Here is a 54,458-nt window from a genome sequence, read left to right as displayed (position 1 = left end):
CGGCGTGTGGTGCACCGCGCCGGCGACGGCCAGGTCGTCGACACGCAGAGCTACCAGCAGACCTACCTGGCGTCGGAGCTGCTGAACAAGCGCTTCACGCCGCTGATCGTCGAGGTGCGGGCGCGCACGCTGGAGGAGTTCAAGGTCGAGTTCGGCGACCTGATCCGCCACCCCGGCGAAGAGTTCGCCTACGTGGTGGAGGGCGAGGTGACCTTCCATTCCGAGCTGTATGCGCCGGTCACGTTGAAGGTGGGCGACTCCATCTTCTTCGACAGCGAGATGGGCCATGCCTACCTGAAGGCGGCGGAAGGCCCGTGCCGCCTGGTGGCCGCCTGCGCGCCGCGCAACGGCCATGACGACAGCATGGCGCAGCACTTCGTCGAGGCTTCGCAGCGCCTGGCGGCGCCGGCTGAGAAAGCGGCCACGCCGGCCAAGCCCAAGGCGCGCGCCGCGCGCCGCTGAGTCCCGTCAAACCGCGTCGGCCTGCGCGCGCTCCATGCGGCGCAGCAGCGGCACCAGTGCCAGCAACGCCGCCGCGGCCGTGCCGGCGATCGCGGCCAGCGCCGTGAAGAAGCCTGCCGGCCCCAGCGCCTCCCAGCCCCGGCCCACCACGCCCGACATCAGGTTGCCGCCGAACGACGCCAGGAACCAGGCCGCGATGACCGTCGCCCCCATGCCCGGCGGCGCCATGCGCGCGAACAGGCCCAGCCCCACGGGCAGGATGTACAGCTCACCCAGCGTGTAGAGCACGAAGAACAGCAGCACCCACAGCGCGTTGACCGGCTGGCCGCCGCTGGTGGCCGCCAGCAGCGCCAGCATCAGGTAGGACAGCGCCACGCCGGCCGCCCCCATCGCCATCTTCTGCAGCGATGCCGGCTCGCGCCCGCGGCCCGCGGCGCGGCGCCAGCCCGCCACCACCAGCGGCGTGAACATGAAGACGAACAGCGGGTTCAGCGACTGCATCCACGTGACCGGCACCGTGAAGCCCCACAGCACGCGGTCCACGCTGGTGTCCGCCCACACGGCCAGGGTGTTGCCGCTGTGCTCGTAGGCACTGCGGAACACCACCACCGCCAGCGCCACCCACAGCAGCGGCAGCAGGTTGACGCCCTTGCGCACGGCGGCCGGGTCGTTCTGCCCGGCCTGCCGTGAGGCCATCGGTCGGTCCGCCGGCAGGTAGCGCCCGCCCATCACGTAGATGACCAGGCCCAGGCACATGCCCACGCCCGCCGCGCCGAAGCCGATGTGCCAGCCGTACAGCTCGCCCAGCGTGCCGCATACCAGCGGTGCCAGCAGCGCGCCCAGGTTCACGCCGACGTAGTAGATGTTGTACGAGCCGCCGCGGCGCGGGTCCTTCTCGTCGTAGAGGTCACCCACCTGGCTGGGCAGGTTGGGCAGGAACAGGCCGTTGCCCAGGGCGATCAGCAGCAGCGCGGGAAAGAACAGTGACTCGAACGCCAGCGTGAAATGCCCCATGGCCATCAGCGAGCCGCCGATGAGGATGGCGCGCCGTCGGCCCAGCCAGCGGTCGGCGATGTAGCCGCCGAAGATGGGCGTCAGGTAGACGCCGCCGGTGTAGGCGCCGTAGATCAGCGACGCGTCGGCCTGCGGGAACTGCAGGTGCCGGATCATGTAATAGATCAGCAGCGCCTTCATGCCGTAGAAGGAGAACTTCTCCCACATCTCGGTCAGGAACAGCACCACCAGGCCGCGCGGCTGGCCGAACCACTGCGCCTGCGCGCGGGGTTGCTGGGAAGCGTCCACAAGCTCTCCTCAAAAGCGGCGCCGATGCGCCTGAACAAGTATTGCTCTGTGTTTTTCGAAATGGTACATTGATTTTCCATTTTGGAAACAACATGCACCAAGCCGTGAGCGAAGCGACAACGAAGAATGTGGACTGCATCGTCATCGGCGCCGGCATTGCGGGCGCCTCCGTGGCCGCATCGCTGGCGGGCTGCGCGAGTGTGGCCGTGCTGGAGGCCGAGGCGAACGCGGGTTACCACTCCACCGGCCGCTCCGCGGCGCTCTACTCGACCATCTACGGCAACGCGACCATCCGCGCCCTGACGCGGGCCAGCCATGGCGACTTCGTCGCCCCGCCACACGGCATGGGCAAGCAGGCGCTGCTGCGCCAGCGCGACACCTTGTTTCTCGTCGGCACAGGGCAGGAGCCGCTGGCCGAAGGCTTTGTGGCCGCTGCCGACATCCGCGAGCGCACCACGACGATGACCGCCGACGCCGTGCTGGCCCGCGTGCCCATCCTGCAGCGCGGCCAGGTGGCGGGCGCGCTGCTCGACACCGGCTCGGCGGACATCGACGTGGACCTGCTGCACCAGGGCTTTCTGCGCCGTGCCCGCGAGCAAGGCGCGCAGCTGCATCTGGGCACCGGCCTGCTGGCGCTGGAGCGCGACGGGGCCAACTGGCTGGCGCACACGGCCGGCGGCAGTTTTCGCGCCGCCATCGTCATCAACGCGGCCGGCGCCTGGGCCGACAGCGTGGCCGCGCTGGCCGGCGTGCAGCCGGTGCCGCTGCAACCGCTGCGCCGCACCGCCGTGCTGATCGATTTGCCCGACGGCGTGGACGCGACCCACTGGCCCGCGGTCGTGGCCATCGACGAGAGCCAGTACTTCAAGCCCGACGCCGGGCTGCTGCTGATCTCCGCCGCCGACGAAACGCCCAGCCCGCCCTGCGACGCCCAGCCCGAGGAGCTGGACGTGGCCATCGCGGTGGACCGCTTCGAGACGCTGACGGGCCGGCCCGTGCGGCGCGTGCGCCACCGCTGGGCGGGGCTGCGCGTGTTCAGCCCGGACCGCACGCCCGTGGTTGGCTTCGAGCCGTCGGCGCCGGGCTTCTTCTGGTGTGCAGGGCAGGGCGGCTATGGCATCCAGACGTCGCCGGCGCTGGGCCGCGCCGCTGCGGCGCTGGCGCTGGGCCGGCCGCTGCCCGACGACCTGATCGCGCTGGGCGTCGAGGCGCGGCAGTTGGCCCCCGAGCGGTTCGGCCGCGGGGCGCGCGCTTGACCGCCGTGGACCTGGCCTATCGCGTGCGGGCGCTGCCGCTGCACGAGCCCGTCGAAATCGCCGCGCACCGCTTCGTCGACGTGTCGGTGCTGCAGGTCAGCCTGCGCGACGAGGGGCACGAAGGCCGCGGCGAGGCGGCCGGCGTGTACTACCTGCAGGACCGTCCCGCGGACATGCCTGACCGGTTGGAGGCGGTGCGCAGCGAGATCGAAGCCGGGCTGGACCGGCAGGCGCTGCGCCGGCTGCTGCCGCCAGGCGGCGCGCGCAATGCGCTGGACTGTGCCTTGTGGGAGCTGGACGCCCGGCGCCAGGGCTGTGCGGCCTGGCAACTGGCCGGCGTGCCCACGCCGCGGCCGCTGCGCACCACCTTCACGCTGGGCGCGGCGGACCCTGGTGTGATGGCCGCCGGCGCGTGCGCGTTTGTCGATGCGCTGGCGTTGAAGCTCAAGCTCACCGGCGACGCCGACCTGGACATGGCTCGCGTGCATGCCGTGTACCGGGCGCGGCCGGACGTCTGGCTGGGCGTGGATGCCAACCAGGGCTACACGCCGGCCAGCATCGCGGCCCTGCTGCCCGTGCTGGTGGACTGCCGCGTGCAGTTGCTGGAGCAGCCCTTCGCCCGCGGCCGCGAGGCCGACATGCGCGCGCTGGACCTCCCCATTGCCACGGCCGCCGACGAAAGCTGCCTGGACCTGGCCGAACTGGAACAGCTGCCCGGCCTCTTCGACATGGTCAACATCAAGCTCGACAAGTGCGGCGGCCTCACCGAGGGGCTGATGATGGCCAGGCGGGCCCGGGAACTGGGCCTGCGGGTCATGGTGGGCAACATGTGCGGCACCAGCCTGGCCATGGCACCTGCCTTCGTGCTGGGCCAGCTCTGCGATGTGGTCGACCTGGACGGGCCGCTGTTCCTCGCGTACGACCCAACGCCCGCGGTCCGCTATGCGGTGGGGCGCCTCTACAGCAGCGCCCAGGTCTGGGGCAGTTGAGGGTGTGGCGTGCCCCAGGTAAACCCGTTCAGAGTGACGGCCAGGGACTGCCTAGAATTTGCTGCACCGCACCAGGAGATTCCCGCATGGCGACTGCCCGCAAGAAGCCGGCATCCACGACTGAGCAAACCGGCGCCGAAAAGGCCAAGCCCGGCATGCGCATTCTCAAGAAGTACCCCAACCGTCGTCTCTACGACACCATCACCAGCAGCTACATCACGCTGGCCGACGTGAAGCGCATGGTGCTGGAGGGCATCGACTTCGAGGTGCACGACGCCAAGACGCACGAGGATCTGACGCGGGCCATCCTGCTGCAGATCATCCTGGAGGAGGAAACCGGTGGCGTGCCGATGTTCTCGACCAATTCCCTGGCGCAGATCATCCGCTTCTACGGCCACGCGATGCAGGGCGTCATGGGCGGGCTGCTGGAGCGCCAGATGCAGGCCTTCACGGACCTGCAGTCGCGCTTCACCGAGCAGACGCCGGGCGGCATCCCCTTCACGCCGGACGCTTGGACCGGCCTGATGGGCGGCTACGCCGAGCAGTCCAAGTCGCTGATGAACCAGTGGCAGGAACAGTTGAAAAATGCCGGTGCGCTGTTCCCATTCACGGTGCCGCCGGGCAGCAAAAAGCCGTGATGCGCGTTCATCGCCGAAAATACGGCGATGAACGACTCCGCCACCCTCGCCGCTCCGGCCGCCGCGCCCAAGATCGGCTTCGTCAGCCTTGGCTGCCCGTAGGGCACGGCATTTAAACCCGCTGAATGACCATGAAAAAGGCCCGCATCAGCGGGCCTTGTCGTTGGTGCAGACGTCTGTACCTAGTGCGGTTTGCTTTCATCCGCGGACATTGCGGCCTGCTTCTCGACGACGTCTACCAGCGCCTTGACGTTGGCCGAGCCCATACCGACCGCGACGACGCCTCCGCCGGCGGTGGGCAACAGGACATCGGGCATATCGGCCAGCGGCTTGAAGTTGGAGCGACTGAAGCGCTCGGCCCATTGGTGGCGGCCGTCAGAGTCGGGGTTCAAGGTGCCGGCGCAGATGTCGCGCACCGCCTGCTCGATGCGCTCCCGGGCTTCGTCGTCGCTGCTTGCGATGAACTGGCCGGCGAAGTTGGTCGGGCGCAAATAGCTGGGCTGTTGGTCGACGCAAACGGGCTTGTCGGGGTCCAGTGCCATGACCATGACCTCGTGCGTTGCGCCTGGCAGATTGATCGTGGCGGAGGGCCAGCCAGGCACGTCGCGCAGGCTGATGCAGGCGACGGCAACGCAGGGCCACATGGGGTGCGAGAACGGCGCGTAGACAGCCCACGCGCACGTGTTCAGCTCCATGGGTGGCGCGGTGCCGTGCTTGGCCCGCTGAGCATCGAGGATCGACTTCAGGTTGAAGCGCCAGGCGCGGCCGTGGGTGCCGACGTGGTCGGGCTGCTGGTACGGCAGTTTGTGGACATGAGGGGAGCGGAGCGTCATTGCGGCTTGCCCTCCATGGGGTCGGGCACCAGGCCGCCGGCGGTGTGCGCCTCGACGTTGAAGGCCTTGTCGACGACGTCGCTGACGTCCAGGAACATCAAGCCGGCCTTGCTGCAGTCCATGCCCAGCGCGTTGAACAGCTGGGCGGTGGCCGCCTGGTCGCGCAGCTGGGCGTCGACATCGCCGGCGTAGTCGGCGGCCTTGGACTTCATGCGGACGATGCCGGCGGCCTGGTCGATCCATGCGCACGAGTAGCTCGGCTGCACGTCATAGAAGAACTCGGCCATGCCGGGCGTGTGCAGCACGACGGCGCCGCCGAGATCGTGCCGCTTGAGTACGGCCTCGATCTCGGCGCGTGCGATCTTGAGCCGCGCCTGGTCGGGCGCGTCGAGCGAGTAGGCGCGCTTGGTTGGGGCCGGAATGGTCGGCGGCTTCGAGATCATGCGTCGCTCCCTTGGCTGTGCTGCTCGCTCGGCGTGTAGCTGTAGCGACCCAGTGACATGGCGAAGCGCAGCGCCATGGCGGCCGTCTGGATGGACTCGGAGGCGACGTCGTCGGCCGTGACCTTGTGCGGCTCGTAGGTCATCTGCAGGTTGGCCTTGGTGAGCTCGCCGAATTCTTCGCCGAGGATGGCGATGGCATGCAGCGCGTCGTTCGGCCAGGTCGGGAACTTGACCGTTGCGCGGTCGACTTCGGCCAAGATCTTGTCGAGATTGCGGATGGTCCAACGCTTCAGCGTCACGGCCTCGGCGTTGCCGTCGACGAGCTGCAGCAGCGCGCCCGGAATGCCAGCCAGGCCGTCGGCGGCGAACATCGCGGCCGCGTAGCGCTTGCCGTGGATCACGAGCTCGTCGCGGTCGACGTCGATGGAGAGCCAGCTGGGGCGTGCCAGAGCTGCGACAGCGGCCGTCAGCGCGGCTCGCATGTCATCGAGCGTCTTCTGCATGCTGTAGTACTTCAGGCCGGAACCCGAGGCGCGCAGGATGTTGTCCAGATGGATGTCGATCTGCTCAGCCATGGGCCACCTCCGCGGCCTTGGCCTGGCGCTCGTCGACGTCGCGCAGCACGGCCTGGCGCCACTCGGCGCCGTCCTTGGCGTAGAAGCCCAGCAGGTAGTGCAGCGTCGCGGCTTGCTCGCGTTCGGACTTGAACGGGATGTCTTGGCCACCGAGGCGCAGCATGTCGGCGAACGACCTGCAGGCGAAGTTCGGCCGGCCGAGGATCTCGATGACGTCGGGCGTCAGCTCGCCGACGGCCCAGTTTTGCGCCAGGCGGTCCTCTGCGGCCTTCGCGCGCTCGAACATGGCTTCGGCTGCTTTGCTGGCCTCCAGCGCCTGCTCGCGCCAGGTGACGGGCCACAGCGGCCCGCAGCCATTGGGGCACGGTTCGCTGTGGCTGCCGCCGGCGGTGACGGTGCCGACGTTGACGTTGAGGCTCTGGCGGATGAGCTGGAACTCGCACTTCGCGCAGCGCATCACACCGGGTGCAATGTCGGCGCGACGCTTGGAAAGCACCTGGTCAATCAGCTGCAGCAACAGCAGGTCGTTGAGCGTCTCGACGCGGCCGTCGACCTTGGCCTGCAGGTTGAGCCGGAGCGCGGCGAGCTGGTCGTCGGTCATCAAGGTCCTGGCGCCGGCGTGCAGCTCGGCCTCGTGCACGGTGATGGTCGGATCAGCCACGGACTACCTCCAGTGGGTTGCTCATGACGCGCAGATGGCCCTGGCCTTGCCAGAAGTTGCGCTGGCAGTTGTGGGCGACGGCCTCGACCTCGCGGGCGACGAGGGGGCTGGCGGTGATGACGTGGCCGTCGTCGTCGACGATGGCCAGGCGGGCGGGCTTGCCGTCGACGGTGACGCGCAGGCCCTCGTGGGCGACAGCGCTGATAACGACGCCTTCAATGGCGCCGGTGGGTTGGGTGCCGATCATGTGGGGCTCCTGGTGGTGGACGTGGCCACGAGCTGCAGCTCGTAGAGGCCGGCCGGCAAGGCCTGGCCGGTGGGGGTGAGGCGCAGGCCGTAGCCGTGCGCGGTGGACTTGGCCAGCTTGGCGACGACAGTGGCCGCGACTGCTCCGTGCTGCGGCTGCACGGGCGGTTCGCCCGTGGGGCGGTCGGCCCAGGCCTCGACGGGCTCGTCGATCCGCGTGCCGTCCGTGGCGCTGAGCCACCCGTGCTCGCGGTCATGGAAGGCCAGCCAAGTGCCAGGCTGGCCAGCGACGCGGACGATGACCGTGCGCTCGGTCGCCGGCGGGATCTCCGGAGAGAACCAGGCGATGACCTCGACGTGCATGGGCAGCGGCGGCTCGATGGCGTGGCGCGGCGAGGGATGGACGCCGATCAACCCATCACCTCGTCGAGCAGGCCACGGGAGGCGGCAACCCCGCCGGCGGCCGCCGGCGTTGTCGAACTGGATACGCCGGCGGAGCCGGCGCCCTTGGCCACCTTGCCGGCGGAGCCGGCCTGGCTCTTGGTCTTCGCCGCAGGCGGGTGATTCGGGAACGGCCAGGCCTTCACCGGCGTCAGCGCGGCCGCAGGCTTGCCCGTCGACGTGCTCGGCGCCAGCGCAGCCTTGGACGCGGTATCGGCGGCCGCAGAGCCGTCGTCATCCTCGACCTCGTCGGCCCCTTCCTCCTGCGCCCGCGCAGCCTTGGAGGGGGTAGGGGCGGGCTCGTCGGGCAGCTCGACGCCGTAGTGTTTGGCGGCCGCCAGCAGCGCGGTGGGTTCCTCGTCGAGCTCCCAGCGGTCGACCTCGACCCAGCGCGCCAGCGCGCAATCCAGCAGCAGCAGGCCCAGCTCGTCGGCCGTCATGGTTTCGACGCGAGCGGTCAGATGGTCGAACTGCTCGACGCCGTAGACCTGCTTGAGCGTGCTGCGCTCCGGGTATTCGTCCAGCAGGCCCAGTAGGCGGCCAATGACCAGGCGCATGTCGAACGTGCTGCGAGGTGCTGCCCGCGCTGCGTCCCGCACCAGGTGCATCCAGCGGAGGCGCTGCTCGCTCAGCCTGGTCGCCTCGGCGTCGTCCTTCAGGCGTTGGGCTTCGTAGTCTTCTTGGCGGCGGTCGGAGGACGAGCTGTTGCCCTTGGCCTGCGTCCCTTGGCGCGTGCCAGCCGCAATCAGTTCACTTTCCTTGACCGCCTCGAACGTCTTGCCGGTGCGTGGGCACTGGATCACTACCTGCGTGGGCGCGAAGACGCCCCCGAGCTTCGCCGTTGCGCGTTTGAGCTCATCCTTGACCTTCGCCAGCGGAAGGTAGCCGCCCTTGATCTCGCCCGTAGCGCTGACGATAACGCGCGCCTTGTTGCCATCGATGACGGCGCGGCCCTTCTTGCGCAGGTCCTCGGCCTGGTTCTTGAAGTGGGCAACCTTCTTGGCAGCGAAGCACTCGGGGTCAGTGCAGACGTTTGGACCGAGGTTCTGGCGGCTGTAGTGGTGGGTCTTGCGGTCCTCGGCCACGTCCTGGTATTCGGGCGCGTTGGCGCTGCGCTTAGGGCATGTCGGGCACGCGCCGGCGCCGGCCAGGTCGGTCGCGTCGATGGGGAAGGGAGCGGCCTTGAGGTCGAGCGTGAACTCCTCGTTCAGCAGGTCGCGGATGTTGCGATAGCTGCTCTTGCCGCCGTCGTCCAGCTTCCAGTACTTGGCCTTGATACGGGCGAGGGCCTTGCCCTGCAGCTTGTCGCTGCGCAGCCTGGCGACGAGCAGCGCCACCTCGGCGCCGATCTCGCCGGCCACGCAGGCCTTGCGGACTTCATCGCAGGCCTGCAGCAACTTGAGTCGGCTGTAGACATACGTGCGGCTTTTGCCAGTGCGCTCGGCGATGGCGTCGGCCGTGTCCTTGTGACGCTCGATGAGTGCCTGGAAGCCTGCAGCCTCCTCGAAGGGGTGCACGTTCTTACGCTGCAGGTTCTCGGAGATCTGCGCACGCTCAACCTCCTCGTCGGTCATGACGCGGACTTCGCAGCGGGCGGTGGGCAGCTGGGCCCATGCGACGCCGCGCTTGCGGCAGTGGCCAAACACGATCTCGTAGCCGGTGACGGCATTGGGGTCGTCGGTGCCCTTGAACAGCTCGGGCACGCGCGGCCGCACGAGCAGGGGCGACAGGTTGCGGCCGTGGCTCTTGATGTCGGCGCCGAGCTCGGCGATGTAGGCGTCGTCATAGACCAGGCGCGGCTGCGTGGGGCTGTCGTGCAGCTGGTCCAGGGGGATGTCGAGGTATTGCACGGTGCTCATGGCTGCCCTTTCAGGAGGTCGTCCGCGCTCTTGACGCCGAGGAGGCCGAGCGCTTCGTTGATGTGGATGTGACGGCCGTTGAACCCGCGCACGTCGCGGGGGTCGTCGGTTATGACGACAGCGCCGTGAGCGGGCCAGTCGGCGCGCCGGTCGTTGCGGGGCTCGCCGGCGTCGATGACCTGGCGGAGGTGGAGGTGCTTGGCCAAGTGCTGCGCGATGAGGGGCTTGCGGGTGCCCTGCGGCCCGTGGAGGAGGACGGACGTGGCCATGTCAGGTGGCCTCCGCCTGCTTGTCTGCCAGGCGCTGCAGGTGGTAGGTGGTCGGAGAGACCTTCACGCAGCGAAACACGCGCTCGGGGCGCGTCTTGCGGTACTTGATGACGGCCTTGTTGATCGAGGCGACGTAGGCGCTGGGCACCTCGACCCAGGTGTTGGGCTTAGCGAGCTTGTCCAGCAGCGGGTTGTATTGCGACTGCCCCTTCGCGCCGCGACCGCCGAGGATCGGCTCGACCAGGGTGCCGGTCTGCACAGCAATGCGGCTCACGTCCAGCATCGGCAGGCGCTTGCGGGAGACGCGAGGAGCAGGCGCTGGCCTGGCCATGAGCGTCGGCGTGGGCGCGAACACGCCGCCGGCGGCGGGTGTGTCTGCGGTTGGGTTGAAACTCTTGGCCTCGGCCAGCGAGTCGTTCAGCGGCGTCCAGTTGGCCAGGCCAGGGCCGGCGCTGTAGACGTCCGAACGGCCAATGCGCTCGGACAGCAGGAAGTCGGCGTCCTCGGCCGCGCCGAGCTGGGCGGTGGCTGTCTGCGATGTGCCGCCCCAGCGGCCGCAGATCTCCTGCAGGGTGAGCTTGCGGCCGGTGTTGACCTTGAACCAGGCGCAGGCGTGGGCGGCCAGGCTGCCGGGGCGGGGGGTGTAGTTGTTGGACATGGGTCAGACCCCCACCGGAAAGAAGCGGCGGTCGCCCGTCGGGTCGGGCAGGAAGTCGGCATGGCCGGTGACCTGGATGAACGTCACCTTGCGGTCGCTGGGCCGCTTGGTGGGCGCGCGGCCCTCGCCGGGCCACTTGGCCAGCGCGTGGCGGTCGACCTTGGCGTGGAAGGCGGCGGCGTTGTGCAGCGTGCGGCGCAGCGCGTACATGACCAGGCCGACCTGGTCGCGGTAGTGCGCCTGCTTGATGTCGATGACGTCGCGCGGCGTGATGTGGGTCATGTCGAACAGCGACCACTGGCCGGCGTGATGGACGGCGCGGAGCAGCGTGGCGCGTTCGCCGTGCTGCTTGACCGGGTGCAGGTCGACCTTGGTGCCGTCGGGCCAGATGACCTCCTGGCGAACGCTGAGGACCTCGGCGTGGTGCTCGGGGCACAGCTGGATGACGCTGGCCATGGCCAGCAGGGAATCGTGTGTCATGGGGTTGCTCACTCGTCGGGGTGGACGTACTCGCCGGCAGCGGCCGCGCGAGGATCGAAGGGGTGGGGGTCGGTGCGGCGCCGCTCGGTGCGAGGCGGGCCGGCGCGCACGGGTGGCGACGGCGGCGGCTCGACGACGGGCTCGGGCGGGAGGACCTGGCCGTTGGCGATGCCGATGGCGCGGTTGCGGATGCAGCTGTAGAGCGTCCAGTAGGAGCGCAGCTCATCGAGCGACGGCGTGCCGGCCTTGCGCATCTGCGCATAGGCGCGCTGCAGGTGCTCGTTCGTGACCTCGACGGGCGGGGTCATGGCTGCTTCTCCTGGCCGCAACGCTGGCAGCGGAAGCAACGCAGTGCAACGCCGCGCCAACGAGCGACGGGGCGGTGGCCATCGCGGACACACAGCTCTGCAGAGCTCAGACGGAAGGGCGCACGGAAGCGGTCGGGCTGGCCATGGATGAAGGCCTTGAGGCTGGCGACCTCGGCCGGCGTCAGGCGTGCGCCGTGGTCGTGCTCAATGAGGAGGGGGAAGGGGAGGATCACGACGCTCTCCCTTCGTCGTGCTGGCGGCGCTTGTGGGCGAGCACGGCCTCCTGGCCGCCGGCTTTGGCCAGCAGCCGCGGCCAGCTGGTGAATCCCTCGCGCTGGGCGATGGCGTCCAGCGCGGCCGTGTGCTTGATGCCGAGTTCCTTCTTCAGGTCCTTGGCCTGGCGCTTGAACTTTTCGACCTGCACCAGCGTGACGTTGGGGAGCTGTGCGAGGGGCGTGCTCATGACTGCCACCCGTCGCGCAGCACGCATGCCGACATGAACAGCGCGTCGGCATCGCTGATCGACATCGCGCTGACGCCCCCGGCGGGGATGAGCTCGGGCGCGTCGAGCGCGCCGCGGTGGTCAAAGAAGACCTTGTAGTCCGCGGTGAAGTCGGCGCAGGCCACGATGCGCACCTGCTCGTCGACGGGCTGACGGCGACCGGTGTAGTGGCGGCCTGGGTAGAACACCCATTTGCCGTCGATCTTCTTGGACCGGACGCCGCCGGTGACTTCGTCGAGGTAGACCTTATCGGCGCTCACAGTGCCGCCTGCAGGTTGTCGATCTCCCGCCGCACGGCCAGCCATTCCTGCGCCAGCGCCTGGTGCTCACGGCGCATGGCGCGCCGGCGTTCCTGGAGGCAGGGGGAGTGCTGGTGGCGCTTGGCCATGTCGATGGCGCGCTGCAGGGCTTCGCCCATGTCGGCTTCCAGCACGTCCATGCGGGCGCGCATGGACTTGAGCTGCCAGGCCAGGTAACGCGCCTTGGTGCGGCGGTACAGACGTCTGCACAGGCCGGGCCCGCGCGGCGTGCGGTTGGCGCGAACGGTCTGACCGTTGGCGAGCTGGTCGAACGCCGGCAGCTGGCCGCGGTCGTCGCTGATCAGTGGGGCGTGATCGTCAGCCCAGGGGCTGAGTTCGATCGCGTCGGAATGGATGACTTGCATGTGGCCTCCGTCGTGTTGACGGGGGCGACTCTAATGCAAGCAAAACTAGCAATGCAAGTGAAACTAGCAAAGCGAGCAACAAAAATGGCCCCTAGGGGCCTTGGTTGCTGCGCGACTGAGCGGTTACCGGGCGCTGATGGCCTGGGCGATGGCGGCGCGAATGCTTTCAATGTGGTCGCCGTTGGTGGACTTCAAGGCGATGGTCTCGCCGCCGCCGCTGACGAGGACCAGGCGGCGCAGCATGACCTGGCTGTAGATGTAGAAGGCGCAGGCGAGTGAGATGACCAGCATGGCGGGTGCGTTGATGGCTGCGACTAGGCTGACGGCAAGGATCAGGCCTGCCAGCCAGGGGATGCCTGGCTTGGTGACCTTGACCGAGCCGACGTTGCGGACGGCGAAGGTCTGGCCCCCGAGTTCGATGCGGTTGCTGGTGACGAGGACGTCGCCGCCGCGCAAGTATTCGGTTTCTTCCATGTGGTTCTCCCTGTGGTGGCTGTTATGTCTCGGTGGGCGGCTTGGAGGCTGATGCGCCCGTGGCTGGCGGGATGCCGATATAGATTTTGCAGCGCAGGGGGCCGTTGACGATGACGTCGCGAATGCCGAACGGAAGGGAGGGCGCGTCTACGGGCGCCTTGGGGTGGATCAGGCTCTGGAAAAACTGCTGGAACTCTTCTGTGTCGCGGCCGCCCGGCATCTGATTACTCCTTGTTACGCAGCTGAATTTAGCCGGATGCCATCCCTAGAGTTGTTAGAAGTGAAGGGGAAAATTCACCACCAGGATGAGCAGGGCTGCTGCGGCGAGCAGCCATCGCAAGGGGCTGGACAAGCGGTCGTGGCCGCACCACATGCACGTGGCTGTGTGGGCCCAAGTGTCGCGATGGCATTGGGGGCACTTGCGCGCGTGATCGGCGTCGGGGGTGGGCCGCTCGGCGGCGCCGATGTAGATCTCGCACTCGACGGGCTGGTTGACCTCGACGCGTTGGGTCATGACGCCGCGGGCTCCGGCTGCTGAGTGGTGGCCATGTCGCGCAGCTTCAGGTCGACCGCGCGGATGAACCGGGTGAATTCGTCGTTCTTGTTCTTGTGGTCGATCTGGGCCGCGATGTTCAGCGCCACGGCTCGGAACTCGGTGGCAGCAGGTTGGAGTAGGTGCTTGACCATGGCCTTCTCCAGGCCGGCCAGCTGCGACACCGATAACTCGGCGATCTGGTCGCGAGTGATGACCTGGAAGGGCCAGGCGGCAGCCGTGTAGGCAGCGCGCTGTTCCTTGGCGGTGAGGGCGGGTGAGCCCATCAGTTCGTCCAGCGGCATCTCCAGCGCGGCGGCAATGTGTTGCAGGCGGCGGTGGCGGGGCACGGTGGTGCGGTTTTCCCACTGCTGGACTGTCTGCCAGGCCAGTGGCTTGGCCAGGCCCTCCAGTTCGCTGATGCGGTTGGCCAGCTGCTCGTGGCTCAGCTTGAGCTGGATGCGGCGCGTCTTGATTCGGGCATGTATGTCCACGCCTGCAAGTTTTCCTTGCGTAGTTGGATTGGACAACACAAGTATTTCTAGCATTGCTAGTTTTGCTTGCATTAGACTGCGCGCCATGAACTGCACCAAACCGGAATCTGAAGCGGCGCGCGAAGCTGTTCGCGTGCTGGGTGGGCCCAGTAAGGCGGCTCGGTTGTTGGGTGTGCCGAAGGCGCGGCATCAGACGGTCCAGTCATGGATGCGGTCACGAGTGCCGGCGGAGTACTGCCCGGACGTGGAGGCGGAAACGCGGGCGCTGGGCTCGGTGGTGCCTTGCGAGCGCTTGCGCCCCGATGTGCGCTGGGGGCGCATCCGAGGTGTTCCGCCGGCTGCGGGCGAGCCTGACGGCGAGCAGTGTGGTGAGGCGGTGGGCGACGCGGGCGCGGCTGCGGCGCCTTGAGTCGCTTTGTTGAGATTGGTGCATGGCGCCAGTCTCTTTTTTTTGCCAAACGGGAGCCATCCGAAGGCTTCCGAAATTCTCGGAGAGGTTCGGATGCAAGCCGACATGCCGTTTTATGAGAGTGCCGAGCAGGCGCTGACCGCCGCGGTGCAGCACCTGGGCGGCGCCAAGGTGGTGGGTGGCGCGCTGTGGCCCGACAAGAGCCCGGACTCGGCGCGCACGCGCCTGCTGGACTGCCTGAACCCGGCGCGCGCCGAGCGCCTGGATCTCAGCGAGAGCATGTTCATTCTTCGCCGGGCGCGGGACCAGGGGTATCACGCGCCTTTCCTGTGGGTGGCGGGCGAGGTGGGTTATGACGCTCGACCCACGCAGCGTGGCGAGGAGGTCGACCGGCTGGCGTCCGTCGTCGAGCAGTCGAGTAAGACGCTGGCGGCGGCGCTGGGCGCGTTGGAGCGGCTGCGTGCAGGGGGTGCGTGATGCGTCCGGCGGGTGAGATTCGACAGGCGCTGCGGGAATGCTTCCCGCTCGAAGGGCAGGGCGTGGCCACCTGGCACGACGCGCTGCAGGCGCTTGGGCAGCGGCAGCTCGTGAACCCGGCCGCGCCTAGTGAGCGTCGGCTTGTGCGCAAGACCGTGGAGAACATGGTCCAGGCCGGTGAGCTGCACAAGGGCGCGCCGAAGCGCATGCCGGGGTCGCGACGCCCCATGACCGGCTACACGCGGGGGAACTGGGCAACCGAGTGGGGTGGTGGGTCATCTCATGGCGGCATGGCGTTGGCGCAGGTTGTGACGACCTGGCGCTGACATGGTCCGTAACCCCATCGACTATGTGCGTCTGGCGGACGCGCTGCTTCAGCGCGTTGACTCGCTGCTGCCCGAGTGGTTGCCGGCCGGCGCGGAGCGCAATGGACGCTGGTATGTCGGCGATTTCGACGGCTCGCCCGGCGAAAGCGCCAACGTCAACATGGCCACCGGCCAGTGGATCGACAACGGCGGCGGGGGCGACGACAAGGGCGGCGACCTCATCAGCCTGTATGCGCGCATCCACAACCTGAGCAACCACGAGGCCGCCATCCAGCTCATGGAGCGGCTGGGCTGGATCTCAGCGCGCGATGACGATGCGCGCCAGGCTGTGCAGACGCCTGCACCGGCCGGGCCTGCTGGGCCGGGGCCGGGCTCGCCACTTGACGGCCCACCTGATGCCGAGGCGGCGGAGCCGCGCCAGCCGCGGAAGCGGGGCGAGCCGAAGTGGCGGCCCATCTTGCCAGTGCCAAAGCACGCGCCCAAACCGAAGTTCATTTTCGGGTTCAAGAACAAGAAGACGGACAAGTGGGACGAGTTTGAGGCGGTGCGGACGTGGGCCTATCGCATGGGCGGTGCGCTGCTGGGCTATGTCGCCCGGTACGAGCGCATCGACAGCCGCGGCGAGCTGGTAAAGGACGCCGTGCCGTGGACCTGGTGCGAGAACATCGAGGACGCGCGCGGCGGGCAGAAGTGGCACAGCATGCAGTGGCCCGTGCCGCGGCCGCTGTATGTGCCGGCCGAGGGCATCGTGCCGCAGTTGCCGGTGTTGGTGGTCGAGGGCGAGAAGTGCGCCGAGGAGGCTCACAAGCTCATCGGGACCGAGTTCACCGTCGTGGCGTGGCCAGGCGGGTGCAAGACGTGGGCGATGGCGGACTGGACCTGGCTGAAGGGCCTGACGGTCTACCTGTGGCCCGACGTCGATCTGCAGCATGAGCGGCTGACGAAGGCCGAACGCGAGGCGGGCACGCTGCCCAGCTCGAAGCCGTTGCTGCACCCGTTCAAGCAGCCGGGCATGGTGGCCATGATGAACATCGGCACCGAGCTGCAGGCGCGGCAGGCCTGCCAGGTGTACCTGTGCCCGGTGCTGGGCCTGCTGAAGACGAAGGACGGCTGGGACGTGGCCGACGCCATCGAGGAGGGTTGGGACGTCGACAAGCTGCGCGACTTCATCCGGTCGTCGCCTGAGTTCACGTCGCACAACGACGAGGCGCGCGCGATGGCCAAGGCCACCCCGTCCGTGGCTGGCGCGGGCGTGGAGGATGGCGAGTCGCTCGCCTGGCGCGACAAGCTGTTGACCTCGTCGACGGGCGCCATCAAGGCGGTGCGGGAGAACGCGGTGCTTGCGCTCGATGGGCTGCCTGACAAGGGCGTGCCCGGCGCGCCCGAGGCCGATGGCGTCATCGCGTTCGACGAGTTCTCCAACAACGTCATCAAGCTCAAGCCGACCCCTTGGGGCACCGAGGCGGGCGCGTGGCAGGAGGAGGACGAGCTGGAGATGGGCTCTTGGCTCGCACGGACGCTGTATCTGCCACCGATGCCGCGCGGCACGCTGGAGGAGGCCACGCTGATGGTGGCCAAGCGGCACAAGGTGCACCCAGTGCGCCAGGCCGTCGAGCGGCTGCGGGGCACTTGGGATGGTGAGCGGCGCCTCGCGACCTGGCTGCAGCGGGTGTGCATGGGCAAGCAGGAGCCCGACCCGGCCCTGAAGCAGTACCTTGAGCGTGCAGGCCCGTGGTTCCTGATGGCGATGTGTGCGCGCGTGATGACGCCGCAGCGTCGCGGCAGCGAGGTCGTCATCGGCCCTGGCTGCAAGTTCGACTACATGCTGATCTTCGAGGGGCCGCAGGGGTGGGGCAAGTCGACCATCGCCAAGATCCTCGGGGGCGACTTCTATGCCGACACGGGCCTGATCCTGGGCGAGAAGGACAGCTACCAGAACATCCAGGGCATCCACGTCTATGAGTGGGGCGAGCTGGACTCGATGAGCAAGGCCGACGTGAAGCTGGTGAAGCTCTTCATTGCGTCAGCCAAGGATCGGTTCCGGGCGACGTTCGACCGGCGGCCGCGCGACTACCCGCGCCAAGTCGTCTTCGTCGGCACGACGAACGAAGAGCACTACATGACCGACGCGACGGGCAACCGGCGCTTCTGGCCAGCCAAGCTCTACGGGCCTGCGGATCTCGACTGGCTGCGTGACAACCGCGACCAGCTGCTGGCCGAGGCGCTGGTCCACCTCGACAACGGCGTGCGCTTCCATCCGACCATCGCGGAGCAACGGAAGTGGTTCGACCCGCAGCAGTCGGCGCGCATGCGCGAGAACTCGATTGACTCGCTGATTCGGGCCTACCTCTATGACCCGGAGCAGAAGGTCCCGCATATGGGCGAGAACGGCGCGCTGGTGAACACCATCACGCTGCCGCAGCTGCTGAACCGCATCGGCTACAGCAACGACAAGCAGACCGACGTGGTCGTGAGCAAGGCAGGTCAGACGATGACGCGGCTGGGCTGGACCACGACGCGGCCGACCGATGAAAACGGCCACAGACCGCGCATGTATGTGCGGCCGAAGGATGAGCCGGCGACGTGGGTGGTGACGCCTGCCAGCGCCAGCTCTGGACCGAATAGCCCTGCGCAGGGCGATCAACCCCAGGAGGCCACCAATGGCTGCCCTGTCTGACCAGAGATCGGTGCGCGCGCCGGAAAAGGTCGGGGGCGGCGTGGCGTTGCCTATGTAGCCCGACGCGACCAGGCGCACCTGGAGCCTCAGCGCAGCCCCTGTCCGGGCTGTCCATGCCTCTGCACTGATTTCTGAGCCTTCCCGGGTTGTCCGGTCTCAGGGGTTTTGGCGGAGCTCTGCCCGGACTCGGTCCCACATCGGAATCACGGATGTGCGGATGCGCTCGTGGGTTCGGGGGCGCGCGTGCGAGGGCATTTCAGGTGTTCCGTTCTCACTAAAAGAAGGTGGACAAGGTGGACAAGAAGGATTGGAGCTGGTTCAAGCAGTTCATGCCGGGTGTGACGGCGCTGCTGGGCGAGTACCGCGAGTTCGGCGAGGGGCTGCACCTCGATGAGTGCTGGAAGCGCGGCGTGCTCGGCGGCCAGGCGGGGTGGTTCTTTGCCCGCGAGGGGCCGGTCTGCCTGGGCACGCCGTTCGACCGCAAGGCCTCGCCCATCTTGTGCGAATGGGCCGAGGCGGATTGGCGACGTCATGGCCTGGTGCTGATGCTGGCGCCGCTACCCGATGGCACGGTGTGCAGACGCCTGAACACGGGCGAGAAGCAGGCATGGGACATCGTCGGTGCGCGGGGGCTGAAGGAAGCGCAGCGACGCAAGGAAGTGGAGGAGGGCGTGTATGGCGCGTAATGAACGGGTCGAGGCCAGGCTGTGGGAATGGGGGGAATGGGTGCGCTCGGCCGGCGAGTGCGACAAGGGGGCTGGCTACCCCTCGCGCAACTGCCTCGATCCCGATTGGGGCCGGCCCGGTCAAGGCATGCGGCCTGACTTCAAGGTCGAGTTGCCGGGCAGGGGCGGCATGACCCACTTTCACATCAGCTCGCTGAGCCGCACGCTGCAGGAGACGTTGGTCCGGCACTATTGCGCCAATGAGTCGGTCGCCAGCATTGCGGCCGCCATGGTCTCGTCGGCCGCGACGGTCGACCAACGCATCTGGCGTGCCCATGCCGTGCTGGCCCACCTCCTGTGAAATGAGTTTTAGGGAATATGGGAAATCGCTAGAGTTCAGGCAACTTATCCAAATTGCGCCCGGCGGTCGAAAGACTGGCCGGGCGTTCTCTTTGTGGAAGTCTCAACCCGCAACAACCTCGACGCTGTGCTGTCCCGCATGGAGAACTACAAGCGGGACACGGTGAGCAAGGCCGTGCCATTGGCGCTGAACCGGTGCGCCGAGATGACGCGCACCGCTGCATCCAGGGAGATGCGTGCGATGGGGTATGCGTTCAAGGCGTCCGAGATCAAAGACGCGATCACCATCATCAAGGCCAGCAGCGGCCAGCGCCGCGTTAAGTTGCTGGTGCGCCGCGCCACGAAGAGCCTGATGGACTTCAGCGCGCGTGAGACCAAGGCCGGCGTGACGGTGAAGATCTTCGGTGCTCGCAAGCTCATCAAAGGCGCCTTCATCGCCCAACGGCTCAATGGCACCTCGGCTGTGTACGTCGAGGACAAGAAGGCCGGCAAGGTGGTCATCCGCCGACAGTCTCAGCACAAGCGCGGTAGTGAGGGCGGCTGGCACGCCTACCCCGTGCGCAAGCTGTATGGGCCAAGCGTGGGCGGGGTGTATTCGACCAACCGCCTGCAGCAGGTCATGGCCACAGTCATCGCCTCCACCTTCGAGGCGCGGCTTGAGCACGAACTGAAGAGGCTCAGCCGTTGAATTTTTGGGTCCCTCCTGGCGCCTGAATGACGCGGGCGCCATGACCCCGGTTTCTCGCTAGTGGCAGGCGTCGGCGATTGCTTGACACCTTGACATTGCACCCCTCCGCTTGACAACCATGACCGCCCCAACGACCGCTCGCCGTGTGTCGCAGGCCGAGCTCGCCCGCGAGCTGGGCGTGAGCCGTCAGGCTGTCAACGACCTGGTCGGCCGTGGCGTGCTTGTGCTCGGCGGCGACCGCAAGCTCGACCTCGACGAGGCCCGGGTCATCGTGCTGGAGCGCGTGCGCCCGACCGGCAAGACGGCCGCTGCCGTCGCCGCGTCCGTGCAGACGCCTGCAACGCCTCCTGCGGCTGCGCAAGCCAAGACGGACAACGCTGCGGCGTACTACGTGGCCAAGGCCTCGCGCGAGGCCAGCGAAGCGGGCATGGCTGCGCTGAAGCTGGCGCAGATGCAGGGCGCGCTCATCGACCGCGAGGCCGCCATCCAGTCCGCCTTCACGTCGTTCCGCCAGCTGCGCAACTCGCTGAACTTCCTGCCGCGCAAGCTGAGCGGCCGCCTGGTCAACAAGACCTCGCCGCGCGAGATCCAGCAGCTGCTCGAAGACGAGATCCGCGCGACCCTGCTGCAGTTCCAGCAGCGCACGCTGGCCAGCATGGCGACCAACATGGGCAGCCAGCTGCCGCCCGACGAAGGGCCCGGCGAGTGAACGTCGCCGACGGCTACGCCGCAGTGCAGGAAGCTGTCGCGCGCGCCATGGCGCCCGACCCACTGCTGCACCTCGACGAGTGGGCCGAGCTGCACGTCGTAGTGCCGCCCCCCTCGGCCGTGCCTGGCCCCTACAACCTGGCCCACACGCCCTACGCGCGGCGTGTCCTGCAGGCGTTGTCACCACGCGACCCGTGCAAGCGCGTGATCGTTCGTGCGGCGTCGCAGATGCTGAAGACGCAGACCTTCATCTGCTCGTGCCTCGGCTGGATCGACCAGGGCAACGCCAACATCCTCGCGCTGGAGCCGACGGACAAGCTCGCCAAGCGGCTGAGCAAGCGCGTCGGGGACTCGATCAATGCGTGCGACCAGGTCAAGGCCAAGGTCGCCAAGCCGCGCAGCCGCGACAGCCGCAACACCGTCGACTCGAAGGACTTCGACGGCGGCACGCTCTATATCACCACGGCCGGCAGCTCCAGCAATCTCGCCGAGATCCCGGCACGCTATGTCTTCCTCGACGAGGTCGACCGCATGGAGCGCAACCTCGACGGCGAGGGCAGCCCGGCCGAGCTGGCCGAGGCCCGCACGACGACGCACGAGGGTGAGCAAAAGATCTACATCGTCTCCACGCCCACCGTGCAGGGCCATTCGGAGATCGACGACCAGTTCGACCGCGGCACGCAAGAGCACTACCAAGTGCCGTGCCCGCATTGCGGTGAGCTGCACCAGCTGGTGCAGGAGAACTTCCGCATTCATCGCAACGACGAAGGCATCGTCGACCGCGCATGGTTCGTCTGCCCGGCCTGCGGCAGCGAGATCGACGAGCAGCACAAACCCGACATGCTGCGCGACGCCGCGCTGGGCGGCACCGCCTGCTGGGTGGTCACGGCGTCGGGCGACGGCGAGACGGTCAGCCTGGAGATCAACGCGTTCTACGCGCCGGCCGGCTCCATCACCTGGCTGGGCCTGGGCCGCCAGATGGCCCGTGCCGACGAAGCGGAGAAGCTCGGCAACGTCGACCCCAAGCGCGCGTTCCAGAACACGCGCATGGCGCGCAGCTTCACCTACAAGAGCAACCTCCCCGAGGCCTCCGACCTGAAGGACCGCGCTCTCGGCTATGCCGAGTTCACCGTCCCCGCCGGCGGGCTGCTGCTGACCGCCGGCGTCGACGTCCAGCATGACCGCCTGGCCATCGTTATCCGCGCATGGGGCCGAGGCGAGGAGAGCTGGCTCGTGTACTGGGGCGAGATCTTCGGCGAGACCGGCAGCGCCGAGGCCGGCGCGTGGACGGACCTCGACGCGCTCCTGTCGCGCCGCTTCGAGCACGAGTGGGGCGGCGCCACCCTCGGCGTTGTCGCTGCCAGCATCGACGGATCGGACGGCAGCCGCACGGAAGTGGTCAACGCCTTCTGCCGCAAGCGTCGCCATCGCAACTTCATGAGCGTCAAGGGCGCGTCCGAGCAGTCCAACGACCGCCGCGAGATCTTCGCCCCCACGCCCCGCGTGGTCGACGCCGGCAAGAACCTCAAGCCCGCCAAGCACGGCCTGCAGCAGCACATCGTCGGCACCGCGCGCGCCAAGGACCTGATCCTGGAGACCCGCTCGCGCCTGACCGGCACCGGCCCGGGCCGCATGCACGCCTACGAATCAGTGCGCGCCGACTACTGGGAACAGCTGACCAGCGAGGTCAAGATCCCGACCGGCCCCAAGCGCCGCTTGACCTGGACGAAGAAGGGCGGCGTGCGCAACGAAGGGCTCGACGCCGAGGTCTACGCCCTGCACGCCGCGCGTAGCCAGAAGATCAACCTCCTCCGCGAGGGCCATTGGGATGCCCTGGAGCAGCGCCTGCGCCAGCGCGGCCTGCTCGACCCCGTCGTCGAGGACGCCACCGTGGTAAGCGAGACACCCGCGCCCGACGTCGCTGCCGACCAGGCCGACGACCAGGCCGACACACAGCCCGCCGTGCAGACGCCTGCACAGCCCACCAACAACCCACCGCAGCCGGCCACCGTGGCCACGTTGCCCCCCGCCGCGCCGCCGCGCAAGAAGGCGCGGCGGGGTCGCGCCGGCGGTGGCTTTGCCAACAACTGGTAAGCCCATGCGAATCCCTGCATTCATCGTCGCGGGCGACAGCGCGAGCTGGCTGGAAAACCCCTTCACCGATGGCGTTGGCGCCTCGGTGGACTCCGCCCACTACACGCTGCGCTATAGCTTCCGAGGCCCCACGCCTGGCGCCGAGCTCAACCTCGACGGCACGGCGAGCGGCAGCGGCTGGCAGCTCGACCTGACGACCGCGCAAAGCGCTGCCCTGAACACGGGCGCCGCCGCGGTGCGCTGGTACTGGCAGGCCTACGCGCTCAAGACCGGCGCTCGCCTCACCGTCGGCGACGGCGTGCTGACGGTCAAGCCCAACCTGCAGGCGCTCAGCAACGCGGTATTCGACGGCCGCAGCCAGGCCGAGAAGATCCTCGCCACCATCGAGACCGCCATCGAGTCGCGCGCCACCGGGGACTTCGTCACCGAATACACGATTGGCAGCCGGTCCCTGAAGAAGGCGCCGATGACCGAGCTGCTGGAGCTGCGCAGCCGGTACCGAACCATCGTCTCGCGCGAGCGCAAGGCCCAGTCCATCAAGAACGGCCTCGGCAACCCCACCCACATCGGCGTGCGCTTCCGCCCCAACTGACCATGACCGAAACCAAGCCCATGCCCTTGCGTCGCGTGGAGTCCTCGCGCGGCCTGCAGCTGCAGCCCAGCGTGCTCGAAGCCTGGCGCCAGCAACACGGCCCCGAGGCCCTGCGCGCCTCACGGCAGAGGGGCCTGTCCATGGCTGGCGCGAGCGCTTGGGGCGCTGCTCGTGCTGGCGGTCGTCGGAGCTACGCCGGCGCCGCCCACGGCCGCACGACGTCCGACTGGGTCGCCATGTCGACCAGCGCTGACGCCGAGCTCTACACCTCGCTGCGGCCGCTGCGCAACCGCGTTCGCCAGCTGTGCCGTGACAACGAGCACGCCAAGCAGGCGCTGCGTCTCATCTCGAACAACATCGTTGGCCGCGGCATCGGCTTCCAAAGCGAGGTACTCACCGGCGGCGGCAAGCTCAACAAACGTGTCAACGACAAGATCGAGGCCGCGTGGGCGCGCTGGGGCGTTGGCAAGCGCTGCCACACCGCCGGCAAGCTGTCTTGGGCCGCCATTCAGCGCCAGGTCATCGCGGCCGTCGCGGCCGACGGCGAGGTGCTCATCCGCCTGGTGCGCCGCAAGTTCGCCGACAGCCGCATCCCTCTGGCGCTCGAAGTCATCGAGGCCGACCAGCTCGTCGACAACTGGACCGGCCGCGCGCCTGGCACCAACAACGAAGTCCGCATGGGCGTCGAGGTCGACGAGTGGCTGCGCCCGGTCGCGTACTGGATGCACCCCCGCCACCCCGGCGACAACATGGTGCAGACGGTCCCGCAGACCAACGACTACAAGCGGGTGCCGGCCGAGGAGATCATCCACGTCGCGGTGTGGGACCGCCCCAACCAGACGCGCGGCGTCAGCTGGTTCCATGCGGCCATGACCCAGCTGCGCCACATCGGCGGCGCGGCCGAGGCCGAGATCGTGCGCGCCCGAGCCAGCGCGTCCGTCATGGGCTTCGTCACCACGCAGGACAGCGACCTGCCCACCGACGAGGTCGACAGCGGCACCGACGACGTCGTCGACGGCGAGCGCGTCTGGGACATGAGCGCCGGCACCATCCACGAGCTAGCCCCCGGCGAGACCTTCACCGGCTTCAACCCCAGCAGCGCCAACGCGGCCCTCGACCCGTTCATGCGCTTCATGCTGCGTGGAGTTGCTGCCGGCATCGGCCTCAGCTACGAAAGCCTCAGCCGCGACTACAGCCAAAGCAACTACAGCTCCAGCCGCCTGGCGCTGCTGGATGACCGCGACCACTGGCGCGTCCTGCAGGCCTGGCTCATCGAAACCCTGCATCAACCCGTCTTCGAGGCCTGGCTAGAGCTGGCGGTCCTGTCGGGCGAGCTCAACCTGCCCGCCTTCGAGTCCGACCCCGAGATTTACCAGGCCGTGCGCTGGCTGCCCCGCGGCTGGGACTGGGTCGACCCGCAGCGCGAAGTCTTGGCAGCGCAGGCCTCTGTGCGCGCCGGCTTCGCCTCGGTGGCGGAGGTCATCGCGGCGAAGGGTGGCGACTGGGAAGACGTGTTCAAGCAGCGCGAGCGCGAGCTGGCCATGGCTGCGGAGTGCGGCCTGGTGTTCGACACCGACCCCGCAAAGGTGGCAGGCAAGGGCGCCGCACAAGGTGTGCAGACGCCTGCACAGGGCGCCCAAGCCGAGGGCACGGAGCCCGGCGCCGAGCCAGGCGCCGATGCCGGCGAATCCAACGATGGCAAACAACCCGGCGCCGATGGTGCCCAGGAGAACCAGGAATGACCAAGCAAATCAACATGCGCCCCGGCGCCTCGGCTTTCGGTGGCGTGGGCGTTGGCCCGCTCACCAGCGCCGGCAACCCGTGGGCTGTCAGCGACGACCTGGCCAACGACCTGGTCAACCGCGGCTTGGCGACGATGGTGGTGGTCGATGCGCGGGGCGCGGTGTTCGTGCCCACGAGGAAGGAAAACAGGTACACCAAACTGCTGGTGCTCGGCATCAACCAGCAGCAGGCGGGCTCGGTGAAGAACCTCGCGCAGGCGGGCCCAGACTTGGTCTATGCCGGCAACACGACCGATGCCGATGTCAACAACACCGAGCGCGGTGCTCTTAGCGTGCTTGGCGGCGCCGCCGGCGCGGGCACGGCCAAGGCGCTGTGCTACCCGCCATCGGAGCTCCAGTGGAACTTTGCGACTGGCGCCTCGTTCTTCATGCAGATGCGGGTCAAGACGCCGACGATCATTACTGGCGCTCACCTGGTCGGCAACTGTGCGAACGGCACGCGCAACGGCCTAATCGTCCAGCACGGTGCGGGCAACCTCGTCAGCCTTGGCATTCGGTGCGGCGCCAGTGGCGTGCAGCTGGCGGCGTCCAGCGACACAGTCGCTGCCGACACGTGGTTCAACGTGACCGTCTGGTTTGACGGCGCCACGCATCTCATGAACGCCTGGCTGGACGGGAAGCTCCAGCCCAACTGGACCAACAAACTGTTCTCCGCCGATGGCACTGGGTACACCACTGTCGACGCCGCGACGCCTGTGAGTTTCGTGCTGGGCAACTCGGGGGACACCACGTTCCCCAATGCGCGAGTCAGCAACGCCGTCCGGTTCGCGGCCCTGCGCGTCGCCATCTTCCCCGCAGGGTTCACGCTCCAGAACGCGCCGCAGCTTGATTGGGATTTCAACCGCAACCCCAATCGCATCGTGACGGACGACGATATCCAGACGGGCCCTAAGCTCGCGATCCTCACTGGCCTTCAGTCCAACGAATTGGGTAGCGCCGTGTCTGCCGCTGGGACCGCCGTGCACATCAGCGCGATGCGCGGCTTCCCTTTCGAGGCGGCCGGCAAGACGGGCCCCTTCCACGTGCTCGCGCAGCTGCTGGGCGATGAGGGCTACTGTGTTCGGGTACGAAACACTGCGGTTGGTGGCGCGGGCATTCTTGCTACGTGGAATGGATACATCCGCAATTGGGTAGCCAATACAACCGGTTTCCAGCCAGGATCTTGGTGCCTTCCCCCTGTCGCGAATGGATATAAATACAAGGCCGAGGGAACGCCAGGCGTCAGCCAGCAAACAAGCGCCGGACCGGTGGCGTGGCCAACGGTCGCCGGCCAACAGGTCGTTGACGGCGCCGTCACCTGGACCTGCTACGCCGCAGATGCCAAAGACGTGGCCGGCTACGTCTATCAGGCTGGCGACAGCGGTTATGACCCGCGCGGCTACATCGCGACGCTCATGAGCGCCATCACGGAGTCCAAGGCGCAAGAGTTCCAAACGATGGTTCTCCTCTCCGGCCACCAAAGCGACTACGGCAGCCCTGTGGCGACCGTCGCTTCGACGCTGGTCAACCTGGTGCGCCGCGCCCTTGCGGCAGGTGCCGACAGTGTCGGCTTGGGCATCACCAACCGCTTTGTCGGTGATGTCACGGACCCGCAGTGGGATGCCGGCGGCTTCTACCCAAGCGTGCGAGACCAGGCCTACGCGGCGCTCAAGGGGGACTCCCGCGTGTTCCTTGGCCCCAATGGCGGCCTCGTCACCAGCTTGGCTTTGACGGACCCGGTCAGTTCCATCCACCTCAACGATGACGGCGCCAAGTTCATCGGCCGGCTGTGGCGCCCCACGCTGCCCATCTAACGCCGCCTCGACTCCCTCGGCCCGCCCTGCAAGGCGGGCTTTTTTACGCCTGGAGAAACCCATGTCCGCTGTCCTCACCCCCGAACGCCAGCCGCTGAAGAACGGCGCCAAGCTCGCGCCGCTGGCCCGCTCCATCACCCTGGCGCTGGCCGTCGCGGCCGCCGGCGTCGGTGACGTCGCCGCCCGCGCCGTCCCCGGCCTCGACGTCGAGGCGCGCACGCTGCAGCTCAGCTTCAGCAGCGAGGAGCCCGTCGACCGCTGGTTCGGCAGCGAGGTCCTGTCGCATGACAAGGCCTGCGCCGATCTCTCGCGTCTCAACGACGGCGCGCCGCTGCTGTTCAACCACGACATGGATGACGTCATTGGCGTCGTCGAGCGCGCGTGGATCGGCGACGACGGCCGTGGCCATGCCGTCGTGCGCTTCGCCCGCACGCCGCGCGGCGACGAGTTGTTCGGCATGGTCCAGGACGGCGTGCTGCGCAACGTGTCGTTCATGTACCGGGTCACCAAGTACCGCATCGATAGCGAAGACGAAGACCCGTATTACGACCCTGACGCGGTCTACACGGCCACCGAGTGGATGGCCTACGAAATCTCCATCGTCAGCGTGCCGGCCGACCAGACCGTCGGCATCGGCCGCAGCGCCGCACGCGCTGACGTTGACCCCCAAGCCCGCAGCGTCGCCGTGGAACTCCCCACGCGCGCAGCTGCAGCCCAGCCTGGTGCGGCTACTCGCACTGATTCCCAACCTGAAGACGAGGAAACCATGTTGAAAAAGTTCCGTCGCACCCCCGTCGCCAATGCGGCGGAAGCGGTCACTTCCACCGGTGGCGCTGCCACTACCACCGTCGACCCGGCCAAGGCCGAGCGCGAGCGCTGCGAGGCCATCGTCGCGTTGGGTCGCAAGCACGACCTCTCCGCCGAGAAGGTCAGCAAGCTGATTGCTGACGGCACGGACATCGCAGGCGCTCGTGGCCTGGTGCTCGAAGAGATCCTGGCGCGCAGCCAGGCGCCCGTCGCCAACCTCGGCGAGACCTACACGCCCGACCTGACCGGCAAGGAAAAGCGCCAGTACTCGTTCCTGCGCCTGATGAATGCGCTGGTCAACAACGACTGGAGCGGTGCCGGCTTCGAGCGCGAGGTCTCGGAGGCCATCCGCAAGAGCATGGGCAAGGGCTCCGGCTTCTTCCTGCCCAACGACCTGCCGTTCGCGCCGGACGAGAAACACGCCCGCGCCTGGCAGATGCTCAGCCATCAGGGCATCGTGCAGCAGCGCGCGCCCTACCTGGTAGGCACGGCCGCGCAGGGCGGCAACCTCGTGCAGACTCAGCTCCTGTACGAGAACTTCATCGAGGTCCTGCGCAACCAGCTGGTCACCGCGATCCTGGGCGCACGTTATCTCACTGGCCTGGTGGGCAACATCGACATCCCGCGCCAGAACAGCCAGACGGCCACTGCCTGGGTGGGTGAGTCGGGCGCGATGACCGAGGCGGAAGCCACGTTCGACAAGGTCAGCCTGCGTCCCAAGACGGTGACGGCGTTCTCGAAGATGAGCCGCCTGATGCTGCTGCAAAGTACGCCCGCCATCGAGATGCTGGCCCGCCAGGACCTCATGGCCGTCATCGCGCTGGAGATGGACCGCGCCGCGATCTCCGGCTCGGGCTCGGCCAACCAGCCCACCGGCATCGTCAACACGGCCGGCATCAACTCGATCGTCGGCGGCACCAACGGCGCCAACCTTTCGTTCGATCACCTGATCCAGCTGAAGTACGCCACCAAGTTCGCCAACGCCCCGCAGGGTGCCGCGGCCTTCGCGATGAACAGCAAGGCCGTCGGCTACCTGTCCACGCTGAAGTCGACCACCGGCCAATACCTGTGGGACCCGCAGGGCGGCCTCACCGCCGGCAGCCCCGACCGCGTCAAGGGCTCGCCCTACGCCGAGTCGCAGCAGATGCGCAGCAACCTCACCAAGGGCAGCGCCGCCGGCATCTGCTCCGAGGTCGCGTATGGCAACTGGCAGGAGGTCTTCCTCGCGCTGTGGGGCGTCACCGAACTGGCGTTCAACCCGTTCGACAGCACCGGCTTCGCGAACGGCGACGTACTCGTGCGCGCCATGCAGACGTGCGACGTGGGCCTGCGCCACGCCGCCTCGTTCTCGGCCATGTCCGACGCCCTGACCCCGGGCTTCTGATCTTCGGTTGTCTCCGCGCTGTTGCCAGCGCTTTCCGGGCCGCCAGCTTCAAACCCTGGCGGCCCGGGCCTTTTCATCCCAAAGGAAACCCATCATGAAATTCCAAGTCCGCGACGGCTTCGTCGTCGAGATCGTCACCCTGGTCGACCTCGGCGACGGCAAGACCCAGACCCAGACCAACACCTACTACGGCAAGCAGATCTGCGACCTCGACCAGGCGCAGGCCGACCGCCACTTTCACAAGCTGGAGCCCAAGAGCAAGGAAGCCGAGGCCTACCTCGACAGCAAGGTCATGCCGGTCGCGCCCGGCCAGGCGCTGGGCCTGTCCGGCGAGGCTGTCGCGCTCGTTGAGGCGATGGCGACGGCCATGGCCACCAAAATCGTCGCGGCAATGCAGACGTCCGCACAGCCTGCTGCGCCTGCGGCCTGACGCCATGTTCAGCGTCGACGCCCGCACCTTCCTGGCTGACTTCGGCAGCCCCACGAGCTGGACGCCGTCGATCGGCGGCCCGGCCATCACGGGGCTGATGATCTTTGACCAGACCGCCGAAGTCATCGACGGCGGCCAGGTCATCAGCAGCGAGTTCAAGGTCACGTTCGAGACGGCCGCCTGGCCGGGCCTCAAGCGTGACGAGGTCCTCGTGATTGCGGGCGAGGGCGGCGGCGCGAGCTACCGCCTGCGCACCGCACCGCTGTCCCAGGAAGATGGTGTGTTCTCCGACGCTGGCCTGTCCAAGGTGCGCCCGTGACCGCGTTGGCTCAGATCCTCGACCGTGTGGACCTCGTGCTCAAGGCGGCCCTGGCCGGCCAGGGCACGGTGTGGCGCGAGCGGTCCGATGCGTATTGCATCGAAGAGGCGCCCGGCGTCAACGCATTGCCTCGCGACATCGCCACGACGCCCCAAAGCGCCGAGTTCGATGTCGACGAGCTGCAACTTGACCTGCGGTTTTTCTCGCGTGGCGAGCCGCCGTCTCCGCAGGTCGAGGTGTTGCACCAGCTCGCTCACAACGCGCTCTTTGCCGATGCGCAGCTGCTCGGCCTGGTCGACAGCATCCGGCGCGTCGAAACCTCGTTCGATCACCAGGCCGCCGACACCACCTCGCTCATCAAGTCGGTTCGCTACCGGCTGCTCTATCTCACCCCCACCAAATCTTTGTGAGGCATTCATGACACCGATCTACATCGTCCAGCCCGGCCACCAGATCCGGCGCCCCGACGGCACGCTCGCCCTGGCCGGCGAGTCCGTCGAGGTCGCCGACGAGGTGGCCGCCGCCAACCCCCACGCGCTCAAGCTGCAGGAGGCCGACGAGGCCACCGGCGGCGCCGCCGACCACCCCACCGAATGAGGAACTGACATGGCAATGAACCAAAAATTCGGCGTCGGCGTGCTCATCGCCTCGACGCGCACCGACGCCCTCGGCAACCTGCTGGCCGTCCCCCAAGCCATCCGCCTGGGCATCCTGCAGGAGGTCAGCGGCGACTTCAGCTTCGAGGGCAAGCCGCTCTATGGCTCCTCGCAGCTCCCCGTGGACCGCGGCCGCGGCAAGGGCAAGCTGGCGTTCAGCGCCAAGTCGGCGCAGATCAACGCCGCCAACCTGGCTGCGCTGCACTTCGGCGTCACGCCGCAAGTGGGCTTCAAGGGCCCGGTCATCGATGACCCCATCACGGTGCCCGCACCCAGCGGCCCGTACACGGTCATCACCACGCCGCCCGGCAGCGGCACGTTCATCCGCGACCTGGGCGTACGCGACACCAACGGCAACGACTTCACGCGGGTGGCCAGCGGCCCCACGGCGGGGCAATACAGCGTCAGCGGTGGCACCTACACGTTCGCGGCCGCCGACGCCAGCAAGGCCCTGTTGCGGTCCTACGAGTACAGCTCCGCCACCGGCGGCCTCATCATGCCGCTGACCAACCAGCTGATGGGGTACTCGCCGAGCTTTGGCGTCATCCTGCTGAACGACAGCAAGGGCAGCAAGCTGGTCATCAGCCTGACCAACTGCCAGAGCGACAAGCTCTCCCTGCCGTTCAAGAACGAAGACTTCGTCGTCAACGACTTCGGCTTCGAGGCCTTCGACGATGGCACCGGCTCGGCGGGCTACTGGAGCCAGGCATGAGCGGCCTGATGGTGCCGGGGATCTGGACGACCCTCGGGGGTCGCCGGCTTCTGGTGCCGCCGCTGAGCCTGGGCGCGCTGGAGATCCTGCAGGACCGCCTCGACGATCTGCCCACGCTTGCGATCACTGATCGCAAGGCGGTGGCCACCGTCATTGACGCGGCCCACATGGCGCTCCAGCGCAACTACCCAGCGTTCACGCGCGAGGACGTGGCTGCGCTGATTGACGTCAGCAACATCGGCGACGTTTACGAGTGCCTGATGGACGTTGCGGGCATGCGGCGCAAGGAGCTCGGCGAGGGAAACCAGGAAGCGGTGAGCGCACAGGTTGGCGCGGTCTCATCGCCCTCGTCTGCGCCAACACCGGATGGACCTGGACCTACGTCCGCGAGCACGTCGACCTCCCCACCGTCGACGCCCTGAGCGATGAATGGCGGCGCAATCCGCCAGTGCATCGCCTGGTCGCCGCCTTCATGAGCTACCGCCCTGAAGACCAGCCGGCAGTGCGGACGTCCGAACAGGGCGACGCACCGCCCTGGACCCCCGGGGGCCAGCCCCTACCACCCAGCGCAGAGCTTGCAGCCGCTGCCTCCACCGAGGCGGCGCTCGCTGCGGCCGAGCGCATGTTTTTCGGAGAAGTGAAACATGTCCTCTGACGGCCGCGCCTTTGAGCAAGAGATCACCGCCGACCCGTCGAAGTTCGTCAAGGGCTTCGAGCAGGCCAAGGTCGCGGCCACCGGTGGCGCCTCGGCCATCGACGCGCAGTTCAAGAAGATCGGCGACAGCGTCGCGGCGGTCAACAAAGCCATGCTGGGCTTTGTGGCCGTGCTGGCCGGCGGTGGCGCGCTGAAGAAGTTCATCAGCGACGCCAACGAGTGGAACGGCAGCGCCGGCAAGATGGCGGCACAGCTGGGCATCACAACCCAGAAGGCCAGCGCCATGAACGTGGCGCTGAACCGCCTTGGCCTGGACAGCGACGTGGCGCTAGACGCCGCGCAGAAGCTCAGCAAGAGCGTTCAGACCAACGCCCAGGCCTTCGAGGTCCTCGGCGTCAAGGTGCGCGACGTGACGACGGGTGCCTATCGCCCCATCACCGAGGTCATGGGCGAGGTCAACCAGAAGCTCGCCGAGATCAAGAACCCCATCGAGCAGAACATCGCTGGCCAGCAGATCTACGGCAAGGGCTGGTCGGAGATGCGCGGCCTGCTCAAGCTCACGACCCAGGCCATGGCCGAGGCCGAGGTGCGCGGGCGCCAGCTGGGCCTGATCGTGGGGCCGGAAGGCGCAGCGATGAGTCGGCAGTACAGCATCCAGATGCGTGAGCTGGGCCTCGTGGGCAAGAGCCTGGAGATCCAGTTCGGCAACCAGCTGCTGCCCGTATTCACGCGCCTGGGTTCCTTCATGGCCCAGGAAGGTCCCGTGATGGGCCAGGTGTTCGGCCGCGTGTTGGAGGGCATCGGCTTCGCTGCAGCCTCCACCTGGCTGGCGCTCAAGGACATGGGCGACGGCATCGGCGCCATGGCCGCGCAGGCCGCGGCGCTGCTGTCGGGCGACCTGGCCGGCGCGCAGGCCATCGGCAAGATGCGCGACCAGGAATCGGCCAAGAACCAGGCAGCTTACGAGAAGCTCAAGGCCGACTTTGGCAAGCCGCTGACCATGGCGATGCCCACGGCGCCGGACCTGACCAAGGGCCCGCAATACAAGTTCAAGGAAAAAGAAGAGAAGACCACCGACCCCAAGGGCCGCGTTGCCGAGTGGGACGCGCGCCTGGCGCAGGACAAGGCCGCCTTGGAGCGCGAGGGCCTGCTGGAGAACCAGTTCCGCGAGATGAGCAAGAGCGCCGAGCTCGCCTACTGGCAGGACTTGCTCAAGCGCAAGGACCTCACCGACACCGAGAAGGCCGCGCTCAGCCGCAAGGCCGCCGAGGTGGAGATGGCCATGGTCAAGCAGACGTTTGACGTCAAGGTCAAGTCGCTGGAGGCCGAGGCCGAGCGCTTCAAGAACAACACCGGCGAGCGGATGCGCCTTGAGCAGCAGATCCAGGGCATGTATCAGTCGGGCACGGCGCAATACGAAGAGTCGCGCAAGCGCATGGTGGCCATCGAGCGCCAGGCGGCCGAGCAGCAAAAGCAGATCGCCCAGCAGGTGGCCGACGCCAAGCGCCTGTCATCGCTGGCCGCGATCTCGATGGAAGAGCAGGCCGCGCAACTCGACGTCGAGCTCGGCCTCACCACCCGCGCCGAGCTGCTGCAGCAGGAAACCACGTTTGAACAGCGCCGCTACGAGATCGCCGGCCAGGCGCTGCAGGACCGCCTGCAGATCTTTGCCGCCGACCCCGACCGCAACCCGGTGGAGGTCCAGCGCGTGCACAACGAAATCGAAGCCCTGGAGCAGCAGCACCAGCTGCGCCTGGGGCAGATCCGCAACCAGACGGTGTTGGAGCAGTCGGCCAACTACCGCAGCATGTTCGGCTCGCTGGAATCGAGCTGGGGCCAGCTCATCAGCAAGTTCCTGCAGGGCGGCCTGACCTTCGCCAACTTCATCAAGGGCGCCACCCGTTCAGTCGCGCAGGCCGGCATCGACATGGTCAGCCAGATGGCCGCCAAATGGCTCATCACCCAACTGGCCCAGCGCGTGCTCGGCAAGGCCACGAAGACGGGCGAGGTGCAGGGCCACGCGGCCGTGGCCGGCGCCGCGGCGGTGGCATCCACTGCGGCCATCCCCATCGTCGGCCCCATCCTCGCGCCCGCAGCAGGCGCTGCGGCCTTTGCCACGGCCATGTCGTTCCTGCCCGGCGTGCTGGCCTCGGCCGCGGGCGGCTACGACATCCCGGGCACCGTCAACCCGCTGGTGCAGGCCCACGCCAAGGAAATGATCCTGCCGGCCAAGTACGCGGACGTGATTCGCGACATGGCCAACGGGCCAGGCGGGGAGGGCGGTTGGGCGCCGCCGCAGCTGGTGGTGCACCCGCTGCCCGGCAACTTCTTCATGGTCCACCGCGACCACCTGGTGGCGGCGCTGACTTCGGCTAAGCGTGACGGGGCGCTGAAGCTGTGAGCCAACTCATCTTTCCCACCTTCCCGGGCCGGACGTTTCCGGCGCGCACGGTCGTTGCGCCGCCGGTCATCATCAAGACGACACCCAGCCTGCGCGAGTTCCGCGCCCGCGACTCGTCGGTGCCGCGCTACCGCTACAGCCTGGGCTTCGAGTGCCTGCGCGTGTCGCAAGCCCTTGCCGAGTACCAGACCCTGGTGGGCTTCTACAACCGCGTGGGCGGCACGTTCGATGACTGGCTGTTCCAGGATCTCGACGACAAGGCCGCCACGGCCGAGCTGTTCGGCCAGGGCGATGGCGCCACCACGGTGTTCCAGCTCGGGCGCACGGTGGGCAGCTTCTTCGAGCCCATCTTCGGGCCCGGCACCGGCCTGACCTTCACTGTGGCCGGCAGCGCCGCGGCGCCCGCCGTCAGCAACTTCGGCCAGGTCACGTTCGCATCGCCGCCCGCCGGTGGCGCTGAGCTGCGTTGGACCGGCCCCTTCTATTGGCGCTGCCGCTTCACCGCCGAGTCGCTCGAATTCACGCGCTCGTTCCAGACCTTCTACGAAGCGAAGAAGGTCGAGTTCATCACGGTGAAGCCGCTATGAGGACTGCCCTGTGGGAGACCAGCGCGGGCGCGCTGGTGGCCTTGCTCAACTCCGGCGTGCCGCTGGAGAAATGCGACCTCTACACCGTCACGCTGGCCAACGGCCAGGTGCTGCGGTGGACGAACCGCGACGGCGCCGTGACCGGCAACGGCCACACGTGGCTGGTGGGCCCCGGCATCGAGCGCAGCAAGTGCTCGTGGAAGATCGGCATTGAGGTCGACACGCTGAGCCTCACGCTGCGCACCGACGCCTCGCGCCCCAACGCCGTGAACGGCGTCCCGCTGCTGGCCTTCATCGCGGCGGGCGGCTTCAACGGCGCACGCATCCAGCTGGACCGTGCCTTCTGGACCCTCGGTGACACGGGCCCTCGCGGCGCGGTGCTGTGGTTCAGCGGTGCGGTGGGCGATATCCCGCTCATCAGCCGCATCGAGACGCAGTCCAACGTCAAGAGCGACCTGCAGCTGCTCAACATCCAGGTGCCGCGGGAGGTCTACCAGGCGCAGTGCGCGCGCACGGTCTATGACGGCGAGTGCACGCTGAACCCGGCCACGTTCCAGGTCGGCGGCGCCGCCACCGGCGCCAGCACGTTCGGCCGCACGCGGTTTCAGTCCAACCTGGCTCAGGCCGCGGGCTATTTCGACCTCGGCACGCTCACGTTCACCAGCGGTGGCAACAACGGCGAGAAGCGCACCGTCAAGAGTCACCCCGGCGGCCTGGTCACGCTGTTGTCGCCACTGCCGGCCGTCGTGGCCATCGGCGACACGTTCACCATCGTGCCGGGTTGCGATGGACTGCAAACCACTTGCATCAGCAAGTTCAACAACCTGAGCCACTTCAAGGGCCAGCCTTTCGTGCCGCAGCCGGAGACCGTGCTGTGAGTGCGGACGTCCGCACTGCCATCGTCGCCGAGGCGCGCACGTGGGTGGGCACGCCGTACCACCATCACGCGCGCCTTAAGGGTGTGGGCGTCGACTGCGCGCAGATCCTGCTGGCCGTTTATTGCGACGCGCTGCAGCTGGTTCCGCCGCTCGATGTCGGCGAGTACAGCGTGCAGTGGCAGCTGCACCGCAGCGAAGAGCTGTATCTGGCCTGGCTGACCCTCGCCGGCGCGCACCGGGTCGATGACCCGCAGCCTGGTGACATCGCCATCTATCAATTCGGCCGTACCTACAGCCACGGTGCCATCCACACGGGCGACGGCTTGGTGGTGCACGCCTACGCCGGCACGACGCAACTCGTCATCGAGTCCGGCCTCACCGAAGAGCCGCTGGCCAGCCGGCTGGTGCAGCACTGGAGCATTTTCTAAATGGGCGGCAAGTCGATCAACACCAGCGACACCAAGCTGGAGGCACTCAGCATCCAAAGTAGCTGCTATGGCGCCGTCATCCCGTGGCTGCGGGGCATGCAGCGCGTCGCGCCCAACCTGATCTGGTACGGCGATTTCAAGGCCGTGCCCCACACGCAGGAGACGGGCGGCAAGGGCGGTGGTGGCAGCTCGCAAACGAGCTTCACCTACACCGCCAGCGTGGCGATGGGCCTGTGCCACGGCACCATCACCAGCGTCAACACCGTGTGGAGGGGCAAGGGCACCAGCACGGCGGCCGCTCTGGGCTTCTCCACGCTCACCGGCGCCGTGGGCCAGGCGCAGTGGTCGGTACTGAACGGCCGCGGGCTGCAGACGCTGAACTACTCGGGCCTTGCCTTCGTGGGCGCGCGCAACTACGAGCTCGGCGACTCGGCCAGCGTCGAGAACCATACCTTCGAGGTGCAGCACAGCTCGGCGTATTCCGTCGTGGGCACCACGCCCGACGTCGACCCCGCCGCGGCGGTGTACGACCTGCTGACGCACCCTACCCAGGGTGCCAACTTCCCCACCGCGCTGGTGGGCGACTGGACGCAGTGGAGCAACTACTGCGTGGCCAATGGCCTGCTCGTCTCGCCGCTGCTGACCACGCAGGTTGCCGCCAGCGCGGCGCTGCAGACCATGGCCGACCTGACCAACGCCGGCATCGTGTGGAGCGGCGGCAAGCTGCAGGTCAAGCCCTACGGCGACGTGGCCGTGACCGGCAACGGCCGCACCTTCACGCCCGACATCACGCCCGTCTACGAGCTCGACGACAACTGCTACATCAAGCCCGACAACGACGTGCCGCTGAAGCGCCAGCTCAAGACGCCGGCCGACCGTTTCAACATCATCAAGCTCAAGTACCTCGACCGTAGCAACGGCTACAACCCGGCCATCGTGCAGGCGCAGGACCTGACCGACATCAGTGCTAACGGACCGCGCCCGAAAGACCAGATCGACGCCGACTGGATCTGCGACGGCACGGTGGCCCGCCTGGTGGCCCAGCTGCTGCTGCAGCGGGCGCTGCACATCCAGGGAGAGTTCACTTTCCGCCTGTCGTGGCACTACGCGCTGCTGGAGGTCATGGACCTCGTCACGCTGACCGACACCGTGCTGCAGCTGGCCGACGTGCCGGCGCGCGTCATCAAGATCAGCGAGGAGGGCGACGAAGAGCTGGCCATCACCTGCGAGGACTTCCCCAGCGGCGTGGCCAGTGCGCCGCTGTACCCCTCGCAGGGCATGACCGGCTTTGCGCTTAACGCCAACGTCAGCCCCGGCAGCGCGTTGGCGCCGGTCATCTTCGAGCTGCCCGGCGCGCTGACCACCACCGGCCTGGAGCTGGGCATTGCCTCGGGCAGCGCCGATCCCAACTGGGGCGGCTGCCAAGTGTGGGTGAGCTTTGACGGCACCACGTACCGCCAGGTGGCCGAGCTGCAGCAGTCCAGCCGCTTCGGTACGCTGAACAGCGACAGCGGCAGCTCGCTCAGCGTCAACATCAACGCTGGCCAGCAGCTGCTTTCCGGCAGCGCCACCGACGCCGCGCGGCTGGCCACGCTGTGCTATCTGGCGCCAGCCGGCGCCGTGGCCGGTGAGTACATCGCCCACCAAGGGGCCGCGCTGGTCAGTGCCGGGGTCTACACGCTCTCCGACCTGGTGCGGGCAGCCTACGGCACCACCCAGGCCGCGCACGCGACTGCGGCGCCGTTTGTGCGCGTTGACGATGCCATTGCTCGCAGCGGACCGCTCGACCCGGCGCTGATCGGGAAAACGGTCTACGTGAAGCTCTGCAGCTTCAACGTCTTCGGCGCGGCGGTGCAGAGCCTGGCTGATGTCTCGGCAACGACCTACACCATCACGGGTGCGCACTTCGTCAGCCCGAGTGCCACGCTGGGAATCAAGAAGAATGTGGCCGACTTTGCGGAGACGTTGAACTACAACGAGTGCTGGATTCACGGCCACGACGCCAGTGGTGCGGCCATCGACGCCCCAGGAAAGATCCTGGTGAATGGCCAGACGGTGAACGTGCCCAACGGGCTGCTGTATGGCAGCCAGGGTCCGGGCGCGTTTCACATCGTTCTCGACCGATCGGCCTCCACCTTCACGATTGCGGGCGGGTCGGTGGGCTATCCCTACGTCGCTGGTCGCAAGTACGGCGGGCAATGGCAGTACGACAACAACAGCGCCTGGACCGCATTCACGCCTACCGCCGCGCACGTCCTTATCGGCACGGTTGAAACCGGGGCGCCCGACTCCGGCTTCCCTGGCGCCCCGCCCGGGGTGGTTGCCGCCACGATGTGGGCCCACGCCGCCACACTGGATGCGCAGGTGGTCAACTCGACGCCGCCGTCGATCCGCGTCACGGGTGACAACCAGAACGCCGTAGACAACGGGTTCTCCGGTCGGGGCGTCGAGATCCTCAGCACCGGCTACCTTCACAACACCGGCGGCCGCGGTCACACGCTGGTGTTGTGGAGCCTGGCCACCGACACGCTGGCCGCTGCGCCCGCCACGTTCGACACCTACATCAGCACGGCCAGTCTCATTACCGCGCTGGCTGGCGTGGGGATCGGGCAACTGGTGGCGCTGTACACGGGCGATGCGTCGAGCCATGACGCGGCGCTTCGCACGGCGCTGGAAGCGTTCGGTGGCAGCGCGACTTATCCTGTGTGGAGCGTCGACCGGGTTTCCCATGTCTTCATCGGCCAGCGAGGCCTGTTGCCCGGCCAGGCCTATGCCGCCAGCTCGGCGGCCAGCGATGCCAGCGGCGTGGTGAGCCAGCAGGCCTACTACACGGTGGCCAGCATCGTGAAGAACGGCGCGGCCGGCACCGATGGCACGCCCGGCGCGGCCGGCGCCGACGGGCAGACGAGCTACCTGCACATCAAGTATTCCAACGACGGCGGCAGCACGTTCACGGCCAGCAGCGGCGAGRCRCCCGGGGCCTACATCGGCACCTATACCGACTTCACCGCRGCGGACAGTACCAGCGTKGGCGCGTACACGTGGGCGCTCATCAAAGGCGCTGACGGCACCAACGGCACGCCTGGAGCGGCCGGCGCCGATGGGCAGACCAGCTACCTCCACATCAAGTGGAGCAACGATGGCGGCAGTACCTTCACGGCCAGCAGCGGCGAGACACCCGGGGCCTACATCGGCACCTATACCGACTTCACCGCAGCGGATAGCGGCAGCGTTGGCAGCTACACCTGGGCGCTCATAAAGGGCGCCGACGGCACCAATGGCACGCCGGGCACGGCGGGTTCCGACGGTACGCCGAGCTACCTGCACATCAAGTGGAGCGATGACGGTGGCAGCACCTTTACAGCGAGCGGCGGCGAGACGCCGGGCCGCTACATCGGCACCTACACCGACTCGACGCTGGCCGATAGCACCAGCGTGAGCTCGTACACCTGGGCGCTGGTGAAAGGCACTGACGGCCTGGATGCCATCTCCATGACGCTCAGCTCGTCCAGCGTCACGCTGCAGGCCGACAGCACCGGCCTGGTCAGCGACTACAGCCCGGCCACGACGGCAGCCAAGGTTATGCGCGGCTCCAGCGACGACACCAGCAACTGGACGCTGAGCCGCACCAACGGCTCAGGCGTCACCAGCTCGCTCAGCGGCGCGACCCTCAGCGTGACGGCGATAACCGGCGACACGGGCTATGTGGACATCACGGCCACTCGCAGCGGCTTTGCCAGCCAGACGGCGCGCTTCACGCTGGCCAAGGCCAAGGGGGCCAACCCGGCCAGCGGCCCGGTCAGCACGGCCGGTTTCTATGAGGGCTACCACGTCACCATCTCCCCGAGCGATTGCAGCTGCTACGTCGAGTTCAGGCGCGACGGCTCGGTCTACACCGGCCACAACCCGAGCACCAACACCCATGCGGGCGACTGGTATCTGCCCAACGGGTCGACGGTGGGCGACGCCTACGAGATCCGCTTCGACCAGATCGCCAGCTCGGGGCTGTCGGGTGGCTTGTCGGGCGGCACTGTAGGCGCCTGGCAGGCCTTGACCAGCGCACAAGGGCTGACCCTGGCGTCGACCGAGAACACCAACGCCGTGCGCATCCGCAAGTTCACCTACGTCATCCGCGACGCGTCGACCAAGGTGACGGTGTGCACGGGCACGTTCAACCTGGATGCCGAGGTGGAGGTCTGATGGAACAGCGCCCGCGCTCCCTGAGCTTTCTTAAGTGGCAGGCGGCGGCCGACGTCGACTTGGTGGCCGGCGAGGCCCGCCTGCGCTACATCACCGACGTGCCCGGCCAACAGGCCGTGTACCTCACCAAGCTGCAGCAGGCCCAGGCCTACGTGGCCGACTCCAGCTCGGTGCCGTCGTACATCGCCGCCGAGGCTGCGGCGCGCGGCATCACGGCCGGCCAGGTCGCCGACCTGATCCTGGCCACCGCGGCGCTGTGGACCGACCAGAAGGGCCCGGCCATCGAGGCCGCCCGCATCAAGGCCAAGCTGGCCATCGAAGCGGCCGTCGATGCCGCGGCCGTCGCAGTCGCGCGGGACGCGGGTACTACCGACCTGCAAGCCTTGTGACGCCGCACAGTAGTGCAGACGTCTGAACCCAACTCCTGATCGAGCGCCGGAGCGCCCATGAATCTCAAAGCACAAGTGAAAGAAAACCCCATGACGTGGAAGGACTGGGTGACGGCGGTGGGCATGGCTCTGACGCTCGGCACCGTCCTGGTCCAGGGTGGTCGCTTGGTGGAGCGACAGGAGGCTGCCAACAAGCAGCTGACCGAGCTCACCGGGCAGATCCAACAGATCCGCTCTGAGCTCGCCCAGGGTCAGCGCGACCTGGTGGCGCAGCGGGGGGTCGATGCTCTGCACGACGAGCAAATCCGCAGCCTGCGCCGGGATCTCGACGCGCTGGCCACCTTGAGCCGAGGCAAGCCCTAGCCCGACTCTGCCTTTTCCCCGCCCGCTGGACGCCAACCCAGCGGGCCTTTTCTCGTCCACACCTAAAGGACCTCACCCATGTTTGAGCTGATTTCCCTCTTGGGCGGCGGCGTGCTGCGCCTGGTGCCGTTCGTCGTCGACTTCTTCAAGCAGAAGCGGGAGGCGGAACACGAGTTCCGCATGACGCAGCTGCAGCTGGAGATCGACAAGGCGCGCGCGTCGCAGCAGATCGACCTGGCGCATGCGCAGGCGGCCATCGCATCGAGCGCCGGCGAGCTCGCCGCGTGGGGCGAGGCCATCAAGGCCGAGGGCCAGCGCACCGGCACCTGGATCGACATGTTGTCGGCCAGCGTGCGGCCCGTGCTGACGTATTACTGGACGGTGGCCCTGTACGGTGGCGCCAAGGTGATCCAGGTCATCGTCGCCGCGCAGACCAGCACGCCGCTGGCCGGCTACCTGCCCATCCTCGTCACCGAGTTCGACCGCGCCGTCATTGGCTCAGTGCTGAGCTTCTGGTTCGTCGACCGCGCGCTCCGCGCCGCTGGGAAGTGATATGAGCGCGAAGGATCTGCTGCACGCGCTGATCCGGCGCTTTGAAGGCCTGCGCCTGCGGGCCTACCTCTGTCCCGCCGGCGTGCCCACCATCGGCTACGGCAGCACCGGCCCCGACGTGAAGCTGGGGCAGGCCTGCACGGTCGAGGAGGCGGAGAACCGCATGGCCGGCGACGCGGCCGTGTTCCTCGCGGGCGCGTGCGCTGCGGTGCCGACGGCGCAGACCGCCGGCCGCCAGGCTGCCCTGGCTGACTTTGCCTACAACCTTGGACTCACGCGACTGCGGGCGTCAACGCTGCGCAAGCGTGCACTCGCGGGAGACTGGGACGGCGTCCGCGTCGAGCTGGCCAAGTGGGTGCGTGGCGGCGGCCGCGTGCTGCCCGGCCTGGTGACGCGGCGCCGGGCCGAGGCTGACCTGCTGTAGGCGCCCTCGGGAGGCCGCCTGGCGCTCGCGACGCAGCCGCCGGCGGTCGTTGAACGACATCGGGGGCGTGGCTGGGTCCAGCACGATGACGACCCACCAGCGCTGCGGAAACCTCGCGCCGCCCGTCTGGTAGCCCTTGGCCGCCTGGCGCTGCCATCCCTCCAGCACGATGTTCACGCCCTTCCAGTAGCGCAGGCGAACGCTGTAGAGCGTCTCCAGCGCCATCGGCCGAATGTCGACGTGCACCGGAGCTCGGGCGAGATCTCGGTCAGTCCACAGCCGATCCGCCTGGATGAGCCCGCGGACTGGCAGGGCGGCGCGCACCTCAGCCGGGTCGCGTGGGCGCTCCCCGGCATCCAGCTCCACGACGTCGACCAACATACTGCATATTTATACAGTATTGGTTTCGACCTCATCCGCAGCGACCCACGCGCCATCCCTGCCAATGCGCAGGCTTCGAGCGATGCCGCCCTTGGCCACCAGAAGCACGTCGGTGACGTCGTCAGGGTCCTGGCCAGGCCGCAGTCCGCTCGCGTAGACAACGATGCGCTCGAAGGTGTCGGCTACCAGCTGCTTGGCCTGCAGCCGCGCGTCGACGTCGAGCTCGGCCACGCCGGCGGCCAGGTCGCGCCATTTCGCGTCGACGCCGTCGACGTCGTTCCTGGCCAGGCCGGTTATCTGGTGCTCGGCCGCCGAGATCTCGGCCGCCACCGTGGCCTGCTCGGCCTCCAGCTCGCGAGCACGCCGCACGAACGTCGCCGGCGCCGCGCCGTCGACGGCCGACAGCATCGCGTCGGTCACCCGCTGCAGCTGCAGCTCGATCTCGGCCGCGCGGCCGCGCAGCTTGGCCAGCGTGGCGCGCAGGGGCTGGGCACGGTCGCCGCCGTACAACGCTCTCAGGTTCATGATGTCCGAACAGAAGTCCATCAGCGCGGCCTCGATGGGCGCTACGCTGCGGCTTTTGGGATGGGCGCAGCGACCGCTGGGGTACTGCTGGCCAGCGCAGAGCAGACGCCTGTAGCCAGGGCTCAGCTTGTCGCCGCGCTTCTTGATCTTGCCGAAGAGGTTCTGGCCCGACATGGCGCAGCCGCAGTAGCCGCAGAAGGTGATGCCCAGCCCGGTGATGACATGGGGCACGTCGCCGGCGCCGGTGCGCGCGCCACGGCGGCCGCGCTGGCCACCGACGGCGCGCAGCTCGGACCACTCCTCGGGCGTCAGCACCGGCGGGTAATAACCCTCCAGCTCGAACTCCTCGCCGCCGGCCTTGATGGCCTTGACGCCGATGAGCGCCTTGTTCTTGAGGATGCGGTAGAAGTTTTCGGCTGCCGTCACGCCGGCGGCCGCCAGCGTTCCCGCCGCGGCCAGCTTGTCCATCATGCGGCGGCCGGAGTTGCCGGCCATGTAGAGCCGCACCATCTCCTGCACGGCCTTGGCCCGGTCGGGGTCGAGCTCCCAGCCGTCGGCCGTCTCGCGCAGCCAGTGGGGGTCCTTGCCCTGGCGCAGCTTGCCGCGCCAGGTGCCTGCCTGCCAGTCGCGGCAGCGCTTCACGATGGCGGCCGTGACGCGCTTGCTCTTGGTGTCGCTCTCCTCGTGCGCCCGGATCATCACCAGCAGGCTGTAGACCAGGTCCATGGGCTGGGCCTTCAGCTGGGCGCGGCTATAGACCTTGCCGTCGCTCGCGGTGACGACGGAAATGCCAGCGTTCACGATCTGCGCGAGTTGTGCCTGTGCCTGAATCGGCTCGGCGCGCGACAATCGGTCCAAACCCTCCACGACCAGCACCGACCCATCGGGCACCCGGCCACTCTCTACGGCGTTTAAAAACGCCCCGAGGGCGCCGCGCTTCACATGGGTCTGATGGAAGGCTGACAGGCCCTCGTCCCGCAGCGACAGCGACTCGTCGAGCTGCAAGCCATGCTCAGCCGCCCACCGCACCGCATACGCCGCCTGGCGTTCGCTGCTGTGGCCAGTCGCCTGTCGTGGGTCCGAGAACCGCAAGTAGCTATAGACCAGACCCGCCATGAATTTCCCCCTCGAAACCGCCCCGGAAAAGAAGCGAACGCCGAGTATAGGATTCGTATCGCTCGGGTGCCCCAAGGCCCTGACCGATAGCGAACTGATCCTCACGCAACTGCGCGCCGAGGGCTACGACACCTCCAAGACCTTTGCCGGGGCCGACCTGGTCATCGTCAACACCTGCGGCTTCATCGACGACGCGGTCCGGGAGAGCCTGGACACCATCGGCGAGGCCCTGGCCGAGAACGGCAAGGTCATCGTGACCGGCTGCCTGGGCGCCAAGGCCGGCGCCGCCAGCAGCGATGCCGGCAGCCTGGTGCGCGAGATCCACCCCAGCGTGCTGGCCGTCACCGGCCCGCATGCGACGCAAGAGGTCATGGACGCCGTGCACCTGCACGTGCCCAAGCCCCACGACCCCTTCGTCGACCTGGTGCCCAGCTACGGCGTCAAGCTGACGCCCAAGCACTACGCGTATCTCAAGATCAGCGAGGGCTGCAACCACCGCTGTTCGTTCTGCATCATCCCCAGCATGCGCGGCGACCTGGTGTCCCGCCCCATCGGCGACGTGCTGAACGAGGCCCGCGCGCTGTTCGAGAGCGGCGTGAAGGAGCTGCTGGTCATCAGCCAGGACACGTCGGCCTACGGCGTGGACGTCAAGTACCGCATGGGTTTCTGGGACGGCAAGCCGGTCAAGACGCGCATGCTGGACCTGGTCGCCCAGCTCGGCGAGATCGCCAAGCCGTTCGGCGCCTGGGTGCGCCTGCACTACGTCTACCCCTACCCGAGCGTGGACGCGGTGCTGCCCATGATGGCGGAAGGGTTGGTGCTGCCGTATCTCGACGTGCCCTTCCAGCACGCCCACCCGGATGTGCTCAAGCGCATGAAGCGCCCGGCCAACGGCGAAAAGAACATGGAGCGCATCCTGCGCTGGCGCGAGGCCTGCCCGGAGCTGGTCATCCGCTCGACCTTCATCGCCGGCTTCCCTGGCGAGACGGAGGAGGAGTTCCAGTACCTGCTGGACTTCATGCAGGAAGCCCGGATCGACCGCGCCGGCTGCTTCGCCTACTCGCCCGTCGAGGGTGCCAGCGCCAACGACATCCCCGGCGCCCTGCCGACCGAAGTGCGTGAGGAACGCCGCGCGCGCTTCATGGCTGTCGCCGAACAGGTGTCCGCCGCCAAGTTGCAGGCCCGTGTCGGCCAGACGCTGCAGGTGCTGGTCGATTCCGCACCGGCGCTCGGCCGCAAGGGTGGGGTGGGGCGCTCCTACGCCGACGCGCCCGAGATCGACGGCACCGTGAAGATCCTGCCGCCCGAAAAGGCCAGCAAGACCATGAAGGTCGGCGACTTCGTGCGCGCCCGCGTCGTCGCGGCCGATGGCCATGACCTGGTGGCGAGCTTGGTCTGATGAGCAAGCAGCGCTCAGCCAGCACCGAACTGATCCACCACCCCTACCGCGCCCCCGAAGGCTGGGACGCGGTGCCCGTGCCGGTGGCCAAGGCGTCGACCGTGCTGTTCAAGAACACGGCCGACCTGCACAAGCCGCGCGCGCGTGACGGCCTGTGCTACCGCTACGGCCTGCACGGCACGCCCACCAGCTACACGCTGGCCGCGCGCATCGCGACGCTGGAGCATGCCGAGCATTGCCTGCTGGTGCCCAGCGGCCTGGCCGCGGTGACGCTGCCGTCCCTGGCCGTGCTGCGCCCCGGCGACGAGGTGCTGGTGCCCGACAACGTCTACGGCCAGAACCGCTACCTGACCGAGTCCTGGCTGCCGCAGTGGGGCGTCACGCACCGCTTCTACGACCCGCTGACGGTGCCTGAATTGCGCGACAACACGAAACTCGTCTGGCTGGAGGCGGCGGGCTCCATCACGCTGGAGTTCCCCGACCTGCTGGGCCTGCTTGCCGCCTGCCGCGCGCGGGGCATCACCACGGCGCTGGACAACACCTGGGGTGCGGGCCTGGCCTTCAACGGCTTCGAGCCCGCCCCCAAGACCCACCCGGGCCTGGGCGCCGACATCGTCATGCAGGCACTGACCAAGTACGCCAGCGGCGGCGCCGACATCCTGATGGGCTCGGTCTGCACGCGCGACCGCCGCCTGCACGACAAGCTGAACCATGCGCACGAGCACCTGGGCTACGGCCTGGGCCAGAACGACGTGGAGCTGGTGCTGCGCGGCCTGCCGACGCTGCCGCTGCGCTACCAGGCGCAGGACCGTGTCACGCGCCAGCTGGCCAGCTGGATGGCCGGCCGGCCGGAGGTGGCGCGTGTCTTCCACCCGGCACTGCCGGGATCACCCGGCCACGAGCATTGGCTCGCCGTGGGCGGCGCGGGTGCGGCCTGCCTGTTCTCGGCGGTGTTCAAGCCGGAATACAGCGCGGCGCAGGTGGACGCCTTCGTCGATGCGCTGCAGCTCTTCGGCATCGGCTATTCCTGGGCCGGCCCGATGAGCCTGGCCGTGCCCTACGACATGCGCCGCAGCCGCGACCTGCCACTGCCGTTTGACGGCGGCACGCTGGTGCGCTTCGCGATCGGGCTGGAGGACGCCGCCGATCTCAAGGCCGACATCGAGCAGGCGCTGTCGGCGCTTGTTTGAGCCCAGCCGCTGCGCGTCTCAGGCCTTGCGGCCCGTTGTCGCATGCCGCATCAACTGGCCCTTTTGGCGAAAGGTCCAATGAGCCGCTACGCGTCTCAGGCCTTGCGGCCCGTTGTCGCGTGCCGCATCAACTGGCCCTTTTCACGTTCCCAGTCGCGCTTCTTCTCGGTGTCGCGCTTGTCATGCTCGGCCTTGCCCTTGGCCAGCGCGATGTCGGCCTTCACGCGGCCGCCCTTGTAGTGCAGGTTCAGCGGCACCAGCGTGAAGCCGCGCTGCTCGACCTTGCCCACCAGCCGCTTGATCTCGGCCTTGTGCATCAGCAGCTTCTTGGTGCGGTCGGCCTCGGGCGTGACATGGGTTGAGGCGCTTCGCAGCGCATTGATGCGGCAGCCGATCAGGAACAGCTCGCCGTTCTTGATCAACACATAGCCGTCGGTCAGCTGCACCTGCCCGGCGCGGATGGCCTTGATCTCCCAGCCAGACAGCACGACACCGGCCTCGAACTGTTCTTCGATGTGGTAGTCGTAGCGGGCACGGCGGTTCTCGGCGATGGACATGGGAGCGAAGTTGGGGGCGAAACCCCTCAATACAATTTGTGGATTCTATGAAGCAGGTCAAAAAGTCAGTTCTGCTCTGGTACACGCCCCGCGAGATGTACGAGCTGGTCACCGCGGTGGAGCGCTATCCCGAGTTCCTGCCGTGGTGCAACAAGGTCGACGTGCTGGCCCGCGACGCCGATGCCGTCACGGCGCGCCTGCACCTCGCCTACGCCGGCGTGCGCCATGCGTTCACGACGCGCAATCGCAACGACGACGCGGCGCACACCGTGCACATGACACTGGTCGACGGACCGTTCTCGCATCTCGACGGCCTGTGGCAGTTCCTGCCGCTGAACAAGCCTGGCACCGACGGCGAGCCCACGGCCTGCAAGATCGCCTTCGAGCTGAACTACGCATTCAGCAGCGGCGCGCTAGAGGCGGTGGTCAGCCCGGTGTTCGACCGCATCGCCAACACCTTCGTCGACAGCTTCGTGCAACGCGCGGAAAGCCTTTACGGTGCGCGTTGAACTGGTCTGGAGCCCGCAGGCCGGTGACGTGCAGCACCGCTGGCTGGACGTGGAGGGGGGCGCCACGCTGGCGTCCGCGCTGCGCGGTTGCGCCGACTTCCTGGCGGCGCAGCAGCAGCCGCTTGACGCCTTGCGCATCGGCATCTGGGGCCGCGTGCGGCCGCTGGACACCCGGCTGCGCGAGCGCGACCGCATCGAGGTCTACCGACCGCTGACCGTCGACCCGATGGAGGCGCGGCGACAGCGCTATGCCAAGCGCGGCCAGCGCATCGTGTCGCGGCACCGGCCCAGGCACGCGGGCTAGGGCCTGCGCCTTACTTGCACTCGCTGGTGATGAGGTCGCGGGCGCGCGCCACTTCGACGGCGATCTGTGCCTGGTCCATGTAGACGCGCTCGCCCTTGTCGTTGGTGCGCGTCAGCCGCGTGCCGCTTTGCAGGTCGCGCAGGTTGGCCTGGGCGCGCGAGCAGTTCTCGCGCCTCTGTTCCGCCAGGCGGCGCTCTTCTTCCTTCTGCTTGGCGGTGTCGCGGTCCTGCTCCGCCTTCTGGCGCGCCGCGGCTTCCAGCTCGGCCTTGCTGGGCGCGCTGGCTGCGGGCCTGGGCGCTGATGCAGCGCTCGCCGCCGCGCTGGCGGCCGAGCCTATGGGCGCCACGATGATGGTCGGCCGCGCGGCCGAGGCCGGGCGCTGCAGGATGTCCTTGTCCGGCACGCCGGGCGGCGGCGGCATGTCGCTGTACTGCACATTGCCCTTGGCGTCGCGCCACTTCCATTGCGCGTGGGCGGACGCAGCCAGAACCAGACCGGCCAGGGCGATGAGCAGGGGCTTGAAACGCATGCGGTCAGTTTAGGGCCTTCGCGGGACATTGCCCTAGGGTTGGCAGGCCCTCGTGAGGGCCTCCGTATAATGCCGCTTTGCGTCTGGAGCTTTCCTCATGCGCCTTCTCGGCAAAGCGCTCACCTTCGACGATGTTCTGTTGGTGCCAGCGTTCTCCCAGGTGTTGCCCCGCGACACCAGCCTTGCGACCCGCCTGTCGCGCAATATCCCCCTGAACCTGCCGCTGGTGTCCGCCGCGATGGACACCGTGACCGAGGCGCGCCTCGCGATCGCCATCGCGCAGGAAGGCGGCATCGGCATCGTGCACAAGAACCTGAGCGCCGAAGCGCAGGCGCGCGAAGTGGCCCGGGTCAAGCGCTACGAGAGCGGCGTCGTCCGCGAGCCGCTGACCATCGGCCCGAACGCCACGGTGCGCGAGGCGATGGAGTTGACCCAGCAGCATGGCTTCTCGGGCTTCCCGGTCGTCGAAGGCAAGCGCGTCATCGGCATCGTCACCGGGCGCGACCTGCGCTTCGAGACGCGCATGGACGCCAAGGTCAGCGAGATCATGACCCCGGCCGAGAAGCTCATCACCGTCAAGGACGGCGCGTCCACCGACGAGGCCAAGGCGCTGATGCACAAGCACAAGCTGGAGCGCGTGGTCGTCGTCAATGACGCCTTCGAGTTGCGCGGCCTGATGACCACCAAGGACATCACCAAGCAGACCAGCTTCCCCAACGCCGCGCGTGATGCCCAGGGCAAGCTGCGTGTCGGCGCGGCGGTTGGCTTTGGCGACGACACCGAGCAACGCGTGGAGTTGCTGGTGCGCGCCGGGGTCGATGCCATCATCGTCGACACCGCCCACGGCCACAGCGCCGGCGTGCTGGAGCGCGTGCGCTGGGTCAAGCGCGCCTATCCGAACGTGGACGTCATCGGCGGCAACATCGCCACCGGCGCTGCGGCGCTGGCGCTGGTGGAAGCCGGCGCCGACGGCGTCAAGGTCGGCATCGGCCCGGGCTCCATCTGCACCACCCGCATCGTCGCGGGCGTCGGCGTGCCTCAGATCACGGCCATCGACAACGTCGTCACGGCGCTCAAGGGCACCGGCGTGCCGGTCATCGCCGACGGCGGCGTGCGCTACTCCGGCGACCTGGCGAAGGCCATCGCCGCGGGCGCGGATTGCGTCATGATGGGCGGCGCCTTCGCCGGCACCGAGGAGGCACCGGGCGAGGTCGTCCTCTACCAGGGCCGCACCTTCAAGAGCTACCGCGGCATGGGCTCCATGGGTGCGATGGCCAAGGGCAGCGCGGACCGCTACTTCCAGGACACGTCGGCCAACAATCCGAACACGTCCAAGCTGGTGCCGGAAGGCATCGAGGGCCAGGTGCCTTACAAGGGCTCGGTCGTGCAGGTCATCTTCCAGATGGCCGGCGGGCTGAAGGCGTCGATGCACTACTGTGGCTGCGGGTCGATTGCCGACATGCAGGACAAGGCCGAGTTCGTCGAGATCACGACGGCGGGCATGCGCGAGAGCCATGTCCACGACGTGCAGATCACGAAGGAAGCACCGAACTACCGCAGCGCGGGCTGAGGTCCGGCCACTGCAGGACGGGGCGACCTCAGATCGCCCCGTTTCGCTTTTCAGGAACACGATGAGCCAATCCCCGCAACGTGCCCCGGCCATGGGTTTCATCATGGCGGCGGTGCTGATCGACATGATCTCCATCGGCCTGATCGTGCCGGTGCTGCCGCACATCGTGGGCGTGTTCACGCACAGCAACGACGAGCAGACGCTGGGCTTCCTGATGCTGACGCTGGCCTTCGGCGTCGCCAACTTCTTCGGCTCGCCCATCCTGGGCGCGCTGTCCGACCGCTACGGCCGCCGCCCCGTGTTGCTGATCGGCTTTGCCGGCCTGGCGCTGAGCTTTTTCGTCACGGCCACCGCGCCGGCGTTGTGGGTGCTGGTCGTCGTGCGGCTGTTCTCGGGCGCGATGCAAGCCAACATCGCCATTGCCAATGCCTACGTGGCCGACATCACGGCCGGCGAGGACCGCGCCAAGCGCTTCGGCCAGTTGGGCGCGATGTTCGGCCTGGGCTTCATGCTGGGCCCCGTCATCGGCGGCCTGCTGGGCGACATCAATGTGCGCCTGCCGTTCTACGCGGCCGGCACGCTGGCCGTCGTCAACTGGTGCTACGGCTTCTTCGTGCTGCCCGAGTCGCTGCCGCTGGAGAAGCGCCGCGCGCTCGACTGGCGCAAGATGAACCCGGTGGCATCCCTGCAAGGCCTGACCGGGCTGAAGGGTGTCGGCCCGCTGGTGGGCGTGCTGGCGCTGTCGTCGCTCGCGCAGTTCATGCTGCACACCAGCTGGGTGCTGTACACCAAGTTCAAGTTCGGCTGGGGCCCGGGGCAGGTGGGCTGGTCGCTGCTGGCGGTGGGCGTCGTGTCGGTGCTGAGCCAGGGCGTGCTGCTCAAGCCCATGCTGAAGCGCTTCGCGCCGCAGCGGCTCGCCGTCATCGGCATGACGTCAGCCTCGCTGGCCTACCTGGGCTTCGGCCTCGCGACCGAGGGCTGGATGATGTACGTCGTCATCGGCCTGAACCTGTTCGGCGGCGTGGCCGCCGCGGCCATGCAGAGCATCATCTCCAACGCCGCCGACGCCACCAGCCAGGGTCGCACGATGGGCGCCGTGTCGTCGCTGAACAGCCTGATGGCCGTCTGTGCGCCCGTCCTGGCGCTGGAGCTGCTGCGCTGGGTGTCGGACCGCCCCGCCGGCGACATCGTCATCGGCCTGCCCTTCTTCACCTGCGCCGCGCTGCAAGCCGCGGCGATGCTGATCACCTTCCGTTTCTTCCGCAGCCACCCGCCGGTGCAACCCGTGCAGCCGGCCTGAAAGCCTCCGCCATGCAACACGACAAGGTCCTCATCCTCGACTTCGGCTCCCAGGTCACCCAGCTCATCGCGCGCCGAGTGCGCGAGGCGGCTGTGTATTGCGAGATCCACCCGAACGACGTGTCGGACGACTTCATCAAGTCGTTCGCGCCCAAGGCCATCATCCTGAGCGGCAGCCACGCGTCCACCTATGAAGACCACGAGCTGCGCGCGCCGCAGGCCGTGTGGGATGCCGGCGTGCCCGTGCTGGGCATCTGCTACGGCATGCAGACCATGGCCGTGCAGCTGGGCGGCACCGTGGAGTGGAGCGACCACCGCGAGTTCGGCTATGCCGAGGTGCGAGCCCATGGCCACACCCGGCTGCTCGATGGCATCCAGGACTTCGAGACCCCCGAGAAGCACGGCATGCTGAAGGCCTGGATGAGCCACGGCGACAAGGTCACGGCGCTGCCGCCGGGCTTCAAGCTGATGGCCTCCACGCCCAGCTGCCCCATCGCCGGCATGGCCGACGAACAGCGCCGCCTCTACGCCTTCCAGTTCCACCCCGAGGTCACGCACACGCTGCAGGGCGCCGCGATCATCACGCGCTTCGTGCGTGACATCGCCGGCTGCCAGGGCGACTGGCAGATGGGCAGCTACATCGACGAGGCCGTCGCGAAGATCCGCGAGCAGGTCGGCGACGAGGAAGTCATCCTGGGACTGTCCGGCGGCGTCGACTCCAGCGTGGCCGCTGCGCTGATCCACCGCGCCATCGGCGACCAGCTGACCTGCGTGTTCGTCGACCACGGCCTGCTGCGCCTGAACGAAGGCCAGATGGTCATGGACATGTTCGCCGGCCGCCTGCACGCCAAGGTCGTGCACGTGGACGCGAGCGAGCAATTCCTCGGCAAGCTGGCCGGCGTGACCGACCCCGAGCGCAAGCGCAAGATCATCGGCGCCGAGTTCGTCGAGGTCTTCCAGTCCGAAGCCTCGAAGCTGAAGAACGCCAAGTGGCTGGCCCAGGGCACCATCTACCCGGACGTGGTCGAGAGCGGCGGCACCAAGACCAAGAAGGCCACGACGATCAAGAGCCACCACAACGTCGGCGGCCTGCCCGAGACGCTGGGCCTGAAGCTGCTGGAACCGCTGCGCGAGCTGTTCAAGGACGAGGTGAGGGCGCTGGGCGTGGCCCTGGGCCTGCCGGCCGACATGGTCTACCGCCACCCCTTCCCCGGCCCGGGCCTGGGCGTGCGCATCCTGGGTGAGGTGAAGAAGGACTTCGCCGACCTGCTGCGCCGCGCCGACGCGATCTTCATCGAAGAGCTGCGCAACACCATCGACCCGGCCACCGGCAAGAGCTGGTACGCGTTGACCTCGCAGGCTTTCGCCGTGTTCCTGCCGGTCAAGAGCGTGGGCGTCATGGGCGACGGCCGCACCTACGACTACGTCGTGGCCTTGCGCGCCGTGCAGACCAGCGACTTCATGACGGCCGACTGGGCCGAGCTGCCGTACGCGCTGCTCAAGCGCACGTCGGGCCGCATCATCAACGAGGTGCGCGGCATCAACCGCGTGACCTACGACGTGTCGAGCAAGCCGCCCGCGACGATCGAGTGGGAATGATTCAAAGTCGTGCCGGGTCGTCCAGGGCGATCCGGCGTTTTTGAATAAACCCAACGACGACAGGAACTTAGGCGTCCCAGGTCATCCCAGTTCTTCCCCCTAGAGCCCAACTGGAGCGACGGTACGGAAGGCGGCATCAAAACGCTGGTCCCCGACGACTCAAGTTGCTACCGTCAGCCGCGCTGACGGTAGCGGTTGACGGTATCTAAAGGGGGCCCAGATGCTCACGGACAAGGAATTGCGGGCGCTGAAGCCCACAGGGAAGATCTACAAGGTCGCAGACGCGCAGGGGCTGTACGCCGCAGTCACAAAGACCGGAGTCGTCAGCTTTCGCTTCGACTACCGCCTGCACGGGCGACGCGAGACGCTGGTGATCGGCAAGTACGACCCCACGGTCGCCGCCAAGAGGGCGCGGGAAGTCGACCAACTCGCCTATGGCCAACCCGTTTCGTTGGCTGAGGCGCGTCAACTGCTCGCCCGCGCCCACCGAACCGTGCAGGGAGGCAGCAGCCCGTCGCGTGCGAAGAGCGAGAAGCGGCGACAAGCCGCGGAGGCGCTGACCTTCGGCGCCTGGGCGACCAAATACTTCGACGAAGCTGACCTCGCCGAATCGACGCGGGACATGCGCAGATCGGTCTACGACCGCAACTTGGCAAGCGAATTCGGGCGGCTGAAGCTGGAGGAGATCACGCCCGGCATGCTGCTGGCACGCTGCGAGAAGATCAAGGAACGTGGGGCGCCCGCGCCGGCCGTCCATGCAAGGGAAATCGTGCTGCAGGTGTTCCGGTTCGTGCAGGGCCGCGGCTTGAAGATCGACAACCCTGCGGAAGCAATCAGGCCGAGTGCGATTGCAACCTTCAAGCCACGGGATCGCGCGCTGTCGCCGGCAGAAATCCAGGTGTTCTTCAAGGCGCTTGAGCAGGTCGCGACCCTGCCAACGCTGCGGCTGGCTATCAGGTTCATGCTGCTGACCTTGGTTCGCAAATCCGAGTTCATCGACGCCACGTGGGAGGAGGTGAGCTTCAGCTCTGCAACTTGGACGATTCCCAAAGAACGAATGAAGGCGGGACGCCCACATAACGTCTATCTGAGCCAGCAGGCCCTGGATATTCTTGTGGCATTCAAAACTTGTTTTGGCGCCAGCTCATACCTTCACCCCGGCAGATACGAGACGAAGGTGCCGATCAGCAATGCCACTCTGAATCGAGTCATCCATGCGACCATCGAGCTCCTGCACGGTCAGGGCGTGGCGTTCGAGCCGTTCACCGTTCACGACCTTCGGCGAACGGCGAGCACACTTCTGCATGAGGCGGGATTCAACAGCGATTGGATCGAGAAGTGCCTGGCTCACGAGCAGCGCGGAGTACGAGCTGAACCGCCCCGGGTTTCGAGGAGGCTCCAACTCAAGAGAATGGAGCTATGAGGAAGTCCACGAAGTTTTCGCCTGAGGTCCGTGAGCGCGCCGTGCGCATGGTGCTGGAGCACCGCGCTGAGCACCCGTCGCAGTGGGCCGCCATCGAGTCCATCGCCGGCAAGATCGGCTGCGTACCGCAGACGCTGCACACCTGGGTTCGCCAGCACGAGGTCGACGCCGGCCAGCTCGAAGGCGCCTCGACCG

Annotated in this window: 64 protein-coding genes (1 of these 64 running past the window's edge); 41 read left to right on the top strand and 23 right to left on the bottom strand. The window is 67.8% G+C overall.

Going from position 1 to position 54,458, the window contains the following annotated elements:
- Window positions 1-462: the 3' portion of a helix-turn-helix domain-containing protein gene (locus AC1D29_RS18275; RefSeq protein ID WP_477899980.1), read on the top strand. Its footprint begins 243 nt before the window's first position; 462 of the gene's 705 nt are visible here — the last part of the coding sequence; its start codon lies beyond the left edge, outside the window; its stop codon occupies window positions 460-462.
- 6 nt (window positions 463-468) lie between these two features.
- Here AC1D29_RS18275 and AC1D29_RS18270 read toward each other — a convergent pair whose 3' ends face one another.
- Window positions 469-1,764: a peptide MFS transporter gene (locus AC1D29_RS18270; RefSeq protein WP_477899978.1), complete on the bottom strand. Its 1,296-nt coding sequence runs from the start codon at window positions 1,762-1,764 to the stop codon at window positions 469-471.
- A gap of 104 nt (window positions 1,765-1,868) precedes the next feature.
- On the opposite strand from AC1D29_RS18270, the gene AC1D29_RS18265 reads away from it, so the two are divergent.
- From AC1D29_RS18265 to phaR, 3 genes are all read left to right on the top strand, one after another.
- On the top strand, window positions 1,869-3,020 hold the full coding sequence (locus tag AC1D29_RS18265) for an NAD(P)/FAD-dependent oxidoreductase (protein ID WP_477899976.1): 1,152 nt from the start codon (window positions 1,869-1,871) through the stop codon (window positions 3,018-3,020).
- A gap of 5 nt (window positions 3,021-3,025) precedes the next feature.
- Window positions 3,026-4,009 (top strand): dipeptide epimerase, encoded by a 984-nt coding sequence (locus tag AC1D29_RS18260; RefSeq protein WP_477900518.1) that lies wholly within the window; start codon window positions 3,026-3,028, stop codon window positions 4,007-4,009.
- 86 nt (window positions 4,010-4,095) lie between these two features.
- A complete protein-coding gene (gene phaR, locus AC1D29_RS18255; protein WP_477899974.1) occupies window positions 4,096-4,647 on the top strand; it encodes a polyhydroxyalkanoate synthesis repressor PhaR in 552 nt (183 codons plus the stop codon).
- Between the two features lie 182 nt (window positions 4,648-4,829).
- Here phaR and AC1D29_RS18250 read toward each other — a convergent pair whose 3' ends face one another.
- The 19 genes from AC1D29_RS18250 to AC1D29_RS18160 all read right to left on the bottom strand — a co-directional run bounded on the left by AC1D29_RS18250 (window position 4,830) and on the right by AC1D29_RS18160 (window position 14,086).
- Window positions 4,830-5,480: a hypothetical protein gene (locus tag AC1D29_RS18250; protein WP_477899972.1), complete on the bottom strand. Its 651-nt coding sequence runs from the start codon at window positions 5,478-5,480 to the stop codon at window positions 4,830-4,832.
- A complete protein-coding gene (locus AC1D29_RS18245) occupies window positions 5,477-5,923 on the bottom strand; it encodes a hypothetical protein (RefSeq protein WP_477899970.1) in 447 nt (148 codons plus the stop codon). The genes AC1D29_RS18250 and AC1D29_RS18245 overlap by 4 nt, the downstream gene beginning before the upstream one ends.
- Window positions 5,920-6,498: a hypothetical protein gene (locus tag AC1D29_RS18240; protein WP_477899968.1), complete on the bottom strand. Its 579-nt coding sequence runs from the start codon at window positions 6,496-6,498 to the stop codon at window positions 5,920-5,922. Before AC1D29_RS18240 ends, AC1D29_RS18245 begins: the two co-directional genes overlap by 4 nt.
- A complete protein-coding gene (locus AC1D29_RS18235; protein ID WP_477899966.1) occupies window positions 6,491-7,159 on the bottom strand; it encodes a hypothetical protein in 669 nt (222 codons plus the stop codon). Before AC1D29_RS18235 ends, AC1D29_RS18240 begins: the two co-directional genes overlap by 8 nt.
- Complete coding sequence (locus tag AC1D29_RS18230; RefSeq protein WP_477899964.1) at window positions 7,152-7,406, bottom strand: hypothetical protein; 255 nt, start codon at window positions 7,404-7,406, stop codon at window positions 7,152-7,154. Before AC1D29_RS18230 ends, AC1D29_RS18235 begins: the two co-directional genes overlap by 8 nt.
- Entirely contained in the window at window positions 7,403-7,819 is a 417-nt protein-coding gene (locus AC1D29_RS18225) for a hypothetical protein (RefSeq protein ID WP_477899962.1), read from the bottom strand. Before AC1D29_RS18225 ends, AC1D29_RS18230 begins: the two co-directional genes overlap by 4 nt.
- Complete coding sequence (locus tag AC1D29_RS18220; protein ID WP_477899960.1) at window positions 7,816-9,705, bottom strand: ParB/RepB/Spo0J family partition protein; 1,890 nt, start codon at window positions 9,703-9,705, stop codon at window positions 7,816-7,818. Before AC1D29_RS18220 ends, AC1D29_RS18225 begins: the two co-directional genes overlap by 4 nt.
- Window positions 9,702-9,974: a hypothetical protein gene (locus AC1D29_RS18215; RefSeq protein ID WP_477899958.1), complete on the bottom strand. Its 273-nt coding sequence runs from the start codon at window positions 9,972-9,974 to the stop codon at window positions 9,702-9,704. The genes AC1D29_RS18220 and AC1D29_RS18215 overlap by 4 nt, the downstream gene beginning before the upstream one ends.
- 1 nt (window position 9,975) lies before the next feature.
- On the bottom strand, window positions 9,976-10,632 hold the full coding sequence (locus AC1D29_RS18210) for a hypothetical protein (RefSeq protein WP_477899956.1): 657 nt from the start codon (window positions 10,630-10,632) through the stop codon (window positions 9,976-9,978).
- 3 nt (window positions 10,633-10,635) lie between these two features.
- Window positions 10,636-11,112: a hypothetical protein gene (locus AC1D29_RS18205; RefSeq protein ID WP_477899954.1), complete on the bottom strand. Its 477-nt coding sequence runs from the start codon at window positions 11,110-11,112 to the stop codon at window positions 10,636-10,638.
- 8 nt (window positions 11,113-11,120) lie between these two features.
- On the bottom strand, window positions 11,121-11,420 hold the full coding sequence (locus tag AC1D29_RS18200) for a hypothetical protein (RefSeq protein ID WP_477899952.1): 300 nt from the start codon (window positions 11,418-11,420) through the stop codon (window positions 11,121-11,123).
- Window positions 11,417-11,653: a hypothetical protein gene (locus AC1D29_RS18195; RefSeq protein WP_477899950.1), complete on the bottom strand. Its 237-nt coding sequence runs from the start codon at window positions 11,651-11,653 to the stop codon at window positions 11,417-11,419. The genes AC1D29_RS18200 and AC1D29_RS18195 overlap by 4 nt, the downstream gene beginning before the upstream one ends.
- Window positions 11,650-11,883 (bottom strand): glyoxalase superfamily protein, encoded by a 234-nt coding sequence (locus AC1D29_RS18190; RefSeq protein WP_477899948.1) that lies wholly within the window; start codon window positions 11,881-11,883, stop codon window positions 11,650-11,652. Before AC1D29_RS18190 ends, AC1D29_RS18195 begins: the two co-directional genes overlap by 4 nt.
- Window positions 11,880-12,182 carry a hypothetical protein gene (locus tag AC1D29_RS18185; protein WP_477899946.1) on the bottom strand — a complete coding sequence of 101 codons (303 nt, stop codon included), beginning with the start codon at window positions 12,180-12,182 and terminating at the stop codon, window positions 11,880-11,882. Before AC1D29_RS18185 ends, AC1D29_RS18190 begins: the two co-directional genes overlap by 4 nt.
- On the bottom strand, window positions 12,179-12,586 hold the full coding sequence (locus AC1D29_RS18180; protein ID WP_477899944.1) for a hypothetical protein: 408 nt from the start codon (window positions 12,584-12,586) through the stop codon (window positions 12,179-12,181). The genes AC1D29_RS18185 and AC1D29_RS18180 overlap by 4 nt, the downstream gene beginning before the upstream one ends.
- A 123-nt stretch (window positions 12,587-12,709) precedes the next feature.
- Window positions 12,710-13,060 carry a DUF6232 family protein gene (locus tag AC1D29_RS18175; protein WP_477899942.1) on the bottom strand — a complete coding sequence of 117 codons (351 nt, stop codon included), beginning with the start codon at window positions 13,058-13,060 and terminating at the stop codon, window positions 12,710-12,712.
- A gap of 22 nt (window positions 13,061-13,082) precedes the next feature.
- Window positions 13,083-13,280, bottom strand: a complete 198-nt coding sequence (locus tag AC1D29_RS18170; RefSeq protein ID WP_477899940.1) for a hypothetical protein — start codon at window positions 13,278-13,280, stop codon at window positions 13,083-13,085.
- 54 nt (window positions 13,281-13,334) lie between these two features.
- Entirely contained in the window at window positions 13,335-13,574 is a 240-nt protein-coding gene (locus AC1D29_RS18165; protein WP_477899938.1) for a hypothetical protein, read from the bottom strand.
- Window positions 13,571-14,086, bottom strand: a complete 516-nt coding sequence (locus tag AC1D29_RS18160) for a helix-turn-helix domain-containing protein (protein WP_477899936.1) — start codon at window positions 14,084-14,086, stop codon at window positions 13,571-13,573. The genes AC1D29_RS18165 and AC1D29_RS18160 overlap by 4 nt, the downstream gene beginning before the upstream one ends.
- On the opposite strand from AC1D29_RS18160, the gene AC1D29_RS18155 reads away from it, so the two are divergent.
- The 28 genes from AC1D29_RS18155 to AC1D29_RS18020 all read left to right on the top strand — a co-directional run bounded on the left by AC1D29_RS18155 (window position 14,013) and on the right by AC1D29_RS18020 (window position 41,862).
- Window positions 14,013-14,495, top strand: a complete 483-nt coding sequence (locus tag AC1D29_RS18155; protein WP_477899934.1) for a YdaS family helix-turn-helix protein — start codon at window positions 14,013-14,015, stop codon at window positions 14,493-14,495. The genes AC1D29_RS18160 and AC1D29_RS18155 overlap by 74 nt on opposite strands.
- Window positions 14,496-14,600: 105 nt before the next feature.
- Complete coding sequence (locus AC1D29_RS18150) at window positions 14,601-14,972, top strand: hypothetical protein (protein ID WP_477899932.1); 372 nt, start codon at window positions 14,601-14,603, stop codon at window positions 14,970-14,972.
- A 62-nt stretch (window positions 14,973-15,034) separates the two neighbouring features.
- On the top strand, window positions 15,035-15,298 hold the full coding sequence (locus tag AC1D29_RS18145) for a hypothetical protein (protein WP_477899930.1): 264 nt from the start codon (window positions 15,035-15,037) through the stop codon (window positions 15,296-15,298).
- 1 nt (window position 15,299) lies between these two features.
- Window positions 15,300-17,975 carry a VapE domain-containing protein gene (locus tag AC1D29_RS18140; protein WP_477899928.1) on the top strand — a complete coding sequence of 892 codons (2,676 nt, stop codon included), beginning with the start codon at window positions 15,300-15,302 and terminating at the stop codon, window positions 17,973-17,975.
- 293 nt (window positions 17,976-18,268) lie between these two features.
- Window positions 18,269-18,661, top strand: a complete 393-nt coding sequence (locus AC1D29_RS18135; RefSeq protein WP_477899926.1) for a hypothetical protein — start codon at window positions 18,269-18,271, stop codon at window positions 18,659-18,661.
- Complete coding sequence (locus AC1D29_RS18130; protein WP_477899924.1) at window positions 18,651-19,001, top strand: hypothetical protein; 351 nt, start codon at window positions 18,651-18,653, stop codon at window positions 18,999-19,001. The genes AC1D29_RS18135 and AC1D29_RS18130 overlap by 11 nt, the downstream gene beginning before the upstream one ends.
- Before the next feature lie 138 nt (window positions 19,002-19,139).
- The gene (locus AC1D29_RS18125; protein ID WP_477899922.1) at window positions 19,140-19,688 is read left to right on the top strand and encodes a hypothetical protein; all 549 of its coding nucleotides are present in this window, start codon (window positions 19,140-19,142) and stop codon (window positions 19,686-19,688) included.
- A gap of 118 nt (window positions 19,689-19,806) precedes the next feature.
- Window positions 19,807-20,397, top strand: coding sequence for a hypothetical protein (locus AC1D29_RS18120; protein WP_477899920.1), 591 nt, complete (start codon window positions 19,807-19,809; stop codon window positions 20,395-20,397).
- Window positions 20,394-22,490, top strand: a complete 2,097-nt coding sequence (locus tag AC1D29_RS18115) for a phage terminase large subunit family protein (RefSeq protein WP_477899918.1) — start codon at window positions 20,394-20,396, stop codon at window positions 22,488-22,490. The genes AC1D29_RS18120 and AC1D29_RS18115 overlap by 4 nt, the downstream gene beginning before the upstream one ends.
- A 4-nt stretch (window positions 22,491-22,494) precedes the next feature.
- On the top strand, window positions 22,495-23,082 hold the full coding sequence (locus AC1D29_RS18110; protein ID WP_477899916.1) for a hypothetical protein: 588 nt from the start codon (window positions 22,495-22,497) through the stop codon (window positions 23,080-23,082).
- A gap of 2 nt (window positions 23,083-23,084) precedes the next feature.
- Window positions 23,085-24,824, top strand: coding sequence for a phage portal protein (locus AC1D29_RS18105; protein ID WP_477899914.1), 1,740 nt, complete (start codon window positions 23,085-23,087; stop codon window positions 24,822-24,824).
- On the top strand, window positions 24,821-26,677 hold the full coding sequence (locus tag AC1D29_RS18100) for a hypothetical protein (protein WP_477899912.1): 1,857 nt from the start codon (window positions 24,821-24,823) through the stop codon (window positions 26,675-26,677). Before AC1D29_RS18105 ends, AC1D29_RS18100 begins: the two co-directional genes overlap by 4 nt.
- Before the next feature lie 61 nt (window positions 26,678-26,738).
- Window positions 26,739-28,868 (top strand): phage major capsid protein, encoded by a 2,130-nt coding sequence (locus tag AC1D29_RS18095; protein ID WP_477899910.1) that lies wholly within the window; start codon window positions 26,739-26,741, stop codon window positions 28,866-28,868.
- A gap of 94 nt (window positions 28,869-28,962) precedes the next feature.
- Window positions 28,963-29,298, top strand: a complete 336-nt coding sequence (locus AC1D29_RS18090) for a hypothetical protein (protein WP_477899908.1) — start codon at window positions 28,963-28,965, stop codon at window positions 29,296-29,298.
- A 4-nt stretch (window positions 29,299-29,302) separates the two neighbouring features.
- The gene (locus tag AC1D29_RS18085; protein WP_477899906.1) at window positions 29,303-29,617 is read left to right on the top strand and encodes a head-tail joining protein; all 315 of its coding nucleotides are present in this window, start codon (window positions 29,303-29,305) and stop codon (window positions 29,615-29,617) included.
- Window positions 29,614-30,027 (top strand): hypothetical protein, encoded by a 414-nt coding sequence (locus AC1D29_RS18080; protein ID WP_477899904.1) that lies wholly within the window; start codon window positions 29,614-29,616, stop codon window positions 30,025-30,027. Before AC1D29_RS18085 ends, AC1D29_RS18080 begins: the two co-directional genes overlap by 4 nt.
- Before the next feature lie 7 nt (window positions 30,028-30,034).
- Window positions 30,035-30,214: a hypothetical protein gene (locus AC1D29_RS18075; protein ID WP_477899902.1), complete on the top strand. Its 180-nt coding sequence runs from the start codon at window positions 30,035-30,037 to the stop codon at window positions 30,212-30,214.
- Window positions 30,215-30,223: 9 nt separating this feature from the next.
- Window positions 30,224-30,985 carry a hypothetical protein gene (locus AC1D29_RS18070; protein ID WP_477899900.1) on the top strand — a complete coding sequence of 254 codons (762 nt, stop codon included), beginning with the start codon at window positions 30,224-30,226 and terminating at the stop codon, window positions 30,983-30,985.
- On the top strand, window positions 30,982-31,407 hold the full coding sequence (locus tag AC1D29_RS18065; protein ID WP_477899898.1) for a hypothetical protein: 426 nt from the start codon (window positions 30,982-30,984) through the stop codon (window positions 31,405-31,407). Before AC1D29_RS18070 ends, AC1D29_RS18065 begins: the two co-directional genes overlap by 4 nt.
- Window positions 31,408-31,629: 222 nt before the next feature.
- Window positions 31,630-34,041 (top strand): hypothetical protein, encoded by a 2,412-nt coding sequence (locus AC1D29_RS18060; protein ID WP_477899896.1) that lies wholly within the window; start codon window positions 31,630-31,632, stop codon window positions 34,039-34,041.
- Window positions 34,038-34,628: a DUF2460 domain-containing protein gene (locus AC1D29_RS18055; RefSeq protein ID WP_477899894.1), complete on the top strand. Its 591-nt coding sequence runs from the start codon at window positions 34,038-34,040 to the stop codon at window positions 34,626-34,628. Before AC1D29_RS18060 ends, AC1D29_RS18055 begins: the two co-directional genes overlap by 4 nt.
- Entirely contained in the window at window positions 34,625-35,506 is an 882-nt protein-coding gene (locus AC1D29_RS18050) for a DUF2163 domain-containing protein (RefSeq protein ID WP_477899892.1), read from the top strand. Before AC1D29_RS18055 ends, AC1D29_RS18050 begins: the two co-directional genes overlap by 4 nt.
- Window positions 35,503-35,934, top strand: coding sequence for a C40 family peptidase (locus tag AC1D29_RS18045; protein WP_477899890.1), 432 nt, complete (start codon window positions 35,503-35,505; stop codon window positions 35,932-35,934). The genes AC1D29_RS18050 and AC1D29_RS18045 overlap by 4 nt, the downstream gene beginning before the upstream one ends.
- Window positions 35,935-40,134 (top strand): phage tail protein, encoded by a 4,200-nt coding sequence (locus tag AC1D29_RS18040; RefSeq protein ID WP_477899888.1) that lies wholly within the window; start codon window positions 35,935-35,937, stop codon window positions 40,132-40,134.
- Window positions 40,134-40,523 carry a hypothetical protein gene (locus AC1D29_RS18035; protein ID WP_477899886.1) on the top strand — a complete coding sequence of 130 codons (390 nt, stop codon included), beginning with the start codon at window positions 40,134-40,136 and terminating at the stop codon, window positions 40,521-40,523. Before AC1D29_RS18040 ends, AC1D29_RS18035 begins: the two co-directional genes overlap by 1 nt.
- Window positions 40,524-40,580: 57 nt before the next feature.
- A complete protein-coding gene (locus tag AC1D29_RS18030) occupies window positions 40,581-40,886 on the top strand; it encodes a hypothetical protein (RefSeq protein WP_477899884.1) in 306 nt (101 codons plus the stop codon).
- Window positions 40,887-40,964: 78 nt separating this feature from the next.
- The gene (locus AC1D29_RS18025) at window positions 40,965-41,438 is read left to right on the top strand and encodes a hypothetical protein (RefSeq protein WP_477899882.1); all 474 of its coding nucleotides are present in this window, start codon (window positions 40,965-40,967) and stop codon (window positions 41,436-41,438) included.
- 1 nt (window position 41,439) lies between these two features.
- Complete coding sequence (locus AC1D29_RS18020; protein ID WP_477899880.1) at window positions 41,440-41,862, top strand: lysozyme; 423 nt, start codon at window positions 41,440-41,442, stop codon at window positions 41,860-41,862.
- Window positions 41,863-42,252: 390 nt separating this feature from the next.
- On the opposite strand, the gene AC1D29_RS18015 is transcribed toward AC1D29_RS18020, so the two are convergent.
- Entirely contained in the window at window positions 42,253-43,884 is a 1,632-nt protein-coding gene (locus AC1D29_RS18015; protein ID WP_477899878.1) for a recombinase family protein, read from the bottom strand.
- Here AC1D29_RS18015 and rimO point away from each other — a divergent pair.
- Together rimO and AC1D29_RS18005 are read left to right on the top strand one after the other, a co-directional pair.
- A complete protein-coding gene (gene rimO / locus AC1D29_RS18010) occupies window positions 43,883-45,283 on the top strand; it encodes a 30S ribosomal protein S12 methylthiotransferase RimO (protein ID WP_477899876.1) in 1,401 nt (466 codons plus the stop codon). The two genes, AC1D29_RS18015 and rimO, sit on opposite strands and share 2 nt — an antisense overlap.
- Window positions 45,283-46,473, top strand: coding sequence for a PLP-dependent transferase (locus tag AC1D29_RS18005; protein WP_477899874.1), 1,191 nt, complete (start codon window positions 45,283-45,285; stop codon window positions 46,471-46,473). The genes rimO and AC1D29_RS18005 overlap by 1 nt, the downstream gene beginning before the upstream one ends.
- Window positions 46,474-46,568: 95 nt before the next feature.
- Here AC1D29_RS18005 and smpB read toward each other — a convergent pair whose 3' ends face one another.
- A complete protein-coding gene (gene smpB / locus AC1D29_RS18000) occupies window positions 46,569-47,030 on the bottom strand; it encodes an SsrA-binding protein SmpB (protein ID WP_477899872.1) in 462 nt (153 codons plus the stop codon).
- Between the two features lie 47 nt (window positions 47,031-47,077).
- Here smpB and AC1D29_RS17995 point away from each other — a divergent pair, with 47 nt between their 5' ends.
- Together AC1D29_RS17995 and AC1D29_RS17990 are read left to right on the top strand one after the other, a co-directional pair.
- On the top strand, window positions 47,078-47,539 hold the full coding sequence (locus AC1D29_RS17995) for a type II toxin-antitoxin system RatA family toxin (protein ID WP_477899870.1): 462 nt from the start codon (window positions 47,078-47,080) through the stop codon (window positions 47,537-47,539).
- Complete coding sequence (locus AC1D29_RS17990) at window positions 47,529-47,843, top strand: RnfH family protein (RefSeq protein WP_477899868.1); 315 nt, start codon at window positions 47,529-47,531, stop codon at window positions 47,841-47,843. Before AC1D29_RS17995 ends, AC1D29_RS17990 begins: the two co-directional genes overlap by 11 nt.
- 10 nt (window positions 47,844-47,853) lie before the next feature.
- Here the strand turns inward: AC1D29_RS17990 and AC1D29_RS17985 are convergent, their stop codons facing one another.
- Window positions 47,854-48,372 (bottom strand): DUF4124 domain-containing protein, encoded by a 519-nt coding sequence (locus tag AC1D29_RS17985; protein ID WP_477899866.1) that lies wholly within the window; start codon window positions 48,370-48,372, stop codon window positions 47,854-47,856.
- A gap of 97 nt (window positions 48,373-48,469) precedes the next feature.
- On the opposite strand from AC1D29_RS17985, the gene guaB reads away from it, so the two are divergent.
- From guaB to AC1D29_RS17960, 5 genes are all read left to right on the top strand, one after another.
- Window positions 48,470-49,942, top strand: a complete 1,473-nt coding sequence (gene guaB, locus AC1D29_RS17980; RefSeq protein ID WP_477899864.1) for an IMP dehydrogenase — start codon at window positions 48,470-48,472, stop codon at window positions 49,940-49,942.
- Window positions 49,943-50,003: 61 nt separating this feature from the next.
- A complete protein-coding gene (locus AC1D29_RS17975; protein WP_477899862.1) occupies window positions 50,004-51,242 on the top strand; it encodes a TCR/Tet family MFS transporter in 1,239 nt (412 codons plus the stop codon).
- 11 nt (window positions 51,243-51,253) lie between these two features.
- Window positions 51,254-52,840, top strand: coding sequence for a glutamine-hydrolyzing GMP synthase (gene guaA / locus AC1D29_RS17970; protein ID WP_477899860.1), 1,587 nt, complete (start codon window positions 51,254-51,256; stop codon window positions 52,838-52,840).
- A gap of 220 nt (window positions 52,841-53,060) precedes the next feature.
- Window positions 53,061-54,263 carry a tyrosine-type recombinase/integrase gene (locus AC1D29_RS17965; RefSeq protein WP_477899858.1) on the top strand — a complete coding sequence of 401 codons (1,203 nt, stop codon included), beginning with the start codon at window positions 53,061-53,063 and terminating at the stop codon, window positions 54,261-54,263.
- A partial coding sequence (locus AC1D29_RS17960) for a transposase (RefSeq protein WP_477899856.1) occupies window positions 54,260-54,458 on the top strand: 199 nt, incomplete at its 3' end. The genes AC1D29_RS17965 and AC1D29_RS17960, both read left to right, overlap by 4 nt.

Source organism: Roseateles sp. P1_C6 (genome assembly GCF_056406315.1).
This window is presented reverse-complemented; position numbering and strand designations above follow the sequence as displayed.

What these genes read in the sequence shown, in the direction of transcription:
- AC1D29_RS18120 (WP_477899920.1), top strand. Translation starts at nt 19,807, where the DNA reads ATGACCGCCCCAACGACCGCTCGCCGTGTGTCGCAGGCCGAGCTCGCC.
- AC1D29_RS18110 (WP_477899916.1), top strand. Translation starts at nt 22,495, where the DNA reads ATGCGAATCCCTGCATTCATCGTCGCGGGCGACAGCGCGAGCTGGCTG.
- AC1D29_RS18015 (WP_477899878.1), bottom strand. Translation starts at nt 43,884, where the DNA reads ATGGCGGGTCTGGTCTATAGCTACTTGCGGTTCTCGGACCCACGACAG.
- AC1D29_RS18025 (WP_477899882.1), top strand. Translation starts at nt 40,965, where the DNA reads ATGTTTGAGCTGATTTCCCTCTTGGGCGGCGGCGTGCTGCGCCTGGTG.
- AC1D29_RS18085 (WP_477899906.1), top strand. Translation starts at nt 29,303, where the DNA reads ATGTTCAGCGTCGACGCCCGCACCTTCCTGGCTGACTTCGGCAGCCCC.
- AC1D29_RS18060 (WP_477899896.1), top strand. Translation starts at nt 31,630, where the DNA reads ATGTCCTCTGACGGCCGCGCCTTTGAGCAAGAGATCACCGCCGACCCG.
- AC1D29_RS18230 (WP_477899964.1), bottom strand. Translation starts at nt 7,406, where the DNA reads ATGATCGGCACCCAACCCACCGGCGCCATTGAAGGCGTCGTTATCAGC.
- AC1D29_RS18095 (WP_477899910.1), top strand. Translation starts at nt 26,739, where the DNA reads ATGTCCGCTGTCCTCACCCCCGAACGCCAGCCGCTGAAGAACGGCGCC.
- AC1D29_RS18050 (WP_477899892.1), top strand. Translation starts at nt 34,625, where the DNA reads ATGAGGACTGCCCTGTGGGAGACCAGCGCGGGCGCGCTGGTGGCCTTG.
- guaA (WP_477899860.1), top strand. Translation starts at nt 51,254, where the DNA reads ATGCAACACGACAAGGTCCTCATCCTCGACTTCGGCTCCCAGGTCACC.
- AC1D29_RS18175 (WP_477899942.1), bottom strand. Translation starts at nt 13,060, where the DNA reads ATGGAAGAAACCGAATACTTGCGCGGCGGCGACGTCCTCGTCACCAGC.
- phaR (WP_477899974.1), top strand. Translation starts at nt 4,096, where the DNA reads ATGGCGACTGCCCGCAAGAAGCCGGCATCCACGACTGAGCAAACCGGC.
- AC1D29_RS17965 (WP_477899858.1), top strand. Translation starts at nt 53,061, where the DNA reads ATGCTCACGGACAAGGAATTGCGGGCGCTGAAGCCCACAGGGAAGATC.
- smpB (WP_477899872.1), bottom strand. Translation starts at nt 47,030, where the DNA reads ATGTCCATCGCCGAGAACCGCCGTGCCCGCTACGACTACCACATCGAA.
- AC1D29_RS18215 (WP_477899958.1), bottom strand. Translation starts at nt 9,974, where the DNA reads ATGGCCACGTCCGTCCTCCTCCACGGGCCGCAGGGCACCCGCAAGCCC.
- AC1D29_RS18005 (WP_477899874.1), top strand. Translation starts at nt 45,283, where the DNA reads ATGAGCAAGCAGCGCTCAGCCAGCACCGAACTGATCCACCACCCCTAC.
- rimO (WP_477899876.1), top strand. Translation starts at nt 43,883, where the DNA reads ATGAATTTCCCCCTCGAAACCGCCCCGGAAAAGAAGCGAACGCCGAGT.
- guaB (WP_477899864.1), top strand. Translation starts at nt 48,470, where the DNA reads ATGCGCCTTCTCGGCAAAGCGCTCACCTTCGACGATGTTCTGTTGGTG.
- AC1D29_RS18220 (WP_477899960.1), bottom strand. Translation starts at nt 9,705, where the DNA reads ATGAGCACCGTGCAATACCTCGACATCCCCCTGGACCAGCTGCACGAC.
- AC1D29_RS18240 (WP_477899968.1), bottom strand. Translation starts at nt 6,498, where the DNA reads ATGGCTGAGCAGATCGACATCCATCTGGACAACATCCTGCGCGCCTCG.
- AC1D29_RS18020 (WP_477899880.1), top strand. Translation starts at nt 41,440, where the DNA reads ATGAGCGCGAAGGATCTGCTGCACGCGCTGATCCGGCGCTTTGAAGGC.
- AC1D29_RS18035 (WP_477899886.1), top strand. Translation starts at nt 40,134, where the DNA reads ATGGAACAGCGCCCGCGCTCCCTGAGCTTTCTTAAGTGGCAGGCGGCG.
- AC1D29_RS18065 (WP_477899898.1), top strand. Translation starts at nt 30,982, where the DNA reads ATGAGCGGCCTGATGGTGCCGGGGATCTGGACGACCCTCGGGGGTCGC.
- AC1D29_RS18180 (WP_477899944.1), bottom strand. Translation starts at nt 12,586, where the DNA reads ATGCAAGTCATCCATTCCGACGCGATCGAACTCAGCCCCTGGGCTGAC.
- AC1D29_RS17975 (WP_477899862.1), top strand. Translation starts at nt 50,004, where the DNA reads ATGAGCCAATCCCCGCAACGTGCCCCGGCCATGGGTTTCATCATGGCG.
- AC1D29_RS17995 (WP_477899870.1), top strand. Translation starts at nt 47,078, where the DNA reads ATGAAGCAGGTCAAAAAGTCAGTTCTGCTCTGGTACACGCCCCGCGAG.
- AC1D29_RS18205 (WP_477899954.1), bottom strand. Translation starts at nt 11,112, where the DNA reads ATGACACACGATTCCCTGCTGGCCATGGCCAGCGTCATCCAGCTGTGC.
- AC1D29_RS18100 (WP_477899912.1), top strand. Translation starts at nt 24,821, where the DNA reads ATGACCAAGCAAATCAACATGCGCCCCGGCGCCTCGGCTTTCGGTGGC.
- AC1D29_RS18075 (WP_477899902.1), top strand. Translation starts at nt 30,035, where the DNA reads ATGACACCGATCTACATCGTCCAGCCCGGCCACCAGATCCGGCGCCCC.
- AC1D29_RS18105 (WP_477899914.1), top strand. Translation starts at nt 23,085, where the DNA reads ATGACCGAAACCAAGCCCATGCCCTTGCGTCGCGTGGAGTCCTCGCGC.
- AC1D29_RS18155 (WP_477899934.1), top strand. Translation starts at nt 14,013, where the DNA reads ATGCGGTTGGCCAGCTGCTCGTGGCTCAGCTTGAGCTGGATGCGGCGC.
- AC1D29_RS18090 (WP_477899908.1), top strand. Translation starts at nt 28,963, where the DNA reads ATGAAATTCCAAGTCCGCGACGGCTTCGTCGTCGAGATCGTCACCCTG.
- AC1D29_RS18200 (WP_477899952.1), bottom strand. Translation starts at nt 11,420, where the DNA reads ATGACCCCGCCCGTCGAGGTCACGAACGAGCACCTGCAGCGCGCCTAT.
- AC1D29_RS18030 (WP_477899884.1), top strand. Translation starts at nt 40,581, where the DNA reads ATGAATCTCAAAGCACAAGTGAAAGAAAACCCCATGACGTGGAAGGAC.
- AC1D29_RS18190 (WP_477899948.1), bottom strand. Translation starts at nt 11,883, where the DNA reads ATGAGCACGCCCCTCGCACAGCTCCCCAACGTCACGCTGGTGCAGGTC.
- AC1D29_RS18210 (WP_477899956.1), bottom strand. Translation starts at nt 10,632, where the DNA reads ATGTCCAACAACTACACCCCCCGCCCCGGCAGCCTGGCCGCCCACGCC.
- AC1D29_RS18250 (WP_477899972.1), bottom strand. Translation starts at nt 5,480, where the DNA reads ATGACGCTCCGCTCCCCTCATGTCCACAAACTGCCGTACCAGCAGCCC.
- AC1D29_RS18070 (WP_477899900.1), top strand. Translation starts at nt 30,224, where the DNA reads ATGGCAATGAACCAAAAATTCGGCGTCGGCGTGCTCATCGCCTCGACG.
- AC1D29_RS17985 (WP_477899866.1), bottom strand. Translation starts at nt 48,372, where the DNA reads ATGCGTTTCAAGCCCCTGCTCATCGCCCTGGCCGGTCTGGTTCTGGCT.
- AC1D29_RS18140 (WP_477899928.1), top strand. Translation starts at nt 15,300, where the DNA reads ATGGTCCGTAACCCCATCGACTATGTGCGTCTGGCGGACGCGCTGCTT.
- AC1D29_RS18125 (WP_477899922.1), top strand. Translation starts at nt 19,140, where the DNA reads ATGGAGAACTACAAGCGGGACACGGTGAGCAAGGCCGTGCCATTGGCG.
- AC1D29_RS18170 (WP_477899940.1), bottom strand. Translation starts at nt 13,280, where the DNA reads ATGCCGGGCGGCCGCGACACAGAAGAGTTCCAGCAGTTTTTCCAGAGC.
- AC1D29_RS18245 (WP_477899970.1), bottom strand. Translation starts at nt 5,923, where the DNA reads ATGATCTCGAAGCCGCCGACCATTCCGGCCCCAACCAAGCGCGCCTAC.
- AC1D29_RS18165 (WP_477899938.1), bottom strand. Translation starts at nt 13,574, where the DNA reads ATGACCCAACGCGTCGAGGTCAACCAGCCCGTCGAGTGCGAGATCTAC.
- AC1D29_RS18130 (WP_477899924.1), top strand. Translation starts at nt 18,651, where the DNA reads ATGGCGCGTAATGAACGGGTCGAGGCCAGGCTGTGGGAATGGGGGGAA.
- AC1D29_RS18150 (WP_477899932.1), top strand. Translation starts at nt 14,601, where the DNA reads ATGCCGTTTTATGAGAGTGCCGAGCAGGCGCTGACCGCCGCGGTGCAG.